The organism is Streptomyces sp. NPDC004111, assembly GCF_042874215.1.
Classification (GTDB): domain Bacteria; phylum Actinomycetota; class Actinomycetes; order Streptomycetales; family Streptomycetaceae; genus Streptomyces.
In genome coordinates, this window is the sequence record NZ_JBIAMU010000001.1 from 890745 (window position 1) to 945803 (window position 55059).

A 55059-nucleotide genomic window follows, 5' to 3' on the forward strand; every position below is an offset into this window, starting at 1 on the left:
ACCAGACAGGCGACATCGGCCGCCAGCCGCTCGGCCCCCGCGGGCCCCCACTCGAAACGTACGCCGTGACCCGCCTGCCGGAACCAGTCGCCCATGGGCGCCGATCATGCCAGCCACGCACGTGCGAGTATCCCCGGATGCCGAAAAGCCCCGACACCCGCACCGGCGCTACGCCCGACACCGGCACCGGCGGTACGTCCGACCGGCCCCCCGGCACCGCCTCCGGCCCAGGCGGTCCCCTCGTGCTGCGTCAGCTGACCTCGCCCGGCGCGGCCACCCCGGCACTGAGGCGGGCGCTCGCCGCGTGCTGGGTCGAGGTCACCAACGCCGGGGGAGCGGCCGGCTTTCCCTTCCCGCCGATCGGCCAGGAGCAGGCCGCCGAGGCGGTCGACGCGCTCGCCGGTTCGCTCGCCCCGGAGACCAGCCGCATCCTGCTGGCGACGACGGACGCGGACGCCGCCGCCGACGGCCTGGTGGGCTGGCTGCACATCCGGCGCGACGCGTTCCGGCTGACCGCGCACTGGGGCACGCTCCACCACGTCCAGACCCGGCCGGCGGTACGGGGCCGGGGGTACGGAGCTGTCCTCATGGCGGAGGTCCGCAGGGTCGCCCGGGAGGAAATGGGCCTGGAGCAGCTCCACCTGGCCGCCCGCGGCGGCGCCGGGCTGGAGACCTTCTACGCCCGGCACGGCTGGCGGGAGACCGGTCGCAGGCCGGGCGTCCTGCGCTTCGCCCCGGACGGCAGCGACGACCGGGACGAGGTCCTGATGCACCTCGACCCGCTCTGAGACCGGTCCGGGACGGACGCCCGGCGAGACGATCGGACATGTGGGCGAGACGGAAGGCCATTCTGCGGCTCGTTCGATCTCCCTAAGGTCGAGGACAACAGGCGGGGCGCCCGGGTGATCCGGACGCTGCCGGCCGGTCCCGGTCGGCCTTGGAACAGGGAGAGTTGTCGTGCGCGCAGTCGTTCAGAAGTCCTTCGGTGGTCCCGAGGTCCTTGAGGTCGCAGAGCGCGAGCGTCCGCGCCCGCTGCTCGGCGAGGTCCTCGTCAGGGTGCACGCCAGTGCGGTCAACCCGGCGGACCTGGTCGTCAGGTCCGGTGAGTTCCCGCTGCTCGGCGAGCCGCCGTTCGTCCTGGGCTGGGACATCTCGGGAGTGGTCGAGGAGACCGGCCCCGGCGCCAGGTTCCGGGTGGGGGACGAGGTGTACGGGATGCCGTTCTTCCCGCGCGCCGCCAACGCGTACGCCGAGTACGTGGCCGCCCCCTCCCGGCAGCTCGCCCGCAAGCCCGCCTCGCTCGACCACGTGCACGCGGCGGCCGTCCCCCTCGCGGCACTCACCGCCTGGCAGGGGCTCGTCCAGGCGGCCGACGTGCGGCAGGGCGACCGGGTGCTGATCCAGCGCGCGGCGGGCGGTGTGGGCCACTTCGCGGTGCAGATCGCCAAGGCGCGCGGCGCCCACGTCATCGCCACCGCCAGTGCGGCCCGGCACGACTTCGTCACCGGTCTCGGCGCCGACGAGGTCGTCGACCACCGGACCACCGACTTCGACAGGGCAGTCCGGGACGTCGACGTGGTCTTCGACTCGCTGGCCCAGGGCGCCCGTTCGCTCGGGGTGCTGCGCCCCGGCGGCGTACTCGTCAGCCTCCTGGAACAGGGCGACCCCGCCCTGCTCGCCCGCACCGAGGCCGAGGGCAAGCGGTTCGCCGGCATCTCCGTCGAACCGGACTACGCCTCGCTGGAAGCCATCGCCGAACTGATCGACGCGGGCCGCGTCCGCCCGCACGTGTCGGAGACCTTCCCGCTGGAGGACGCGGCGAAGGCGCACGAGCTGGTCGCCACAGGGCATGTACAGGGCAAGATTGTCCTGACCGTGTGAGGGACGGGCGCCGGGCGGGACCGCTGCCCGACGGCACACCCGGCGCCGGCCCCCTCGACACCGGCACAGGTTCCGGTGCCACCATCACGAACACCAACATCACCATCAGGAACACCACCGGCACCGGATCCGGCGCCACCGCACCAGGGAGGGCAAGGCCGCATGGACATCCTCACCGAGGCGCTGGCCTCGATGCGCACAGGAAAGCCGGCGTCCGTACGCACCGTCGGCCGCGCCCCCTGGGCCCTGCGGCTGCCACCGGTGGTGGGCGCCGGGTTCCACGTGGTGCTCTACGGCACCTGCTGGCTGATCCCCTCGCAGGACCTCGAACCCGTCCCGCTCAGCCCCGGTGACGTCGTCTTCCTGCGCGACGGCAGGGGCCACGTGCTCGCCGATCACCCCACCACCCCGCCCCAGGACCCCGCGGAGGAGGACTTCGCGGGCGGGCGCGGACGGCCGGACGCATCGCCGATCGGCTCGTTCCGGGTCGGCGGCGACGGCCCCGAGACCCGTCTGCTGTGCGGCAGTTACGACCTCGACCAGGGCCGCCCGCACCCCCTGGTGCGCCAGTTGCCCGAGGTGATCCACCTGCAGACCCGGCACGGCCGGCACGCCGAGCTGAGCGCGGCCGTCCAACTGCTCGGCGCGGAGCTGGAGAATCCGCGCATCGGCTCGGACGGCATCGTGCCGTCACTGATCGATTCGCTGCTGCTGTACATCCTGCGCGCCTGGTTCGACGACCAGACCCCGGCCGCCGTCGACGGGTGGGCGGCGGCGCTCGGCGACCCGGCCGTGGCGCCGGTGCTCGCGGCGATGCACGAGGCCCCCGCCGCGCAGTGGACGGTCGAGTCGCTCGCCGAACGGGCCGGGCTGTCCCGGGCCGCCTTCGCCCGCCGGTTCGCGACGCTGGTCGGCGAACCCCCGATGTCGTACCTCACCCACTGGCGCATGACCACCGCCGCCCGGCTGCTCCGCGAGTCCGACACCCCGCTCACCGCGGTCGCGGCGCGTGCGGGGTACGGCTCGGAGTTCGCCTTCGCCAAGGCGTTCAAGCGCGAGTACGGGCTGGCCCCCGGCGGCTACCGCCGGCAGACCGCGGCGGCCCGGCTGGGAGCGTGAGGCCCGCCCGGCACGGGCCGCCGCGCCCTCAGTCGTCCGTCTCCCCGAGCGCGTCCGCGAACGCCCGGATCGCCGGGGTCTCGTGGCTCCGGTGCCAGACCAGTCCGAGCCGCGACTCCGGCAGGCCGTCGACCGGTACGAAGGTGAGCGCGTGGTGCCGGTAGTACTCGGAGGAGGGCACGCACAGCAGCATCCCGCCCCGGCCCGCCTGCACCTGTGCCAGTCCCTCCTGAAGGGTGTTGACCGAGGGGCCCGGCGGGATGGGGAGGCCGCCGGGCGTGCCGGCCGGGGCCTGCGCGTGCCGCCAGTACTCCGGGGCGTAGGTGCGGGTGACGCCGACGAGCGGGCAGCCGGCCAGGTCCTCGGCGGTCAGCCGGGGCCGCCGGGCGAGCGGGTGGTGGGAGGGGAGCGCGAGCGTCTGGGGGCGGCGGGAGAAGATCCGGCCGACGACGAGTTCGGGCTCCTCGACCGGGAGGAGGACGGCCGCCGTGTCCACCTCGTGGCGGTGCAGCGCGCCGAAGGGGTCGGCGAACGGGATCTCCACGAGTTCGGTGGCGGTGTCCGGGTGGCGGTCGCGGAACAGTGCGAGGGCCCGCATGACGTGGTCGTTGGCCGTGCCCTGGAAGCCGATGCGCAGGGTTCCGCCGGTGCCCCTGGCCGTGGCGCGGGCCTCGTCCAGCGCCGTGAGCAGGGCGTCGTACGCGGGTCTGGCGGCCTCGTACAGCTGGCTGCCGACCGGGGTGAGGGCGGCCCGTCGGCTGGTGCGGTCGACGAGGCGGGCCCCGACCCGGCTTTCGAGCGCGCGGAGCAGTTGGCTGACGCGGCTCTGGGAGAGGTAGAGGCGTTGGGCGGTGCGGCCGAAGTGCAGTTCCTCGGCGAGCACGAGGAAGGCCTCCAGTTCGCGTGTTTCCAGGCCGGGCATGGCTGCCTCTCTTCTGATCGATGAGCTCCGCTCATAGAAGGTTGAGAGCTTCGCCGTTGTTCCGGAGGCCGGTGCCGGATTGGCTGGAGGCATGAAGGATCTTGAGCAGGCAGGCCCGCCCGTACGGCCAAAAGAGCGCCAACTGAGACCGGAGGAGCATCAACTCCCTTTGCTGAGAGGGTGGTTGGCGGTCGTCGCGCTTGCCGTGGGCACCTTCGCCGTGGTCACCTCCGAGATGCTGCCGGTCGGACTGCTGACGCCGATGGGCGGCTCGCTGCGGGTCTCGGACGGTGTCGCCGGAGTCACGCTGACCATCACCGGACTGGTCGCGGCTCTCTCCGCGCCGCTGCTGACCTCCCTCCTCGGCAGGTTCGACCGGCGTGCGGTGCTCTGCGCGCTGCTTGCCGTACTGGCGGCCGGAAACCTCGCCGCCGCCTGGGCGCCGGACTTCGCGGTCATGGTCGCGGCGCGCGTGCTGGTCGGCATCGGAATGGGCGGGGTGTGGGCCGTCGCGGCGGGCCTGGCGGTACGGCTGGTGCCCGCGCGGTCCGTGCCGGCCGCGACCTCCCTGGTCTTCAGCGGCATCGCCGTCGCCTCCGTCCTGGGCGTGCCCGCCGGTACGTACCTCGGGGAACTGGCGGGCTGGCGCACGGCGTTCGTCGCCGCGGCGGGGCTCTCCCTCGCCGTGCTCGTCGCGCTCGCGGTGCTCCTGCCCCGGCTGCCCGCACAGCGGGCGCTCGCGCTGGGCGGTGTGCTGCGGCTGGGCCGCCGGCCGCGGGTGCGGACCGGACTGCTCGTCGTCGCCTTCCTGGTCACCGGACACTTCGCCGCGTACACCTATGTCCGCCCGGTGCTCGAATCCGTGTCCGCCGCCGGGCCCGGCACCCTCGGTACGCTGCTGCTGGTGTACGGCGTCGCGGGCGTGGCCGGGAACTTCGCCGCCGGGGCCGGAGCCGCCCGGTCCCCGCGCCGTACGGTCCTGGTGATCGGCGCGGCGCTCGCGGCGACGGCCCTGCTGATCGTCCTGGTGCTGCCCGCCACGGGCGGGTCCCCGATCGTGGCCGGGGTGCTGATGGCGGTGTGGGGGCTGACGTACGGGGGTGTCTCGGTGAGTACGCAGAGCTGGCTGCTGGCCGCCGCGCCGGAGGCCGGGGAAGGGGCCTCGGCGCTGTTCGTCGGCGTGTTCAACGGGGCCATCGCCCTGGGCGCGCTGGCGGGAGGGCTGGTGGCGGACGGTGCCGGGGTCACGGCGGTGCTGTGGCTGGCCGCGGCCCTCGCCGGTGCCGCGCTGGTGGCCGCGGGCGCGGGGCGGGCGCCGGGGGACTGACGGGACGGCCGGGGCGTGATCACCCCGGCCGCCCCCGGCCACCCGACGAGCCCTCCCCGACGAGCCCCCCGACGAGCCCCCCGACTTGCCCCCCCGACGAGCCCTTCCCGACAAGCTCCCCTCGGGCCGTCTCCCCCCTCGCCCCCTCACCCCACGGAGATCGCCTCCGCCGGGCACATTCCCGCGGCCTCGCGGGCCGCTTCCAGCTCCGGGTCCGTGTGCGGCAGCCGGGTGCGGAGCAGCAGGACCAGGCCGTCCTCGATGTCCTGGTCGAACACGTCCGGTGCGGTCAGGGCGCACATTCCGGCCCCGATGCAGCGGTCCCTGTCGACCCGGACCTCGGTCTCGTTCGTCATCGGATCAGGCCTCGTCCCACGTGACCGGGAGGCTGTGCACCCCGTAGATGGATGCCCCCGTACGGAGCGGGACGTCGTCCGCCGGTGCGGCCAGCCGCAGCGACGGGAAGCGGGCGATCAGGGCGGGGATCGCCACCTGCATCTCGACGCGGGCCAGTTGCTGGCCCAGGCACTGGTGGATGCCGTGGCCGAAGCCGAGATGCCCGGTGGCCTTGCGGTCCAGGGTGAGTACGTCGGGGTCGGGGAAGCGGAGCGGGTCGCGGTTGGCCGCCTCGATGGACATGGTGACGGTCTCCCCGGCCCGGATGACCTTGCCGTCCAGCTCGACGTCCTCCAGGGCCGACTTCATGGTGGTGTGCGCGATGGTCAGATAGCGCATCAGCTCCTCCACGGCCTGCGGGGCGAGATCCGGGTCCGCCCGCAGGAGGGCGAGCTGGTCCGGGTTGTTCAGCAGGGCGAAGGTGCCGAGGGCGATCATGTTCGCGGTGGTTTCGAGACCGGCGCCGAGCAGGAAGGCGCCGAGGCCGGTGAGTTCGTCGTGGCTGAGGTCCGAGGCGGTGAGGTCGCCGAGCATGTCGTCGGTGGGGTTGGCCCGCTTCTCGGCGACCAGGTCGCTCATATAGGCCCCCAGGGCGGCCATCGCCGCGCCCGCCGCCTCCTGGTCGGTGCTCTGGGTGATCATGATGTTGGCCCACCGCTGGAACTTGTCGCGGTCCGCGCTCGGGACGCCCAGCAGCTCGCAGATCATCAGCGCGGGGATGGGCTGGGCGAACGCCTCCACCAGGTCGACCGGGCCGCCCCCGCGCTCCATCGCGTCCAGGTAATCGGTGGTGATCTCCTCGGCCCGGGTGGTCAGTTCGCGCATCCGGCGCACCGTGAACCGGCTGATCAGCAGCTTGCGGAAGCGGGTGTGCTCGGGGGCGTCGATACCGGTCATGTCGCCGACCGGCGCGGGCGGGATCGGGCCGAGGTCGGCGAACGGGTAGTGCATCTTCTCGTAGCGCGAACTGAACCGGGGGTCGGCGAATATCGAGCGCACCGTGGCGTACCCGGTGGCCAGCCAGCCCAGGTGCCCGTCCGGGTAGCGCATCTGCACCAGCGGGTCCTGCTCGCGCAGCTCGCCCAGCCCCGCGGTGGGGTCGAAGGGGCAGCCGGCGTCGCGTCCCGTGGGCAGGCCCGCCGGCTCGCCGGATCCGGCGGGGCAGGTCGTCGGTTCGTTCTCCATGGATCCTCCAGAGCAAGGGACGTGTGAGGAAAGCGCGTTGAGGCACGACGCCGCACGGAACGGGCCCGCTCGGCGCGGCCTCGCCTGCGGTGCCAGTCTGGCACCACCTTGGCGCCATCGCAAGGACTGCTGGCGTCCTTTGGCGTCAATGTGGCTCCGACTGGCACCGCTTGGCACCGGATCTGCTGGCCCTCTCCTGTGGTCGCTGTGGTCCCCTTCCCGTGGTCGCAGTGGTCCCCGCGAGGCTCAGAGCTTGGTGTGCAGGGTGCGGATCGTGTCGAGCACCTCCTCCGGGTGCTCGATGTGCAGGTACTGGTGGGAGGCGTCCGGCAGTTCGCGGTGCTCGCCCCCGGGGGTGGTCAGGGACGCGTGAAGACCCCGGATTCCGGCGCGCACCCGCCGCTGCGCCTCCTCGGTCATGAACCGGGCCCAGTACGGATTGCTCCCCGCCGCCGAGATCACCGACACCGGCACCTGCGGCAGTGCGCCGCCCCGCCGCAGCTCCTCGTACACCTCCGTCTCGAAGTTCCGCACCTCCTCGACGGCGGTGCGCCAGGAGGCGAGGTTGTGCTCGATCAGCGGGCCGCTCACCTCCCCGGGCCACCCCGCGTACAACTGCGCCCACTGCCCGCGCGCGGCGCTCTCCTGTTCCTCCGTCAGGTCCGGCAGCGGCTCCGTGCCCGGCTTCATCTCCTCGGCCAGGGAGGCGAGTTCACCGGGTACGTGCGCGAGCATGTCCTCGTGTCCGGGGTCGAGCAGCACCAGCCCCGCCACCTCGGCCGGGAAGAGCTGTGCGAACCGGCGGGCGTAGAACGCGCCCAGGGAGTGCCCCACCAGCAAGTACGGGCCCGGAACCCCGGCCGCGCCCAGCAGTGCCCGCAGCTCCTCGGCGACCTCGGCCGGCCTCCGGGGCAGCTCCACCGCGTCGCTCCAGCCGGTGCCCGCCCGGTCGTACAACACGCTCGTGGTGAACCCGGCCGCCCCCGCCTGCACGTTGAGGAAGTCCAGCCCGACGAGCCCCGCCCCCGGCAGCAGTACGACGGGCGGCCCGCCGGTGCCCGAGCGGTGCAGCATCAGCCGTCGGCCCCCGGCCTCGTACATCCGCCCCAGTGGCGGCAGTTGACCCCGCACGGCACCCTCCCCGTTTCTCCCGGTCCGCCCGTGGGCGTCGCCGGATTCGATTGTTCCCAACTTTGGGAAAGGTATCAGGCGTGGGATCATTGGCCCATGGAAATGGCCGATCTGCTCCTGCATCCCGTGCGGCTGCGCGTCGTCCACGCGCTGTCCGGCGGCAACCTCATGACGACCGCCGAAATCTGCGCCCGGATGCCCGACGTGTCCAAGACCAGCGCCTACCGCCACATCGGCCTGCTCGCCGACGCGGGAGTCCTGGGCGTGGAGAGCGAACGCCGGGTGCGCGGAGCGGTGGAGCGGACCTACCGGCTGTGCCGGGAGCGGGCGGTGCTCGCCACGGACCCGGAACGGACTGCCGAGGACAGCACCGAGGAGTACCGCCGGGGCTTCGCCGCCGCCACGGCAGTCCTGCTCGCCGAGTTCGGTACCTACCTCGACCGGGCGGACGCGGACCCGGTCGCCGACCTGGTGGGCTTCCGGCAGCACGCGCTCTGGCTCAGCCGCGACGAACTCGACTCCCTGATCGGCGACCTGCGCGCCGCCATCGCCCCGCGCACGCGGCACGGACCGGCCCCGGGCCGCACCCAGCACCTGCTGAGCCCCGTCCTCTTCCCGATGGCCGGGGCACCGGCCGTGCGCGACGCGCCGGGCACACCCGGGGACCTGCCGGTTCAGGGGCGGGCAGAGGGCTGAGTACGATGCCCCGATGCCCGCGTGGAGACCGCGCGGGCCAAGGACAAGAGGTGCACCGCAGAGGGGGACGCCGGGCATGACCGACGGCACGAGTGGTACGGAGGGTCCGCGTCCGCGCGACCGCAGGCGCGGCCAGGGCGAGCTGGAGGCACAGGTGCTGGCCGCACTCGGCGCGGCCGAAGGACCGGTGACCGCCGCACGGGTGCAGGAACAGCTCGGCGGCGACCTCGCCTACACCACTGTCATCACGATTCTCACGAGGTTGTACGAGAAGGGGGCGGTGACGCGGACGCGTGCCGGGCGGTCCTTCGAGTGGACGCCGGTGGCGGACGGGGCGGGGCTGGTGGCGTTGCGGATGCGCAAGCTGCTGGACCGGGAGGACGACCGGGACGCGGTGCTCTCCAGTTTCGTCTCGGCGTTGTCGCCGGACGACGAGCGGCTGCTGCGCACGCTGCTGGGTGAGGGTTCGGCGGACGGGTCCGAAGGGCCGGAGAGCTGAGCCGATGGGCGTTTTCGTCTTCCTGCCGTTGATCCTGCCGCTGACCGCTCTGCCCATCGCGCGGCTCGCCGAGCAGCATCTGCATCCGCGTACCGCGGCGCGTCTGCTGACGGCCGTGGCGGTGATCCTGGCCGTGTGCAGCACCGTGTGCCTGTGCCTCCTGGTGGTCGTGGGCACCGCGCAGCTGCCCGGCAACCCGCTGCCCGACAGCTGGTCCGACCCCGAGGTGCGCGCGGCGGTGCCCGGCGACGAGATCGCCGGAAAGCTCTCCATCGTCGCGCTGGCCGGGGTCGTGACGGCGTGGGCGGTCGCCCTGTTCCGCGACCGCCGCTACCGCACCCGGGCGCACCGCGCGCTGGCCGGTCTGGGGACGTCCTCGGAGGTCGCCGTGCTCGGCGACGACAGCCCGTACGCGTACGCCCTGCCCGGCTCGTCCGCCCGGGGCGCCTCCCGCACCGGGCGCATCCTGGTCTCCACCGGCATGCTCGCCGCCCTCACCGACACCGAACGCCACGCCCTCCTCGCCCACGAACGCGCCCACCTCCACGGCCACCACCACCGGCTGCTGCTCCTCGTACGGCTGGCGGCCTGCGCGAACCCGCTGCTGCGGCCGTTGCGCGGGGTCGTCGGCTACTGTACCGAGCGGTGGGCCGACGAGGAGGCCGCCCGCGCCACCGGCGACCGGCGCACGACGGCCCGCGCGGTCGGCAAGGCTGCACTGGTGGCGTCCCGGGGCGTGGCCGGCGGCCGGGTCTTCTCCGGTCTGGCCGCCTTCGCGGAGGCGGGTCCGGTGCCGCGCCGGGTGGCTGCCCTGCTGGGACCGGTGCCGCCGGCGCACGGCTGGCCGTCGGCCCTCACCCGGGCGGGCGTCGCCGCCCTGGTGGCCGCGGCGGGCACGGCCGCGTCCACCCTCTCGGCGCTCAACGCGACCGTGGGTCTCTTCCTGGTACTGCGCGGAGTCGGCCTGGGCTGACCGGAGGGGCGGGGCGATGCGCCGCGGAAGCGGGCGATGCCGTGCGGGGCGGCATCGGAACGGGGCGGGGCCCCGACGTTCCCCGGGCCCCGGCCCCCCGGCCCAGCGGCCTCGACCAGGCTTCCCCGGCCCGCCCCGCGAATCAGCGGCCCTGCCTGCCCCGGCGGTTGGCGCCCTTGGCGCCGCCCTTGGTGCTGTTCCTGGCCACGGCCTTGCCGCCCTTGGCGCCGCCGCCCGCACCGCGCGAGCCCCGGCCGGACCTGTTCGCCGTGGACTTCCCCTTCTCCGGCGAGCCGCCGCCCTTGCCCTTGCGCGGGGCCTTCTGCTGGGCGGCCGGCAGCGAGGGGCCCCGGGTGCTGTTCACCGTACGGCCCCGGACGATCCCGATGAAGTGCTCCACCAGCTCCGGCGGCTCACCGTCCTCGCTCCGCGCCCACGCCAGCGCGACCCGCGACTCCGGGACCGGCACCTCGTCGGTGCCCGTCAGCGGCCGGTACGTGAGGTCCTTGCGGTGGTGCAGCCGGGCCAGCGACTGCGGTACGACCAACAGCCCCACTCCCGCCGCCACCAGCTCGATCGCGTCGGCGGTGGTGGCCGGGCGCTCCTTGGCGGCCACGCCGGGCGGGTGCTCCCAGTCCAGGGTGTCGTCCAGCGGATGCAGGACCAGCTCCTCGGCCAGCTCCGCCACCGGTACCTCCTCCACGGCCGTGATCGCGTGGTCCTTGGGGATCACGACGACGGTGGTCTCCGTGTAGAGGGGGATCGCGCTGAGCTGCGTACGGTCCACCGGCAGCCGGACGAAACCGGCGTCCGCGCCGCCGTCGCGCAGCAGCCCGGACGCCTCCGCGGGGCTCGCCGCGACGAGGGCCAGCGGTACGTCGGGCAGCCGCTCGTGCCAGATCCGCACCCACTTCGCGGGCGTCACGCCCGGGACGTACGCGAGCCGGAACGCGGGCGTCGCAGGAGCCGCCGGGGCCACTTGCGGTGCCGCGTCCGACGCCGGGGACGATGATGTCGAAGAGGGTGCTTCCGAGCCTGTCACGTGGCCAGATTACCGGCCGGGGGCACGGCCGCCGCCCGGCGGTGTGGTCAGCGGTCGCGCGCACGCTCGATACCCTGGAGCCATGACGTCGCACCAGAGCACCCAGACCATGAAGCCCGCCACCGCGGCGAAGAAGCTGGGTGTGTACCTCGAAGCCACCCCCGCAGAGTTCCAGGAGGGTGTCGTTTCGCGCGCCGAGCTGACCGCACTCCAGGCCGATCCGCCCCAGTGGCTCCAGGACCTGCGTACCCACGGTCCGCACCCCCGCCCGGTCGTCGCGAACAAGCTCGGCGTCTCCATCTCCGGCCTCGCCCGCGGCGGCGTGACCGAGGCGCTCACCACCGAGCAGATCGACGCGCTCAAGGACGAGAACCCGGAGTGGCTCCAGAAGGAGCGCGCCACCCAGTCCGAGGTGCGCAAGGAGACGGTGCGCATCAAGGAGAAGAACGCGGAGAAGGCGGCGAAGGACGGCGGAAACCGCTGAGCCGGTCCCACCACGGGCCCGCCGCCCCCCGACCCCGAGAAGGCGCTGCCGGACACTCCGGCAGCGCCTTCTCGCTGTCCGGCGGCGTACGCGCCCCTCTCCTCTCCGTCCGGGAAGCCGGTGACTTCCGCTGCCCGGTGCTTGTGTCTCCCCCATGGGGAGACGCCAGGCTGTGCACATGAACGGCGACACGCTCTACGCGATCGGTGACCTGGCCCGGCGGACCGGGCTGACGGTCAAGGCCATCCGGTTCTACTCCGATTCCGGCATCGTGCCGCCGACCGAACGGAGCCCGGCCGGCTACCGGCTGTACGACATCGACGCGCTCACCAGGCTCGACCTCGTGCGCACCCTGCGCGAACTCGGTCTCGACCTCGCGGCGGTCCGCAAGGTCCTGGACCACGAGGTCTCCGTACCGGAGATGGCGGCGGCCCACGCCGACGCCCTGGAAGTGCAGATACGCACGTTGCGACTGAGGCAGTCGGTGCTGCGTGCGGTGGCCAGGCGGGGCGCCACGACGAAGGAGCTGGATCTCATGCACAGACTCGCCAAACTCTCCGACGAGGAACGCCAGCGGCTGGTGACCGACTTCCTCGACGACGTCTTCGGCGGCCTCGACGCCAACCCGGAGTTCGTCGCCATGATGCGCTCCGCGATGCCCCGGCTGCCCGACGACGCGACGCCCGAGCAGGTGGAGGCGTGGGTCGAACTCGCCGAGCTGTGCCAGGACACGGACTTCCGCGCCGCGGTGCGCCGGATGGTGGAGCGGCAGGCCGCAGAGCGCTCCGAGGGCGACACCACCGGCCTGCACCACGACCTCACCGAGACGGTCCGGGAGCGGGTCGGCGCGGCGCTCGCCGCCGGAATCGACCCCGAGTCGCCCGGCGCGGCACCCGTCCTGGACAGGCTGAGCGCCCGCTACGCCGAGACCTTCGCCCGCCCCGACGACGCCGCCCTGCGGATCTGGATGGCGGACCGGATCCAGGTCGGCATGGACCCCCGGGCGGAGCGCTACTGGCACCTGCTCGCGCGGATCAACGGCTGGCCGGTGCCGCCGGACCTGGCGCCCGTCTTCACCTGGCTCCTCACCGGCCTGCGCAGCCGCATCCAGGCCTGACCTGCCCGAGGGCCCCGACCGGCCTGTGCTGCCGTATCAGTAGGTGACCGTGATCCGCCGCTCCACGCCGTCCACCCGTACCTCGCCGCCGTACGGGATCACCACCTGCGGGTCGGTGTGGCCGAAGTCCACGTCGAACACGGCGAGGGTGCCGGGGGCGTACGCGGCGAGGGCGCGCAGGACCGCCTCGCGCTGTCCGGCCGCGTAGGCCAGGCTCTCCTGGGGGGAGTTGCGGCGGTCGAGGGACCAGGTCTTGGGGCGGGCCATCAGCAGGGCGGGGAACCGGGCGAGCATCCCGCGTTCGCCCATGCCGCGCAGGATGCGGAACACGGTCTCCGCCGAGGGCAGTTCCTCGGAGGTTTCGAGGAAGAGGACGTCCCCCTCGTACGCCGCCGGGTCCCGTTCGATCTCGCGGTCGGCCATCAGCAGCCCGGAGAGGATCTCCAGGTTGCCGCCCCAGGCCCGCCCCTCCACCACCTTCCGCGGACCGTGCCAGGTCCAGCCCGCGCCGGGGCGGGTCTCCGGCTCGGCGGTGAAGGTTGCGGGGTCGGCCCAGTCCCGGTCGGTGTCGCGGAAGCGGCCGGCCGGGCGCAGCTCGTACGGGCCGGAGGTGAACAGGGCCGCGCGCAGCGACTCGGCGGTCAGCGGGTCCAGGGCGCCGGGACGGCCCAGTTCGACCATCACACAGGCGCCGTGGTAGCTCACCATGCCCAGGTTGCGCAGCGCCAGGAGGAGGTTGGTGTTGTCGCTGTAGCCGAAGAAGGGCTTGGGGTTCGCGCGGAGCAACTCCCGGTCCAGGAAGGGCAGTACGGTGATCTGGTCGTCCCCGCCGATGGTCGCCATCACCGCCTTGACCGTCGGGTCGGCGAACGCCGCGTGCAGGTCGGCGGCGCGCTCCTGCGGCGTGGCGCCCATCTTCCGCGTCGTCGGGTACTCGACCGGCTCCAGGCCGAACTCCGTGCGCAGCCGCTCCAGCCCGAGGTCGTGCGGCATCGGGAGGATCCCGGCGAGCCCCGAGGCGGGCGAGAGGACCGCGATGCGGTCACCGGGGGCGGGCTTCGGCGGATGGGCCGGCACCGGACGGGTGGACGGTTCGGAGTGCGTCGTCATGCGCTGAGGATAGGACGGCGGTGGGAGGCGGGCGAGGGAGTTTCCGCGCAGGTGGGAGCGGGTGTACGGGGGATGGGTGCGGGAGCTCGCGGCCCGGTGCGGGGGAGGGGCCGGGTCAGTCCCGGTCGGCCCGGTAGGGGCCGCCCCGGAAGTACGTGCTGCCGAGGCGCCGGGTCCGTTCCCCGGGTGCGTACGCCGCGTCGGAGCGGTCCGCCGGGGCCGAGCGTCCGGCCAGTGCCCGCGGAGCCGCCGGACCGGCGAGTACGTCCGCGCGGTGCTCCGCCCGCGTCAGCCAGGCACCGGACTCGCGGTGCCGGTCGGGGGCGTTGTGCATCAGAGGTCGAAGACCCGCCGCGCGTTGCCGGAAAGGAACAACTCCCGCGCCTCATCGTCCAGTTGGAGTTCGTCGAGGTGTTCCAGTGCGTGGGCCGGTGTGATCATGGGGTAGTTGCTGCCGAACAGCACCTTCCGGCGGCCCCGGCCGCGCAGGTACTCGGCCAGCTCGCGCGGGTAGCGCTCGACCGTGTACGCGCTCGTGTCGATGTACACGTTGACGTGCTTGTCGGCCACCGCGATCATCTCGGTCGTCCACGGGTAGCCGATGTGCCCGCACACGATGGTCAGCTCGGGGAAGTCCAGGGCGATCTGGTCGATGTACGGGATCGGCCGGCCCGTCTCCGAGGGCCGCAGCGGCCCGGTGTGGCCGACCTGGGTGCAGAACGGGATGCCGAGGTCGACGCAGGCGGCGTACAGCGGGTAGTACAGCCGGTCGGTGGGCGGCAGCTGCCACAGCCACGGCACCAGGCGCAGCGCGACGAACCCGAGGTCGTCCACGGCGCGCCGCAGCTCGCGCACCGCCCGCACCGGCCGGGTCAGATCGACGCCCGCGACCCCGCGCAGCCGCCCGTTCGACCCGGCGACGAACCCGGCCACCTCGTCATTGCTGATCAGCGGCCCCTGGGGGCCGTACCAGGCGGAGGACAGCGCGATCTCGACACCGGCCGCGTCCATCGCCTCGACGGTCGCCCGCACCGGCAGCGGCTCCTCCAGCAGCCCCAGCCCGGTCCACCGGCGCAGCGACTCCAGCATCTCGTGGTTCTGGTGACGGACCGTGGGGTGCTGCATCCACGCATCGATGACCGGCACGTACTGCTCCTGTTCCTCCGGGACGCTTCTCCCTGCGGCAACCGCCTCCGCGGCGGCCTCCGGTGCGGCGAGCCCGCCCGCGCCGGTCTCTGCCGCGCACGCCTCCCGCCCGGCGGCCCGGCTGCCTGAGCGAACGCTTACCCGGACCCTAGTGGGCCGCTGCCGCCCGGGGCCACCCCCGGCCCGCCCCGGTGTGCGGCCGGGCGCAGGCGGCCCGTCAGCGCCAGGAAGGCGACGAAGGCGGCCAGTACGACCCAGCCGGGCCACCCGTTGAGCGCCATGTGCAGCGGGTCCAGCTCCGCGCCGGGTCCGGCGAACCGCCCGACCATGCCCACGCTCACCGAACTGGTGAAGGCATGAGCGACGACGGCCGGCACCACGGAGTCCGAGCGCAGCCGCAGCCAGGTGAACACCGGCAGGACCAGCACGCAGCTCACCACCATCGCGGGCACCGAGACGTACCAGGGGCGCCCCGGGTACTGACCGCCCATCAGCAGGGTGGGCAGGTGCCACAGGGCGAAGGCCGTACCGGTGAGCAGGTACGCCCGCACCAGGCTCGCGGTGCCGGCGCCCCCGACGAGCCGGGGGAAGAGGTAGCCCTGCCAGCCGAGTTCCTCGCCGAAGAACAGCGGCAGCGACAGCACCATGCCCAGGACCGCGGACAGGGCCCAGCCGCCCAGCCCGTCCGGGGCGAAGCCGCCGAAGGGGTAACTGCCGGCGAGCGTGCCCACGGCGAGGGCCGCCGTCGTCAGCCCGGCGGGCACCGCGACGGCCGCCAGGCACGCCCGCACCCCGCGCCCCCACGGTCTCGGCAGGCGCAGGGCGAGCGCGTCCCGCACCCGCACCCCGGGGTCGCGCTCGACGTACCGCACCACGAACAGCGCGGCCAGCGCCGGGGCGAGCATCGCGACCCCGATGCACACCTCCTCCAGCAGCCCCGTGCCCTCGCGCGCGTCACCGCGCCGGAAGCCGGCGAGCAGGAGCGGCGCCATGGCCACCCACATGCCCAGCCAGGCGAGAGCGCAGTAGACGAGAAGGCCGCGGCGTCGGCGCCGGGCGGGTGAACCGTACGACAGATCAGGGGACTTGTCGGTGATCGGCATGTCCGTACGCTACGAAGCGGCGCGCCGCCGGGGAAGCGGCCTGGGTGCACCCCGGACCGGGGCGTAGGTACACCCCCGCCGCCTGTCGCGCGGCGGCGTCCGGCCGCCGGTGCCTGTCGCGGACCAGCGCGTCGAGGTCCGCCGCCGAGTGCGGGGCGAGCCGGTAGATGCCCTGGACGCTGTGCGGGCGGGTGAGGCGGCCCTCCGCGAGGAACTTCACGCCGCGGTCGCCGCGCCGGTCGGAGGTGTAGGTGAGACGTTCCAGCACGGTGCGCGGGACGGGGTTGTCGAAGGTGAGCGGCGCGCCCGGCGGGCCGAGGAGGACCTCGGTGACGCTGTTGGTCTTCAGGGAGCGCCAGAACAGCAGCTTGGCGTAGTCCTCGTCGGCCAGCACGCTTCCGGCGTCCTCGTACGGGACGATCCGGGCGACCTCCATCGTGCCGAGCACATGCAGTTCGGCGCGGTGCACGCGCACCGGGTGGATGCGGTCGCCGGGCCGCACACCCGCCCGCACGAATCCGGGCATCGACGTGTACGGGCCGCCGAACAGGATGGTCGGGCGCAGGCCGCCGTAGCCCTCGCGGGCCAGTTCGCGGCAGAGGCCGTTGGTCCAGAAGGCGGTGTACGAGCGCGGCGGGCGAGGCTGGGGCTGCGGTGGCATGGGGCCGACCGTAGAGCGGAGCACTGACAGCCGGCCGCCTCAGGCCACCACGTGCAGCGTGTGCGCCAGCGCCGCCGCCTCCCCGCGGGTCCCCACGCTCAGCTTGCTCAGGATGTTCGTGACGTGGAACTTCACCGTCGACTCGCTGATGTGCAGGCTCTCGGCGATGGCCCGGTTGCGGTGCCCCCTGGCCAGGGCGGCCAGCACCTCCAGCTCCCGCGCGCCGAGCACCGCGAGCGGGTCGGTGGCCGTCACCTCCGGGGCGCCCAGCGGGAGCACCGCCGTCACCGTGGTGCCCCAGCCGGGCACCGCGTCCACCGCGAGCCGCCCGCCGAGCGCCGCCAGCCGCTCCTCGACCCTGCGCACCGCGAACGCCTCGCGGGCGACGTGGCCGGGCCCGTCGTCCCGTACCGTCGCGCGCAGTTCGGCCGCCGCCGGGTCCACCTGCCAGCCGACCTGCACCCGGTGCACCGGCTCCTGCTCCAGCACGGTGAGCAGTACCGCGCGCACCACCGCCCGCGCCGTCCGGGTCACATCGGCGGGCAGGGGCCGGTCGTCGGCGGGCGGGGCCAGTTCGAGGCGGGCCGGGCCGTGCCGCAGCAGCGGGCGCAGCGAGTCGGCGAGCCGGTCGAAGGCGCGGCGGGCGGGCTCCTCGGAGAGTTCCTGGTCCCGTTCGGCGACCGCCCGCAGCTCCACCAGGGAGTCCACGGCCAGAGTCGTGGCACGCGCGCGTGCCGACGCGTCGTCCAGGGTGCGGCTGCGCAGCACGCCGAGCAGCCCGGTCAGCGCGGTCGCCTGGGTGTCGCTCAACTCGGCGATGGCGCGCGCCCGTTCGCCCGCGACCGCCCGCGACTGCGAGATCATCCCGGGCGGCGACTCGATGGCCACCCGGTCCAGGTGGGCCGTCACCAGGTCCCACAGCGCCTGTACGAAGGCGGTGGTCCCGGCGTCCAGGTGCGGCGCGTGCGGTGGGCGCACCAGGACGAACAGGGTGGGCCGGGGTCCGGAGGCGATGCTGCTGACGGCGAGCACCGGGTGCTCGGCGCCCGCCAGCAGGGCCCGCCCCTGCCAGGGGTGTCCGACCGGGACTGTGGCGGCGACGGCGTCGAGTTCGGCGGCGGTGACCGGGGCGGTCAGCGCCTCCTCGCCGTACGCGGTGACGGGCGAGTGCGCGCAGTGCGTGGCGAGCCCGGAGACCGCCCGGTGCGGCACGAGGTCGCGCAGCGCCTCGGACATGCGCTGCTGGAGCTCGGGGAGCGGACCGGTGAGGATCCGCGCGGACACGGCGAGCGCCGCCCCGGCGGAGCGGACGGCGGACGGGTCGGCGGGCGCGAAGCGGCGGGTCTCCTGCATGCCGCCAGCGTACGTACGCGGGGGAGGGGACGGGCCGTCCCTTCGGACAGGGCGAACTGTCCGAAGGGACGGCCCGGTCGGCGCCGAGCCCCGGGAAGGCTGGGGAGCACCCGCCGCCGAGTGGCGGGAGGGGCCGGAGCGCGACGCCCGGCCGCACGACGAGGAGCGGGACGAAGGGGAATGACGATGCGAGCGATCGTGGTCGAGGAGTTCGGCGGCATCGAGGTGCTGAAGGAGGTCACGGTTCCCGACGTGCACGCCGGGCCGGGGCAGGTGCGGCTGCGGGTGGCGGCGATCGGGGTGAACCCGGTCGACAGCAAGCTCCGGGCCGGTCTGATGCAGCAGGTCATGCCGGTCGAACTGCCCTTCGTGCCGGGGCTGGACGTGGCGGGCGTCGTCGACGAGGTCGGCGCGGGCGTCACCGGGTTCGCGGTCGGCGACGAGGTGTTCGGCTGGGCGTCCAGCGGCGCGTACGCCGAGTACGCGGTGGCCTCCGAGGTGGTGCGGAAGCCTGCCGGGCTCAGCTGGGAGCAGGCCGTCGCGCTGCCCGTCGCGGGCGAGACCGCGCACCGGGTGCTGACCGAACTGGGCGTGACCGAGGGCGAGACGCTGCTGGTCAACGGGGCCGCGGGGGCGGTCGGTTCGTTCGCCGTGCAGTTGGCGGTGGCGCGCGGGGTGCGGGTCGTCGGCACCGCTTCGGCCGCCAACCACGCCCATCTGCGCGAGTTGGGCGCGCTCGCGGTGACGTACGGCGAGGGGCTCGTGCGGCGGGTCCGCGAGGTGGCCCCCCAGGGCGTGGACGCGGTCTTCGACGTGGCGGGCCGAGGCGCGCTGCCCGACTCGATCGCGCTGCGCGGAGGCACCACCGACCGCATCGTCACCGTCGGCGACTTCGTCGCTGCGGCCGAGCACAAGGTTGCCTTCTCGGCCAGGTCCTCCACGGACCCGCTGCCGGTCTTCGCCGAGCACGCGCGCCTGGTGGCCGGGGGAACGCTGCGGGTACGGGTGGCGGAGGTGCTGCCGCTGGCACGGGCGGCCAAGGCCCACGAGATCAGCGACGGGGGACACGCGAAGGGCAAGCTGGTACTGGTGCCCTGAGCGAACGGGGCCGGGGAGGGGCGACGCACCGGAGCGGGCCGGTGCCGGGTGTGGCGTTTTGCGGGGTGCGGCGCTCTGCGGGGTGCGGCGCTCTGCGGGGTGCCGGATGCGACCACGGGATGACGCCCCTGGTCTGATGCCCGCGCGAAATGTCAGGCGACTGCCCGATGCGGACCCGGGCCCGCTTCGGGAGGGTGGCGGACATGACCCGACCCAAAGAAGTGACGAAACGTCAAACACGTTCCCTGTCCGGCAGATTGGCGGTCCTGGTGGCCGCGCTCTGCGTCACATCGGCCACCGTGGCCCTGCTCCCCGCACCCGCGTCCGTCGCGGCGGGAACGGGCGGCGCCACGGCGGCCGGGTCCCTCGGCGAAGCCGGCCTGAGCGCCCGGATCAGCCGGACGGAGTACGGCGTCCCCCATGTCGAGGCCCGGGACTTCGGCGGCCTCGGCTACGGCTACGGTTTCGCGTTCGCCCAGGACAACGCCTGCGAACTCGCCGACCGGGTCGTGACCACCCGGGGCGAGCGCTCCCGGTTCTTCGGCCCCGGGGAGAAGTCCGCCGACGGCACCCGGAACCTGGACAGCGACACGTACTACCAGGGCCGGCGGCAGGCGGGCACCGTACGGCGGCTCCTCGACAGCGGGGCGCCGCTCGGTCCGACGGCGGAACTGCGCCGGATGGTCGAGGGGTACGCCGCCGGGTACAACCGCTATCTGCGCGACACCGGCACGGACCGGCTCCCCGACCCCCGCTGCAAGGGCAAACCCTGGGCGCGGCCGATCACCGCACTCGACCTGTGGAACCTCGTGTACGACGTCAACGGCGCGACCGGAACCATCCCGCTCGCCCCGGACATCGGCAGCGCGAAACCCCCGACGGCCGCGGGCGGCAGCACCGCCGCGGCACCCCGCACCCCCGCCCGCCCGAGTGCCGTGGCAGCCGAATTCGGCAGCAACGGCTGGGCGCTCGGCCGTGACGCCACCCGGAGCGGCAACGCCATGGTCCTCGGCAACCCGCACCTGCCCTGGGTCGGCGGCCTCTTCCGCTTCTACCAGGTGCACCTGACGATCCCCGGCACCCTCGACGTCTCCGGCGGCAGCCTCTACGGCACACCCCTGGTCGCCATCGGCCACAACCGCACCCTCGCCTGGACGCACACCGCCAGCGACGCCCAGCACGGCACCTTCTACGCGCTGAAGCTCGCCCCCGGCGACCCGACGAGCTACGTCGTGGACGGCCGCACCGAGCCGATGAAGCGCAGCACGGTCAAGGTCACCGTCCTCGGCGCGGACGGCAAGCTGTCGACCGTCGAACGCACCCTGTACACCTCGCGCCACGGCCCCGTCATGGCCTTCGGCTGGACGGCCACCACCGCGTACGCCTTCCGCGACGCCAACGCCGAGAACCTCCGCTCCATGAACGGCTGGCTGGCCATGGCCAAGGCCCGCGACCTCGCGGGACTGCGCACCGCCCAGCAGACGTACCAGGGCAACCCCTGGACGTACACCCTCGCCGCCGACACCAGCGGCTCCACCTCCTTCACCGACTCCTCCCTCGTCGCCAACCTCAGCGACGAACAGCTCAAGAAGTGCGCCCTGCCGGGCACCGAGGACGGGCCCAACGCACTGGACGGCTCCACGGCGGGCTGCGACTGGCGCACCGACCCGGACGCACTCGTGCCGGGCGTCGTCGGCCCGGCCCGCCAGCCGAGGCTGGAGCGCACCGACTACGTCGCGAACTCCAACAACGGCCCGATGTACACCAACCCGGCGGCGCCCGTCACCGGCATCCCCGGCACGTACGACACCGAGGCGCGGCTCGGCCAGCGGGCCCAGCTCGGGCTCCGCATGATCGCCGAGCGGCGCGCGGGCACCGACGGACTCGGCGCCCCCGGCTTCACCGGGCGGACCCTGCGCGAGTCGATGCTCGGCAACCGGGTGCTCTCCGCCGAGACGGGCCGCGACGACGTGGTCGGCGCCTGCCGCGCCCATCCGCGCCCGACCGCCACCGACGGCACACCGGTGGACGTCACCCGGGCCTGCGACACCCTCGCCCGCTGGGACACCCGGGCCGACATCCGCAGCCGGGGAGCCGCCCTCTGGTCCGCCTTCTACGACCAGCTGAGGAACGCGGGGCGGCCCTACGACTGGGACCGCGTCCCCTACGACCCGGCCCACCCCCTCACCACCCCGCGCGGCATCAACGGCGCGGACGCCCGGGTGCCGCGCGCCCTCGCCGACGCCGTGCAGGACTTCGCCGCCCGCGGCATCCCCGTCGACGCCGGAACGGGCGTCACCCAGAAGTGGGCCGGAGTGCCGCTGCCCGGCTGCACCGGAAACAAGGGCTGCTTCAACGTCGTCGAGGCGAGCCCCGGTTCGGGCGCGGGCAACCCGCCGGGCGGCGCGTTCGGCAGCACGTTCCTGATGGCCACCGAACTCACCGCCGACGGCCCCCGCACCCACACGCTGCTCACCTACGGCCAGTCCTCGAACCCCGCCTCGCCCCACTACTCCGACCAGACCCGCCTCTTCTCCCGCAAGCAGTGGGTCGCCGAGCGCTTCACCCGGGCGGAGATCGCCGCCGCCCCGTCCCTGCGGGTGACGGAGCTGCGCGGCTGACCGGGACGGCCGCCCAGGAGAGGTGACGCAGGTCACACTCGGGCATGTCACGTCCGCGGCGGCCGGTCCGTCAGAGGGGTGTCACCGCACGACAACGGCAGAGGAGCCCACCATGGAAGCCCGTCTCAACCTCTTCGGCAGCCCGCTCGCCGGCAAGGTCGTCAAGCACTTCAACGCGATCGGTCAGGTCCTGCACGAGTCGGGGCTGCCCGCCGCGACGCAGGAGCTGGTGAAGATCCGCGCCAGCCAGATCAACGGCTGCGGGTTCTGCACCGACATGCACACCAAGGACGCCACCGCCGCTGGCGAGACCTCGGTGCGGCTGCACCTGGTCGCCGCCTGGCGCGAGGCCACCGTCTTCACCGACGCCGAGCGTGCCGCGCTGGAAATCACCGAGCAGGGCACCCGGATCGCCGACGCCTCGGGCGGCGTCAGCGACGAGGCCTGGGCGAACGCGGCCAAGCACTACGACGAGGACCAGCTCGCCGCACTGACCGGCCTGATCGCGCTGATCAACGCGTACAACCGGCTGAACGTCATCAACCAGACGCCGGCCGGCGACTACCAGCCGGGCCAGTTCGGCTGACCGGCACACCGGCAGCAGCCGCTCCCGCCGGGCACACCCGCCCCGGACCCCTCCGCGGGGGTCCGGGGCGGGCCGCGTCGGTACGCCACCCGGTCTCCCGGGCGGGCCGTGTCGCTGCGCCACCCGGTCGCGGACGTTTCCGACGATTCCTCCCGCGCTGCCCGGGTACGTTGCCAGGATGACCACCTACGTTGTCACCCTGCCCGGAACGCTCCTCGGCAAGCTCACGCCCGCCGGGCACGCGCAGCTGCTGCGTGAACTGAGCCCCGCCGACCCCCGCCACACCACCCTCGGGGAGACCGAGGACCTGGACCGGCTCACCCTCGACGAGGAGAACTCGACCTTCGTCATCCGGCTCGAAGTGCAGGCGGCCACCACGAAGGAGGCCGAGGCCGAGGCCCGCAGGATCGCGACGCGGGCGCTGGAGGCCGCGGGCCTGACCGGGGACACCGCGCCGATGGGGCCGGCGGCGCTCTCCGGCATCGACGCGGAGTAGCCGGGGCGACGGGCGGGGGCCGCCGCCGCGCGGCCGGGGGGGCTGCCCGGAACCGAGGGCTCGGTCAGGGCTGCGGGACGGGCCAGGGGCGGTGGCCGGGACCGGCCGGGTGCAGGCCGGTGACGCCCATGACCACGGAGTAGACGCTGGTCTCGGCGGCGATGAAGAGACGGTTGCGCTTGGGGCCGCCCCAGGAGATGTTGGCGACCGTCTCCGGGACGTGCAGTCGCCCGATGAGGGTGCCGTCCGGGTCGTAGCAGTGCACGCCGTCGTTCATCGCGGCGGCCCAGAGCCTGCCCCCGTCGTCGAAGCGCAGGTTGTCGAACCGGGCGCCCGCGCGGCCGGAGGCGTCGGCGAAGACCTTGCCGTCCGACAGGGTGCCGTCCTCGCGCACGTCGAAGACCCGGATGACGCCCGCGCGGGTGTCGGAGACGAACAGCTGCCGCTCGTCGGCCGAGAAGACCAGGCCGTTCGGAGCCCCGAAGCAGTCGGCGACCAGGCGCACCTCACCGCTGTCCGGGTCGATGCGGTAGACGTTGTTGGCGCCGATCTCGCTCTCGGCGCGGAAGCCCTCGTAGTCGCTGGTGATGCCGAAGTCCGGGTCGGAGAACCAGATCGAGCCGTCGGACTTCACCGCCGCGTCGTTCGGGCTGTTCAGCCGCTTGCCCTGCCAGCGGTCGGCCAGCACCGTGCGGGTGCCGTCGTGCTCGGTCCTGGTGACCCGCCGGTTGCCCTGCTCACAGGTGATCAGCCGGCCCTCGCGGTCGAGGGTGTTGCCGTTGGTGTGCCCGGCGGAGCGGCGGAAGACGGAGACGGCGCCGGTCTCCTCGTCCCAGCGCAGCATCCGGTCGTTGGGGATGTCGCTCCAGATCAGCTGCCGCCAGGCGGGCACGTAGAGCGGTCCCTCGGCCCACCGGCAGCCGGAGTACAGGACTTCGAGCGAGGCATCGCCGTTCATGCAACGGCCGGTGCGGAACCTTTCGTCGAACTGCTCGTACAGCACCGGGCTCTCACTGGTCATGCTGGTTCTCCCCGTCCACGTCGTCCAGAGTCCGCGTCTTCAAGTCCGCGTCGTTCAGGTCCGCGTCGTGCACGGCCCACGTCGCGCAGACCGTTCCGTCGGCCGAATTTGCTTCGGCTGTGCCTTGATACTGCTGGATCACATATGGTTGGCGCAAGGTTAACTCGAATGGAGTGTTGTGGATCAGGTCGATCGGGAGCTGCTGGCCCAACTTCAGCAGGACGCCACCCAGTCCTACGCCGCACTCGGCAGGGCCGTGGGCCTCTCCGCCGGGGCGGCCCACGAGCGGGTACGGAAACTGCGCGAGCGCGGCGCCATCCGACGCACCGCCGTAGAGGTGGACCCGGTGGCGGTGGGCGCCGGGGTGCTCGCCTACGTGATGGTCGACTCGACGTCCTGGATGGGCGAGAGCGCCGCCGAGTTCGCCGCGCTCCCCGAGGTGCTGGAGGCGCACATCATCGCGGGCAGGGCGTCGGTGCTGCTGAAGGTCAGGACGGACACCACCGGCCGGCTCCAGGACGTACTGCGCCGGGTGCACGCCATCGACGGCGTCAGCGGAACACAGGTGACCGTGGTCCTGGACACCTTCTTCGAACGCCAGGTCTCCCCGGCGGCCCTATCCGACACGGCGGTCCCGGAGGCTCGGGGGCACGGGGCCTCTCCGGGGCCCGCCGGTCAGGACGGGGCGGCGGCGGACCCGGCCTGAACCCGGTCCGGAGATGGGCTCTCGGTGGGTCCCGCACTGCCCGCCGGGGCGGGGGCGGCGGGGGTGTCGAGATCGTCCGCCGTCGCCGGGCGGATCCGGCCGCCGTCGAGCGTCACGATCCGGTCGGCGGCGGCGAGGCACGCCCGGTCGTGAGTGACCAGCAGAGTGGTGCGCCCCCGGGTCGCGTCGAGCAGATCGCCGAGCACGGCGGCGGCGGTGTCCGGATCGAGCCCCTCGGTGGGTTCGTCCAGGACGAGCACCGGCGGGTCGGCGAGCAGCGCGCGGGCGAGCAGCAGCCGGCTCCGCTGGCCGCCCGACATCGTGGCGCCGTCCGCACCGAGAACGGTGTGCCAGCCGTCCGGCAGCGACTCGATCCAGTCCAGCAGCCTGGCCCGGCGGGCGGCACCGCGCAGTTCGGCGTCCGTGGCGCCCGGCCGGGCGAGCAGCAGGTTCGCGCGGATCGTGGTGTGGAACAGATGGGCGTCCTGGGTCATGCCGGTGATCACCCGGCGGACATCGGCGCCGCTGCGGTCCGCGAGGTCGAGCGCCCCGTCGCTCTTGCCGTTGCCGTTGCCGTCGCTGTCACCGCCCCGGCCCGGGACGAGGCGGATGCTTCCCGCCTCGTACGGTACGAACCGCATCAGCGCCGCGATCAGGGTCGACTTGCCGGAGCCGCTGGCGCCCAGCAGCGCGACGCGCTGTCCTGGCGGCAGCGACAGGCTCGCCCCGTCCAGCACCGCCGGCCCTCCGGCGCGATGACGCACCCGCAGCCCGGTGACCTCCACACCGAGCGGCCCCCGGACGTGGAGCGGCGCCGGGGCGGGCGGATCCGCCACCGGCGGAGGGGTGTCGAGCACATCCGCCAACCGCCGTGCCGAGTGCCGTACTTCGGCCAGTCGGCGGGCGGCGGCGGGCAGTGCCGCGAGGGACTCGAAGGAGACCAGGGCGAGGACCGCGAGAACGGTGAGGTGCGTGGCGGGCAGCGCACCGGCGGCGTGCGCACGCAGCGCGAGGCAGGTGACGCCGAGCGTGGCCCCGCCCTGGAGCAGCAGTACGGCGGTGGAACCGGCCGCCGTGGTCAGGGCCTTGCGCCGCTCCAGCACGGCGATCCGGGCGGTACGCCGCCGGGCCCGCGCGACGGCCCTCCCCCGGGCCCCGTACGCGGCGAGGTCCGCCGCACCACGCGTCAAGTCCAGGGTCAGCGCGGCGAGTTCGGCCCGTACCGCCTTCTCCTTGCGGCCGGTGCGGCGGGACAGCGTCAGAACCAGGAACGGCACCAGCAGCCCGGACAGCAGCAGCGACAGCCCCAGCAGCACACCTGCCCCGGGCAGCAGCACGGTGGCGGTGGCGGTGGCGGTCACGGCGACGACGGTGGCCGCCGAGGCCGGGATGAGGATCCGCAGCAGCAGGTCCTGGGCGGCGTCCACGTCGTCGACGAGACGGGTCAGCAGGTCGCCGCTGCGGAACGCGGGCAGTCCGGCGGGCGCGAGCGGCACCAGCGCCGCGTAGATGCGGGCGCGGAAGTCGGCGACGGCCCGCAGCACACAGTCGTGACCGAGCAGCCGGTCCGCGTAACGGAGCGCCCCGCGCCCCAGGGCCAGCGCGCGCACGGCGACGATCGCGAGCGCCACCGAGGCGAGCGGCGGCTGTTCGGCGGCCCGCGTGATCAGCCATGCGGCGGTGCCCATGAGCGCCACGGCGGCCAGCTCACTGCCGGCGGCGGCGAGCGCGCCGCAGAGCAGCCGGCGCCAGTGGGGAAGGAGGTGGCCCAGCAGGCGGAGGGTGGGGGAGGCGGTGCGGAGGGACATGAAGACGTCAGCCTTTCCGGCGGGAAGGTGGGCGGCAGCCCTCGGCGGCCCCGGGGGCCGTCAGAGGTGCGAGGCAGGGCCCGGTGCGGCCGGTTGCGGGCCGCGTACGGCCACGGCCGGGCCGTACGCATTCCCGAACTCGGAGCACTCCCCGGCCGTTGCGATGCGGCCGTCCCGGACCGTCACCACCCGGTCCGCGTGGGCCAGCAGGCTCGTGCGGTGTGCGACCACGATGGACGTACGGCCCCGCATGAGCGCGACCGTGGCCCGGGTCACCGCCGCTTCGCTCTCCGGATCGAGGTGTGCGGTGGGCTCGTCGAGGAGCAGGACCGGCGCGTCCTTGAGGAACGCGCGGGCCAGTGCGATGCGTTGGCGCTGACCGGCGGAGAGTCCGGCCCCGTGCTCGCCGAGCGGGGTGTCGTACCCCTGCGGCAGTTCCTCGACGAAGCGGTCGGCGGACGCGGCAACGGCAGCCGCGCGCACCTCGGCGTCGGTTGCGTCGGGGCGGCCGAGCCGGATGTTCTCCGCGACGGACTCCGCGAAGAGGTGCGGACGCTGCGGCACCCAGGCCACCCGGGAGCGCCAGGCGTCGAGAGGAGCGCCGGGACCGCGGCCGATGCCGGTGTCGGGGCGGAGGACACCGGTGCCGTCGACCTCGACCCGTCCGGCGGCCGGCACCACGAAGCCGAGCAGCAGCGCCAGCAGCGTGGACTTGCCCGCACCGCTCGGCCCGATCAGCGCCAGGTGCTCTCCGGGCCGTACGGAGAGGGAGACGTCACGGAGCGCGGGTGCGGCCCGGCCGGGGTACCTGACGGTGACGCGACGCAGAGCCAGCGCGGGCAACGCCCCAACTCCCGGGAAAATTACGCCTGTGCGGCTCGCGCCCGCGTGTCCTGTGCTGGTCGCGGCCCCGTACCGGCCACTGGCGCCAGCGCCGCCCGCGCCGCCCCGGCCGCTGACAGTCCGGCCGCTCATGTCCCGGCGGTCCGCGCCGTCCGCGCCGTCCACGCCGCCCGCGCCCGCGTCCGTCCCGGACTCCGCCCTCGTCCCCGCCCTCGTCCCCGCCTCCCGCTCCTCCTCCCCCTCCGTCCGTGCGAAGACCCGTTCCGCCACCGTCAGGCCTTCCGCGCTCTCGTGGAAGGCCGCGCCCAGGGCGCGCAGGGGCAGGTACGCCTCGGGGGCCAGCAGCAGTACCGTCAGTGCCGTCCGCAGATCCACCTCGCCGCCGAGCAGCCGCAGGCCCACCGGTACCGCCACCAGCGCGACGGACAGCGTGGCGACCGTCTCCAGGACGAAGGAGGAGAGGAAGGCCACGCGCAGCGTCCGCATCGTCGCCCGCCGGTGGGCGTCGGCCATCTCCCGCACCACGCCCACCTGGTGCCGCTCCCGCCCGAAGGCACGCAGGGTCGGCAGCCCCGTCACCACGTCCAGGAAGTGGCCGCCCAGCCGTGCCAGCAACTGCCACTGCCGGGCGGTCCGTTCGGCGGTGTGCAGCCCGACCAGCGCGCCGAACACCGGAATCAGCGGCAGCGTCACCACGACGATCAGCCCCGACGTCCAGTCGGTCCACCACAGCCATGCCACGACCACGACCGGTACGACGCCCGCCGCCGCCTTCGCGGGCAGCCGGCCGACGACGTACGGGTCCAGGGCGTCGAGCCCCCGGGTGAGCAGCGTGGCCGTCTCGCCGTGACGACCGGCGGACAGCGGCAGCGGGTCCTCCCGGCCGAGGCGGTCGGTGAGCCGGTCGCGCAGCGCCCGTTTCGCGTCGGCGGCGGCGCGGTGGCCGAGTGTGCCCCGTACCCAGGTCAGCAGCGCGCGCAGGGCCAGTACGGCGCCCAGCGCGACCGACGGCGCGAGCCGGACCCCGTGTCCGGCGAAGCCGTCCGCGAGGATCGCCGCGAGCAGGGCCGCCTGGGCCACGACCAGCCCGGCGATCAGCAGCGCCAGTACGGTCGAGTGCGTCAAGTGGCGCCGCAGAAGGGGCAGTTCGCTCAGCAGGCGGCCTTCGACCGGCTTCATCCGGGGGTCCTCCTCGTCGTTCGGGCGGGTGCGGTGCGCGGGGGTCAGAAGTAGCTGGGGTGCCGCAGCCCGGTACGCCCCCGGAACTCCCACCAGCTCCACGCCTGGTAGGCGAGGATCACCGGAATCAGTACGACCCCGAACGCGGTCAGGAGCTTCAGCGTGGTCCCGTCCGTGACGGCCTCCTGGATCGTCAGACCGGAGCCCGCGGAACTGATCAGGACGTACGGGTACTGGCCGGCCCCCAGCAGCGGCACCGGCAGCGCGGCGGCACAGCTCGTGAGTGCGAACGCCGGGATCCGGTGCCCGCGCGCCAGGCACCACCGGCCGGCCCCCAGCGCCGCCGCGAACACGGCCGCGAGCACGGCAGCGACGCCCGGGTTGGTCGTCGAGGCCCCGGCCCCGAAGAGCGTCAGCAGCAGCGCCAGGGCGCCGGCGGCGCCGGTGGCGGCGAGCAGGAAGGCACCCAACCGCCCGGCCTCGGCGGCGATTTCGGGTGCCGCGCGCAGGGCGACGAAGGCCGCCCCGTGCGCCGCGAAGAGCAGTACCGCGGTCACCCCGCAGGCCAGCACGAACGGGGTGAACACCTCGCCGAACCCGATGTGGAAGCTCCCGTCGGCCCGGCGCGGCACCCCGTGCAGCAGCAGGCCCACGACCAGGCCCCAGCACAGCGCGGGCAGCACGCCGCCGAACACGATCAGCGCGTTCCACCAGCGGCGCCCCCGCGCCCCGCGCGCCCGGCCGCGCAACTGGACGGCCGCGTTGCCGAGCACCAGTCCCACCAGGATCGCCACGATCAGCGGGTACAGGCCGGACAGCAGGGTGCCCTCCAGGTGGGGGAAGGCGCCGAACAGGACACCGGTGAAGGCGACCAGCCAGACCTCGTTGCCGAGGAAGAAGGGGGCGATGGCGTCGAGCGCGGGATTCCGGGGCGCGGAACGTGGTTCCGGCGGTCCGGACGCGGACCGTGGTGCCGGCCGGGGGTCCTTCCTGTCGCTGAGGAAGGGATGCAGCATCTGTACGCCGTAGTCGTAGCCGCCGAGCACGAAGTACCCGGCGAGGAGCAGGCCGAGGAGGGCCAGCCAGAAGGTCGCCAGACTCATCTCGCACAACTTTCCAGCAGTAGGGACGGGGGAGTGGAGAGACGGGTGTGAGGGGAGGCCGGGGCAGGGGTTCGGAGGAGCGCGGGGGGTTCAGAAGAGCGCGGTCGGCTCTTTCGCGTCCCTGCCGCCGTCGGGCGGCCCGCTGCCCGGTGGGCGGCCCGTGCCGTCCGGGTCGTTCGCGTCGTCCGCCGGCGGCTCGGTGGCCCCGAGCTGGGTGGCGGCCGGACCCCGGCGGGCGAAGCGGGTGATCAGCGTCCAGTTCGTCACCGCGAGAGCGAGGAACACGGCGACGAACACCGCACAGGACACGGCCAGTGAGATCCGGCCGACCTGGGAGAGCGCGTCCTCGACCTTCAGTTCGCCGTAGATCAGCCAGGGCTGGCGGCCGACCTCGCGGAAGACCCAGCCGCCCACCGAGGCGATGAACGGGAACGGGATCATCACCACCATCAGCCGCACCAGGAAACGGCTGCGCAGCAGCCAGTCCCTCCACAGCAGGAGCGCGGCGAGCAGGGTGATCGTGGACACCGTGTTCCCGATGAGGGTCATGGAGTCCAGCGAGATCCGCAGCCAGGACTGCGGGGGTACGTAGTCGCCGGGCCCGTACTGCCGCACCAGTTGCGCCTGCACCTCGGCGACGTCGTGGCCCTCGGCCACGGCCCACTTCATCGGCTGGAACTGCTCGATCAGCGGGAACTGCATGTCACCGACGACGACCACGAAGAAGGAGGCGACGGCGGCGACCCACAGCGACAGCCGCAGCGAACCGCGGAACAGCGCGGTGTCCCCGGTGCGCCGCAGCAGGTGCCAGGCGCTGATCCCGGCGACGAAGACACCGCCCGTGGTCAGTGCGGCGAGGGTGATGTGGGCCAGGGCCAGCAGGGCGTTGGGGTTGGTGAGCAGGGCCGCGAAGTCGGTCAGATAGGCGGCGCCGTCGCGGACCTCGTAACCGACGGGGTGCTGCATGAAACCGTTGGCGATCATGATCCAGTACGCGGAGGCGTACGCGGTCAGGGCGACCAGCCAGATGAGCGTGATGTGCACGCCCCGGCGCAGCCGGCCCCAGCCGAAGATCCACATTCCGAGGAAGGTGGACTCCGCGAAGAAGGCGATCAAGGTCTCCAGGGCGAGCGGGGCGCCGAAGACATTGCCCGCGAACTTGCTCAGCCCGCTCCAGCTCAGTCCGAACTGGAACTCCATGACGAGGCCGGTGACGATGCCGACCGCGTAGTTGATGACGTAGAGCTGACCCCAGAAGCGGGTGTGCCGCTCGCGGAGGGCTCTCTTGGCGGGGTCACGGGAGAACGCGGCCCGGGTGTGCATGATCGCCACCAGCGGGACGAGTCCCATGGTCAGGATCACGAACAGCCAGTGGATGCCGGTCGTGGCCGCGAACTGGAGTCGGGCCAGATCCGCAGCGCTCATGGGGCGACCTTCCTGTGCGAGGGGTGGTCGGACGAAGGGCGGACACCGGAGTGGCGGCCGGCGGGAGGAGGGGCGGACACCGGAGTGGCAGCCGTCGGAAGAAGGGGCGGGTCACCGCGTCGCGTGTACGGATGCCGGGCCTCCGGGCCCGTCACCCGTGCGGTGACCCCGATGAAGACGGTAGGGAGAATTGCTTATGCGTTCCAAGACCGGTTTTGCCATGTGACGATTACTTCAAAGGCATAAGTGGAGGTGGCCCCCCCGCATGGACCTGCTGCAGCTGCGTTATTTCCAGGTCGTGGCCCGTTACGAGCACATCAGCCGCGCAGCCGAGGAACTGCGGGTTGCCCAGCCCTCGGTCAGCCGCACCATCGCCCGGCTGGAGGCCGAACTGGGCTCCCCGCTCTTCGACCGGCAGGGCCGCCGGATCAGGCTCAACCAGTACGGCGCGATGTTCCTGCACCACGTCGACCGCGCGCTGAGCGAACTGGACGACGGCCGCCGGGCCCTGCGCGACGCCAGGGACGGCGGGCTCGGGCGGGTCAGCGTGGCCTCCGAGACCCTGCTGACCATCACCCACGTCCTCGGCAGCTTCCGCTCCGCGCACCCCCGCGCCGAGGTCCGCCTCTTCCAGTCGAACGTGGCGGAGATGGACCGCCAACTGCGCGCCGGAGAGGTCGACTTCTGCGTCGCCTCGCAGCCACTGACCGGGTCGCACCTCGACTCGGTCGAGCTGGCCCGCGAGGAGGTGCTGCTCGCCGTGCCGCGCGGCCACTGGCTCGACGGCCGGGAGAGCGTCACGATCCCCGAGATCGCCGACGAACCCTTCGTCACCACCCGCACCGGGCACTGGCAACGGACCCTGCTGGACCGGCTGTTCGCCGCCGAGGGCCGCACCCTGCGGCTGTCCTGCGAGGGCAACGAACCGGCCGCCATCCAGGACATGATCAGTGCCGGTCTCGGCATCGGCCTGATCCCCGCGGTGTCCCGCCGGGCCGGCACCACCTCGTTCGTCCCCGTCGGCTGGGTGCACGTGGACGCGCCGCACTGCCACCGGGTGCTCACCCTGGTCTGGAACCGCGAGGGCTACCTCTCCGAAGCCGCCCTGAAGTTCCGGGAGTTCATCACCTCGATCCCCTTCATGACGCACCGCCTCCCCGACCCGCGCGGCCACCGGGCGCACGTGCCCTCCGAGCAGCCCCGCGACCGGAGCTGAACCACCGGGGCCGGTCCACGGGACCCGTCCCGCAACCCCCGTACCCCGCGCAGCCGGCCCTGGCGTTGCGGCAGCGGCCCTGGTACGCTCCAGCCCGCTGCCGCACCCCGGCCCCGGACCTCGCGTGTCCGAACGGCCCACGGGTGCGGGCGAGTCGGCAGGGGTGTCGCGTCCCCCACCGGCCGCCGGTCACCGGTCGCCCAGCACCAGCGGCAGCCTCTCCCGTGTTCCGTTTCCACCGCCCGGCATCCGTACCGCCACCACCGCCCACCGCGCCGCTCCCGTAGCCGCCCGCGGTGTGCGCACCCGTGCGCGGCCGGACGCCAGTGAGGAGTCCCGCCATGCCCAAAATCACCTACGTCGCCCTCGACGGAACCGCCCGCACCGCCGAAGTGCCGCTGGGCACCAGCGTCATGCGGGGCGCCGTGCTCAACGACATCGACGGCATCGTCGCCCAGTGCGGCGGCAACGCGCAGTGCGCCACCTGCCACGTCTACGTGGACGAGGCGTCGCTCCACCAGCTGGAGCCCGCCGAACCGAACCCCAACGAGGACTACATGCTCGACTTCACCGTCGCCGAGCGCCGCCCGCACAGCCGGCTGAGCTGCCAGCTGGAGGTCACCGGACCCATGGAGGGCCTGATCGTCCACCTCCCGGAACGGCAGAACTGATGACCCACGAATCCCCCCTCCACCACGAGCCCCGCACCCGCCCCGGGTCCGTGGTCGTCGTCGGCGCCGGACAGGGCGGCCAGCAGACGGCGGCCTCCCTGCGCGAGCGCGGCTACCAGGGGCGCATCACCCTCATCAGCGCCGAGGACACCCTCCCCTACGAGCGTCCGCCGCTGTCCAAGGCGTACCTCAAGGGCGAGGCGGACGAGTCGCAGCTGTGGCTGCGGCCCGTGACGTACTACGGGCGCAAGGGCATCGACCTGGTCGGCGGCACCGTGACCGCCATCGACCGGGGTGCCCGCACGGTCCGTCTCGCCGACGGCTCCCACTACGACTACGACCACCTCGTCCTGGCCACCGGCGCACGGGCACGCACCCTCGACGTACCGGGCGCCTCACTGCGCGGCGTGCACACCCTGCGCACCGCACGGGACGCCGCCGCGCTGCGCGCCTCCCTGGCCGGGGCGCGGCGCGCCGTGGTGGTCGGGGCCGGGTTCATCGGCCTCGAATTCGCCTCGGTGGCAAGGGAGTCGGGGTGCGAGGTGACCGTCGTCGAGGCGCGGGAGCGACCGCTGGCCCGGGTGGTCTCGGAGCGGACCGCCGCGCACTTCACCCGGCTGCACCGCGCCGCCGGCACGCGGCTGCTGTACGGCCGGGACGTCGCCGCCCTGCACGGCAACAGCCTCGGTGCGGTGAGCGCCGTGGAACTGGCCGACGGCCAACGCCTGCCCGCCGACCTGGTCCTGGCCGGCGTCGGCGCCACCCCGTGCACGGAGCTGGCCGCGGCGGCGGGCCTGCGGGTCGGCGGCGGCATCACCGTCGACACCCGGCTGCTGACCGGCGACCCGCACATCTCGGCCGTCGGGGACTGCGCCGCGTTCCCGCACGTACGCTCCGGGAGCCTGCTGCGCCTCGAATCGGTGCAGAACGCGGTGGGCCACGCCCGGCTGGTCGCCGAACGGCTGACGGGGGAGCCCCGCGCGTACGACGAGACGCCGTGGTTCTGGAGCGACCAGTTCTCCACGACCCTGCAGATCGCGGGACTCGACGAGGGCCACGACGCGGCGGTCGTGCTCGGAGAGGACGCCGACGGGTTCTCCGTCCTCCTCTTCGGCGGTACGACCCTGCTGGCGGTCGAATCCGTCAACCGCCCCGGCGACCACCTGGCGGCCCGGCAGCTCCTCGCCCGCGACGTCGAACTGAGTCCGGACGAGGTGGCGGCGGAGGGCTTCTCCCTCCGGGACCGGCTCGTCCGGCGGTGAAACGGTGCTCAGCCTGCTCATCGGGGCGGGCTGGGCCCGGGCCGCGCTCTGCGTACTGGTGGGGCACCTGGCCAGGGGCCCGGCACGCTCAGCGCCAGGACCGCGGTGTCGTCGTCCACGCCGGGGCCGAGCGCGTCCAGCAGTTCACGGACCGCGGCGACGGTCTCCCCGGCCGTCGTCGGGGCCAGTGAGCGGCCGAAGGCGAGGAGGGCCTCGTCCCCGTAACGGCCGCGTGCGGTCGTGGTGTGCGCCTCGGTGAGGCCGTCGGTGTGCAGCAGCAGGGTGTCGCCGGGGCCCAGGTGGCAGCCGGTGGTCGCCGTGCGGGCGACGGGCAGCGCGCCGATCAACTGGCCGCCCGGGGTGGGCAGTTGATCGGCGGTGCCGTCGGCTCGCAGCAGCAGGGCCGGCGGGTGCCCACCGCTGGCCAGGGTGATCCGGAAGCCGCCCCGCTGCTCGTCCGGGGTGAGCACCCCGAAGATCACGGTGCAGAACTTCGGGTCGCGCCCGCTGTACTCCTGGTGCAGAACGGTGTTGAGCACACCCAGCACGGCGGCCGGGTCGGGGTCGTTCACCGCGGCGGCGTGCAGGGTGTAGCGGGTCAGCGAGGTGACGGTGGCCGCGGCGGCGCCCTTGCCGCACACATCGCCCAGGAACAGCCCCCACGAGCCGCCGCTCAGCGGGAACAGGTCGTAGAAGTCGCCGCCCAGCTGATCGGCGGACGCCACGTGGTAGTGCGCCGCCACCTCCAGGCCCGGCACCTGTGCCAGGACCGGCGGCAGCAGACTGGCCTGGAGCGTGGCGACCAACTGCTGGAGGCGTTCGCGTTCGCGCTCGGACTCCCGGTGGGCGCGCAGCAGTTCCGTCTCGTAGGCACGGCGCTCGCGGGCGTCGAAGACGGTGGTGCGGATCAGCAGCGGCTGCCCGTCGCCGCCGGTCCTGACCTTCGAGGACACCAGGACCGGCAGCCTGGCGCCGTCGGCGGCCCGCAGCTCCAGGGCGATCCCCTTGACCTCGCCCTCCATCCGCAGCAGCGGCGCGAAGTGCGTCTCGTGGTACAGCCGGCCGCCGACGGTGAGCAGTTCGGAGAACCGCCTGCGGCCCACCAGTTCGTCCCGCCGGTGGCCTAGCCAGCCCAGCAGCGTGCCGTTGACCTTGGCGATCGTGCCGTCGAGCAGCGTGGACAGATAGCCGCACGGGGCGTTCTCGTACAGGTCCTCCGCGCTGTCCTCCAGCATGGCGGAGAAGACCGGGTCGTCGGGCCCGGGAGCGGGGGAGAGCCCCTCCCCGGGCGCGGGCCCGGTCTCCGGCGCGGGCCCGGTCTCCGGCGCGGGGCCGGTCTCGGGGTCGCGTTCCTGGTCTCCGTCGGTACGGTGCATCAGGCGAGCGTCCCCGCGAAGGCGCCGATCGCCTCCGCCGTCTCCTCGGGGGCGCTGAGCTGCGGGCAGTGCCCGGTGGCGGTCAGCGTGACCAGCCGGCTGTCCTTGATCCGCGCGTGCACGAAGTCGCCGACCTCCGGCGGTGCGATGGCGTCGTCGGAGCACTGCGCGACCAGGGTGGGCACCGTCACCCCGGCGAGGTCGTCGCGGTTGTCGCTGAGGAACGTGACGCGGGCGAAGACCCGGGCGATCACCGGATCGGTGGCGCAGAAGCGGGCCGTCAGCTCCTCGCCCAGCTCGGGGCGGTCCGGATTGCCCATGACGACCGGGGCCATCGCGCCCGACCAGCCCAGGTAGTTGGAGTCCAGCGACTCCAGCAGTTCGTCGATGTCCTCGGCGCTGAACCCGCCCCGGTAGCCGGTGGCGGGATCGTCGATGAAGCACGGCGACGGCGCGAGCAGCACCAGGCCGCGGAAGAGGGCGGGCTCCCGGACGGCGGCCAGCACGCCCATCATGGCGCTGACCGAGTGGCCCACGAACGTCACGGGCCCCAGGTCCAGTTCGCGGCAGAGCTCCAGGACGTCGTCGACGTAACCGTCCAGGGTGGAGTAGCGCTCCCGGCTCCACGCCGACAGGTCGGAGCCGCCCGCGCCCACGTGGTCGAAGAGCACGACGGTGAAGTCGCGCTCCAGCGTCGGCACCACCAGGCGCCACAGGTGCTGGTCGCAGCCGAAGCCGTGCGCCAGTACGAGCACCGGCGCCCCGGCCCGGCCCGACACCTGCACACGGTTCCTGCGGCGTACGCTCATGCGGCCCATCCTCGCAGAGCGGCCACGGCGGGCGTGGCCCGTTGCCGGATCCCCGGGGGCGGATCGGTCCTCGACGTCGAGGGTGGTCCCGTACGGCCGGTTCACCTTCAGCCGGATCACCACCCGGCGCTCGGCGAGCTGCTGGGCCAGGAACGTGTCGGTCTCCGCCGCCGGGGCCGGGCGTCCGGCGGGACGGTCCCCAGCAGCTCCAGCCCGACCGGGTCGCCCGGGTCGCCCGGTTCGGTCGTGGGCCCGGACACCTCCGCCTCGCCCTCGGTCACGGGGTCCCAGCCGTGGCGCATGGTGGACAGGGCTTCGTCGGAGAGGGCGCGGGGCGCCGGACCTTAGGTCATGCACCCCTCAACCCCGGCACGAGCGGCGGAATTTCCGCCGGACCGCCCCGCGTCGCCACAGGTCCGGGCCTCGGCCGTACCTTCCGCCACTCCCGTACCGGAGGACCCGGTTGCCCGCGCCCCTAGAATCCCGTACCGACATGGCATGTACACCCAGAATTCGCCGTACCGGCCCTCAGGGGGAACTGATGCGCATACGTCTTCACAGAAGACTCTCCACCTTCGCCACCATGCTCGCGGTCGCCGCCGCCGCTCTGGTCCTCGGACCCGCGCCGCAGGCCGGGGCGGCGGACGCGGCCGTTCCGCCGATGGGAGCCGTCTTCAACCGGCCCACCGGGGACACCACCGAGCAGAACGCGATCCGCGACCGGGCCCGCGCGATGATCGCCGCAGCGGACAACGGCTCGACGATCCGGATGGCGCTCTACCACTTCTGGGACAAGACCTTCGCCCAGGAACTCGCCGACGCGCACACCACCCGGGGCATCAACGTCCAGGTCGTCCTCGACGAGACGTCGTTCAGCACCCCGGACATCGACCCCGCCCCGTACAACACGCTCAAGACGGCGCTCGGCACGGACATGGCCAAGTCGTCGTACGTCAAGCTGTGCGCCAAGGGCCGCTCCTGCCTGAGCTCCTCGGCATCCGGCATCAACCACAACAAGTTCCTGCTGTTCAGCAGCCTCGGCGGCGGCGCGGCCAAGCAGGTCGTCCTCCAGATGACCTCCAACCTCACCCCGTCCAACTACTCCCGCTACTGGAACAGCGCCGTCGGCGTCGCCGGCAACGCCGAGCTCTACGCCGCGTACAACGACTACTTCGTGAAGCTCGGCAAGCAGGACCGTGCCAACTGGAAGTACACCTACGCCAACGCGGGCGACTACAAGGTCTACTTCTTCCCCCGCGCCGGCACCGACGACACCACCGACACCGTCGTCAACACCCTCGACAACGTCGCCTGTACGTGGACCGACTCGGCCGGCACCCACCGCACCGCCATCCGCGCCGCCATGCTCAAGATCACCCGGCAGGGCGTCGCCGACAAGCTGCGCTCCCTGGCCGCCGCCGGATGCACCGTGGACCTCGTCTACAGCGAGACCGACACCGGCACCTGGAACGCCCTGCACGGGCAGACCCGGCTGACCACCCGCTGCTACCAGCACGACGACGACGCGAACGACCAGACGCCGAACCGCATCGTCCACTCCAAGAACCTGATGATCGACGGCATGTACGCGGGCGCCCGCGAGAAGCTGGTCTTCACCGGCAGCCACAACTGGAGCGGCCCCGCCCTGCGCGACAACGACGAGTCGATGGTCCGCATCAACTCGGACACCCTCTACAACGCCTTCGTCAGCAACTTCAACGACACCCGCACCGCCGCCTACCCGGGCACTTCCGACAACGTCTCGGTCTGCCGCTAGACATCCGGTAATCCCTGCGAGAAATTTCTTCCACGGGCGTGAATGCGTGCCCGAAGGCAGGGCACACGCACCATTGACCCGAGCTTGGCAGGCACATCCCCCCAGCCTGCCGGGCACCCTGGACGCCCCACGGCCCTCCCCCCGGCCGTGGGGCGTCGCTCTGTGCGGACTCCAGCCGAGAAGCGTCAGGGCCGCTCCTGCGGGCAGCGCGCCAGGTCGGCCAGGTGCGCGGCGCTGGGCAGGAGGCGCCGGTGCCGCAGCAGGTCGATCGCGTCGAGCGGACTGCGCGGGGAGCGCGGCAGGGTGAGCGTGGCGAGCACCACCCAGGGCTCGTCCGTACAGGGCGGGCAGGGGGTCACCCCCGGCACGGCCGGGTGGCGGACCTCGTCGCAGTCGCGCGGTCCGGCCGCGTGGGACCTCGGGAGCGCGGGGAGGCAGCAGATCTCGTGGGCTTCGAGGACCCGGGTGTACTGGCAGCCGGCCGCGTCCGGGGCGCAGCGGTCCGCGCAGTCACCGGATCCGGCGCAGGAACAGCCGGCGGGGGCGCGGTGCACCGGCCGCGTCTCGCACTCCGTGTACCGGACCGCCAGGTGGAGCGTGTCGTCGACGAGCGCACGGCGGTTCACCGGCGGGCAGGGACGGGCGAACACGCACGGGTCCGCGCTGCTGAGAAGGCAGTCGGCGACGTCGTACAGCACGTCGGCGCGCAGCGTGACGGAGTCGCCCTGCGGGGTGAGCAGATGGCCGGGGGTGATCCGGATCCGCCAGGGGGCGGCGCCGGTGGCCGCCGGCTGGACGTCGAAGCCGCAGACCACGCCCCAGCCGTGCAGGAACCGGTTGTGCTCGCGGAGCTTCCGCCGGTGGTAGGCCTGCTCGTCGTTGAGGTCGTCGGCGTGGATGCGCTGCTGGGGGTAGTAGAGCAGGCGCTCGGGGGCTGCCGGGGTGCCCCGGCCGGCCGGGGAGCCGAGGGTGAGGGTCATGGGTGTTCCTCCTGATCTGCTGTCCGGGCCCGTCCGGATGCTCCGCGTCCGGTCAGGTGGGGGTGACGTCGAAGGCCAGGACGAAGTCGCCGCCCGGCCGGTGGTCGCCGGTGGGCCAGTGCTCGCCCGCCTCGCCGTCGAGGGCGTGCGAGGGGGACTCGTTGGTCGCGACGGACGTGAGGGCCGGGGGGTCGCCGCGCAGCGTGACGACGTACGAGCCCACCGGGAAGGACGGGGCGGCGAGCCGCAGCTGCGTGGGGGAGGGCCAGGACAGCTGGAGCCGGGGGACCGGGCTGCCGTCGCGGCGCAGCGTCACGGTGCGGTCCAGGACGGCACTGGCCTGGTCCGCGAGTGCCCCGGTGAACTCGAACTCGACGCCCCGGGGTTCGAGGCCCTGGCTGATCCGGGGCCGGTCGCGCGGCGAGCCGACGGTGATGTCGCTCCCCTCGGCCACGAGGACGGTCGCCCGGCCCACGGACAGATAGGTCCGGGTGCCGTCGCTGCAGTGGCAGCAGCACTCCTCCACACGCTCCGCCAGGCAGATCAGGAGCTGGAGGAGGGTCTGGTTGGTGGGCACCACGGGGCGCGGCAGGCACGGGGAGGCGGTGAGCGTGCCCCGGTCGTCCACGGTCAGACCGGCGAGGGTGACACAGGGGTCGTCCGGCGGCTCGGCGCAGTCGGCGGACAGCAGGCACAACGCCTCCTGGACCCGGCCCCGCCGGAGGAGTTCGCCCACTTCGGGACGGCACGCCCGGACCACCTCGGGCGCGGTCCCCGGGCGGACGTGCAGCGCGTACGTCTCGACCCAGGTGCCCGCCTCGCCGCACTGCGGCGGACCGCAGTGCGGATCGGGGACGAGCGCGGGCTCGAAGCCGGTCCGGCACTCGCGGTAGCAGAGGCCGAGGACCAGGTGCGGCGGGAGGGACCCGGTGTCCGCCGGGTCCCCCAGCGGCTCGCCGTTCTCGTCGGTCGGGCGCAGCGGCAGCAGATCGACCTCGTCGGGCACCAGGACGGGGCGGCCCCAGCCGTCGATCGCCAGCCCGGGGGAGACCCGCACCCCCTGCTCCGTACCGTTGCGGATCACCTCCACCGCCAGCCCGCACACCACTCCCGCGCCGAGCACCGTGCGCCGGTGGCGGCGCTGCTCCGCGATCAGGTACTCCTGCTCCATCGAGAACTGGAGTACGTCCATGAGCTTGCCGTAGAAGTAGCGGTTGCGCCGGGGCGGGTGGTGGAGCGAGGCCAACTCGCGGTCGTTCCATTGGTGTTCGGGCATCGGCATTCCCCTCCGGGTGAGGTGTCCGGTTCCGGGGCCGGCCCCGGTGCCAGCTCCAGTACGTGGGCGGCGGGCGGCCCCGCGACGATCGCGTCCACACCCAGCCGGGCCTGGATCCCCACGCGGAACCGCGGCTCCACGAAGCACGGGTGGACGGCGGTGTGTGCGGGCTTCTCCGCCTCCAGCACGGCGGCGGCGCGGCGGCGGGCGGCCGGGTCGAGCGCCCAGCCCGGGAGCACGGCGGTGAACCGGTGGGCGGTGGCCTCGAACGGGTCGGCGGACCTGCCCGGCGGGGCGAGCACCGTGTCGGTGCCCAGCCGGGACGGACCGTCCAGCTGCCAGACGCCCCGGGTGCGGAACTCCTCCAGGAGGAGCAGCGGGCGGGCCCCGGTGTGGATCTCCAGCGCCCTGGCGATACCGCCCGGGGTGCCACGCCTGCGGTACGACTCCGGTACTTCCGAGAGGAGTTCGCGGAGCGACGGGGTGGCGGGGAGGTCCGGGGGAAGGTCCAGGGCGAGCCAGTGCGCGAGGACGGGCAACAGGTGCGCGGGTGCGGTGACCGGGTCGAAGCGGCGAGGGAAGCGGGTGATCTCCTGCTCCCGTTCGCCGATCACCGACTGGGCGAGGGCCAGCAGCCGGCGGACCGGGTCGGCGCCGGGAGCACGTGCGTAGACCTGCGGCAGGTGGGCGAGGAGGTCGGCGTCGTCGCCCGCCGCCTCCGCCCGGAGCGCGGTGAGGACGGGCGACGCGGCGGCGGGGGCCTGCGGGGAGCGTTCCAGGGTGACCCGGAGCCAGAGGTAGCGGTCGCCGCCGGTGAGCAGGGTGTCGGGCCCCGCTGCCGGAACCCAGTCGGGCGCGCCCCCGGGGTCGGGGCCGGTGGCGAACTCCAGACCGGCCCGCGTCGAGTCGGCGGGATCCGTGGGCTCGGCGAGGCCGCCGTGGCCGGTGGCGCCCGGGGTGTGTGCCGCTGTGCGCGGGTACGTACGGAACTCCGCCACCGCCCGGGTCCAGCGCCCCTCCTCCCCGGCGTCCAGCGGGCCCGTCTCCAGGGTGCCCCGGGGGGTGCGGGCGGTCGCGGGGCGGGCGCTGAGGAGGCGTTCCGCCGCGCCCGGCTTGAGATGGACCGTGCCGTCGGGTGCGACGGCCAGGGCTGCCACCGGACCCCGGAACCCCACGAGGGAGCCGAGCGGGCGCCCGTCGGTGCGGTCGAGGACACGGACCTCGCCGGAGACGCGGTCCGCGACGTACAGCAGGTTCCCGGACACGGCGAGCGCCTGCGGGACCACCGTGCCGGCGGCGAGCGGGTCGCGGACCGGGGCGCCGGTGCGGTCGAGGACGTGCACGGCGCGGGTGTCCGCGTCCCCGACGTACAGCAGCCCGTCGGGCGCGGAGCCGCGCCGGGGGCGGGCGGTGGCCAGGGCGAGGGGACGGGCGACGGCCGCGGAGCGGCGGGCGAACTCCGGGTCGGGGCGCGGGCCGCCGGGAACGCGCAGCCGCACGAGACGGGGAAGCCCGCGCGGCGGGACGTCGAGGACGTAGAGGGCGCGTTCGCCGTCGGCGGCCAGGGACACCGGGCGGGTCAGGCCCTCGGCCCACAGGGCGACCGGTCGCAGCTCCCGGGTGAGCACGGCGATGTGGCCCCGGGCCGGGACGGCCGCGTACAGCAGCCCGTGCGGCCCGGTGCAGAGGCCGCTGGGGGCGCCGACCTCCGGGTGGCCGGTGAGCGCGGTGCGGGAGTTGGCGGGGCAGAGGGGGTCGGTGCGGACCAGGCGGCCGGCCGGGGCGTCGGCGAGGTAGAGGTGGTGCCCGGTGCGGGCCAGGCCGGAGGGCGCGTCCGGGGCGAAGGGCCCCGGGCCGGGGGCGAGGGACGGCTCGGTGAGGGAGGGGAGGCCGACGAGTTCGACGCGGCCGTCCGGAAGGTGGGCTTCGAGGCCGTCCAGACGACAGGACGGCCAGCCGCCGTCGGGGTCCGGGAGGCGGGCGTGGCGGGTGGCGCGCCCTTCGGCGCCGTCGGGCAGGGCGAAGGCGGCGGGCTGACCGGGAGGGGCGGGCGCGCCGGAGCCGTGGAGCGGGGATGCCATGGGTTCACCGCCCGCCGCTACTCGACGTACAGGTTGTAGAGGACCTTGCCGCCGCCCTCGCCGACCGCCAGCTCGACGGTGTGCGGGCCGGTTTCGAGCGGTGTGCCGAGCACGTCGGCGATCTCGACCAGGTCGATGCCGTCCGTGCCGTCGGTCACCAGGGGGTGGGTGCCCAGGCCGTCCCCGAGCCGGTCCTGCCACTCCCGGGGGAGGCGGGCGAGGAGCGCGCCGGTGATGTCGGTGCCGTCGAGCCGCACCCGGAGATCGCTCACATAACTGTGCCGGGGGCCGCTCCTGGCCCGGTGGGGGAGCTGCCTGGCGCCGGGGGCCGGTGCGGCGCCGGTCTCCGCGCTCGTGGCGGAGAAGCCGTGGGCGTGGTTGACGACTTCGGCCGGGGTGCCGCGCTCGGTGGTCCGCGCGGGGACGGTGTGGGGGTGGGCGCCGGCGGAGGCGACGGTGGCGGCGGGCACGGAGTTCGCGACGATGTAGCCGCCGTCGTTCACCAGGGGGACCAGCCCGGCGAGGCCGAAGAGGTTCGTGGGCGGGACGGCCACGGTCAGGTCGTGCGAGTGCCGGCCGTGATCGTGCGACCCGTGCCCGTGCGTTCCCGCCGGTTCCGTGACGGTTGCCTGGAGCAGGTGCTGGTGGTTGACGTCGGTGAGGGAGGTCGTGCCGACGACACGGTGGGTGTGCTCGCCCGTCTCCGTGTAGTGGGCCGAGCCGAACGCCGCTCCCCACAGGTGCAGTACGACGGCGCTCGGCGGACCGCCCCTGATCTGGAAGTGCAGCACCTTCGGATCGTCCGCGACGATGTCCTTCTCGCCCTCCAGCGCGTACGAGGCGGTACGGCTGGTGTGGACGGGGCGCGCGTACTGGCGCACCGCCGACTCGATCCGGGCGATCCGGCAGGCGGGCGTGAGGACCGCGTATGCGAGCACCACGGACGTGCCGGAGGAGGAGTCGGCAGCCGGTGCCGACGCCGGGTGGTCCTCGGTCCACAGCAGGTCGGCGCGTTCCCTGACCCGGGCGTACTGGCCGGTGGCGGGGCGGGCGCACGGGTCGCCGTCCGGGTCCGGCAGCAGTTCCTCCGCGTACCGGGCGACCAGGAAGTAGCCGTCCAGTCGGCTCGGCGGCTGGGCCGGTACCGCCAACAACCGCGCCTCGGAGGGCACTTCGGGCACCACCAGCTCCCGGCCCCGGGTGTCCAGGGCCAGGCCCGGGGTGATGCGCACATGGGTGTCCTGCTGCGGCGCGGGGGCCCGGTCGACCTCCAGCCCGGAGACGACGCCGGGGGTGAACAGGCCCCGGTGCAGGAGGCGGCGCAGGGCAAGGTGGTAGGTCTGCTCGACCTGGAGGTCGGCGGAGGTCAGCTGCTGCCCGGGGTAGAAGTGCAGGCGCTCCGGGGCGTACGTGGCATGGGCGGCCGTCGTCTCCGCGCCCGCCGTGGCGGCAGAGGGGTACGACGTGGTGCCGGGCGTGCCGGGGGCGGCGGCGGACGGGCCGGTCGTGGTCATGGGGAGTCCTCCGCGACGTGGATCGAGTGAGTGCCCGAAAGGGCGAGTCCGGTGGGGCACAGCGGCAGGTTTCCGCAGCGCGGGGCGGTGTCGTGGGGGCCGGAGATGCCGAGCCCGTCGACGTACCGGACGCCGGGGAGCGAGTTCAGCAGGGCCATCACCTCGCTCTCCGGCACGTCACGGCCGAACGCCCTGCCCCGGCCGTCGGCCCCTCCGCTGAGCGGGTCGAAGTACGCGTCGAGGGCGCGGCGGGCGAGGGCGCCGAGGGCGTCGGCCGGAGCGGTGCGGCCGGTGGGCGCGGGCCCGGGGTGCAGGGTGGCGGCGACGGAGACCCGGACGTACGTCGGGCCGACGACGTGCAGTTCGGTGCAGAGGGGGCGGCGGGGTTCGAGATGACGGTGAACAGCCCTGAGGAGAGCGGGACTCGGGACGGGGGCGGCGTGCGCGCTGCCCGGGGTGCGGTGCCCGCGGGGACCGGCGGCGCCCGCCGTTCCGCAGCTCGGCAGTACGACGACGGTGACCACCCCGGCTGCCGGGCAGCCGGGGAAATCCGGGTGGTGCCCGGGGACCGCGTGGGCGCGGGCCACCGGCACACCGGGGGTGCGCAGGGCGAGGGACTCCAGATCGTCGGCGGTGATGCCGCGCTCCGGTCGGGCCAGTTCGTCCAGCAGCCGCCCGTGTGCCGCCCGCGGCTCCTCGGCCGGTTCCCCGCCGGTGGCCGGGAACGGCTGGACGACGGTCTGGAGCGCGCCCGCCCCGGCCAGTCGGGTCAGCCACCGGGCCGGAACGTTGCCCTCCGGGCCGCCGCCGGTCCGGTAGGCGGTCGCGGTGAGGCGGGCACCGGCGGGCGGCACCCGGCCGACCAGGCCGTCGCCGAAGGTGAGGGTGCCGGTGCCGGGGTCCAGGAGGTAGTGGGGGTCGCAGGGGCCGGTGAGGTCCCAGTGGGGGACCTCCTGCCAGGCGGGGGCGTTGTCGGTGCCGGTGCCGGTGCCGGTGCCGGTGCCGGAGTTCGAGCCGCTGTCGGTGTCGGAGTTGGAGTCGGTGTCCGCGTGTACGCCCTCGGGGGCCGGTGGCCGGTCCAGGTCCAGCCGCAGGACGGTGCTGCCCGCGACGACCGGGCTGCGGGGGAGGGTGAACCGCTGGGCCGCCGCTCCGGTGCTGACGCCGAGCGGTTCGGGGACGGGTGCGGCTGTCGCGTGCCGTACCTCGACGGCGTTCACGGCGACCCCGAGCAGGGTGGGCGGGCAGTCGTAGCCCCCGTGGGCGAGCCGGCAGCGCAGCCAGTGGCGGCCGTCGGCCGGGTCGGGCCAAAACTCCCCGGGGCCGCGCAGCACGACCCGCCCGCTCAGGGTCAGGGCGCGGGTGTCGTCGGCGAGGACGGTGAGGGGGAGCCATGCCCGGTCGCTGCCGTCGTCCCGGCGCGCGTCCGCCGATCCGGCCCGTTGCGGGAGGAAGTACTCCCAGACAGTCCCGGCCCAGTAGTGCGCCGGGAGCCGGGGCGGGCCGTCGTGCCGTGCCGCGTCGTGGGCGGCACTCGCCGTCTCGGCCCACAGGGCGGCGGCCACCGCCGCGTCGGAGGTCCGGTCCGGGGTCCACATGTACAGCGAGAGTTCCGCGTCGGGAGCGGCCGGGAGTTCGGTGAAGCCGAGGCGGAGGGCGTGGCCGGGGCGCGGCTCGGGGCCGAAGGGGAGGAAGGGAGCGGTGCAGTTCGCGGCGGTGACGTCGAGGAGGGGGGCCGTACGCCCGGCCTCGGTCAGCAGGCGCCCGCGCGAGGTCCCTCCGGCCGCCGGACCGGTCTCCAGCCAGGCGCGGGAGAGGTCGAGCGGACGCGGGCTCTCGAAGAAGGTACGGCGTTCGGCGTCGCAGACCTGGAACCCGGGCGGGAGGGCGAGCGGGGCCGCGTGCCCCGCGCTGCCGTCGCCGCCCTTGCCCGGGTCGGCGGGGCGCCGCAACGCCACGACCGTCGTGGCGACCCCGGCGGGGCGGGGCGTCACCCCGAGCAGGCGAAGGAAACCGCGCAGCGCGGCCGGCGGCGGCCCGTCGAGCCGGAACAGCTCCAACTCCGTTGCCCAGGCGAAGAGTTCGATGAGGGTGATGCCGGGATCGTGGATGTTGTGGTCCGTCCACCCGGGGGCGCTGCGGGCCACCAGCGCGCGGGCCTCGTCGGTCAGCTCCTGCCAGGTGCGGGAGTCCAGCTTCGGAAGGGGGAGAGGGGGCATCGCAGGTCGCCTCACTCCTTCGTACGGGGCCGCGGGCCGTCGGCCGGTGGGCGGGGCTTGAGCAGGTGGCGGCCGGGGGCGGGCAGCCGGCCGGGGCGGATCACCGCGCGCTCCCCGTGCACCGCCCCGCCGTCGGTCGTGAGGTGCAGGGCGGTCGCGTACACGACACCGGGGGTGGACTCGACGACGAGCGCGATGTTCGAGAGGGGTACGTCTTCGCCGAACCCCCAGCCGGATCCGTCCGGCCCGCCGTACAGCGGGTGCAGGAAGAGGTCGAGGGCGGTGCGCAGCCGCTGCTCCACCTCGGCGGCCCGCTCGGGTTCCGTGACGAACTCCGCTGCCACGGAGACGCGTTGGTAGTGCGGGCCGATGACCCGGATGCCTCCGGCGAGGGCGGCCGGGGCGCGGCGGGCGAGGTACAGCTGGACCCGGCGCAGCAGTTCGGCGCTGGGCGTGGGGCGGTCGTCGGTGCTCCAGGGGGCGATGGTGAGGGTGATACGGCCGGGTGTGGTGGGCGTGAGAGAGGGGTCGCCGGAGGCGGTGGACGTGGGGTCGCCGGGGTCCGGGACACCGGCGGGCGCGGGGTGGAGCGTGGCACCGGTGCAGTGCGCGAGCGCGACCTCGGGCGAGGCCTCGCGGGCGAGCCAGACGTAGTCGGACGCGGCGAGCGCCCGGTCCCGGTGCCGCAGCCGCTGCGGCCCACGGGCGCGGACACCGCCGGGGAGAGGACCGGGGCCAGCGATGCCGCCACCGCCCCCGAGAGGGACGCCGCCACCGCCCCCCGCTCCGCCGCCCCCCGCCCAGGGCCAGGCAGCCGTTCCGTTCGAGGCGTCGTCCCGAGTGGCGGACGTCGCCGTCGTCTCTCCCTCCGCTCCGCCCGTCGCCGCCACCGGATTGGTGACGGAGTCCACGTACGGCACCGCGCTGTACAGCTGCGTCAGGGTGCCTGGCGGGACGTTGCCCCGGGTGCCGCCGCCCGTGGTGTAGGTCGCCGTGATCGTGGCGCCCGGGGGTGGGGCCATGCCGTGGCGGCCGTCGCCGAAGCGGAGCAGGCCGGTGTGCCGCTCCAGGGTGTAGTGCCGGTCGGCGGGGCCCGAGCCGTGCAGGTGGGGGCGCTCCTCCCAACGGACCCGGACCGCCGTCACCCGGCCGTCCCGTCCCCGGTCCGTACGCAGCGCGTCCTGCGGTACGTCGTGGAACAGGCCCTGCCACTCCCTGCTCTCCCCCTGCCACTCCTGCACCTCCACCCACTGGCCCTCCAGCACGGGCGGCCGGCGGAGCGTGAAGACCGGGGACGGCGAGCCGTCCGTGCGGCCCACGGCCTCGTCGCGCACCGTCGTGCGATGCGCGGCGGGCACCGCGTTGAGGTATAGCCCGGCGACCGGCAGCGGGCCGGGGGCGGGGCCGGCCGTCTTCAGCCGGGCGCGCAGCCAGTACAGCGGACTACCCGGTTCCGGGCCCTCGGCCGCGCACATGTCCGGCTGGGCGACGAACCGCACCGTGCCGCTGCGCCGGAACCCCTCCGTACCGTCCAGGACCGACAGCTCCGCCCAGCCGTCCGCCGACCGGTACTCCCAGGTGAACGGGGACGCGCCGGAGCCGTCGGCCGAGTCCGCCGCGCGGGCGGTGTGCACGTAGAGGCTCACGAGCCCGACCGGCAGCGGTGCGTCGAAGCCCGCGTACACGGCGGGCGTGGTGTCCTTTGCCCGGCGCAGCGGCTGGAAGGGCTCGCGGCCCCAACGGGCCGCGCCGGTGCGGTCGTCGAGTGCGTAGCGGTTGAGGGTGAGGACGTGCGCCGGCTCCCGCGGGCCCGTCCGGTGGCCGTAGGAGACGGTCAGGCGGGCCAGCAGCGGCGGCGTGGGGCGGACCAGACGTCCGTCGCCGCCGAGTTCCGTCCGGCCGTAGTCGCCCCGGGCCAGGTGCACCCGGAGCCAGAAGTGGTCCTGGTTCAGCACGGGCACGCTCTGCCAGTCGGCCGGGGCGACGAAGGCCAGCTCGCGCGGGGCGCCCTGCTGCAACTGCTCCGCCGCGTCCAGCGGGAGGGGCGCCCAGCCGCCGCCCCCGGTGCTGTACTCCCAGACGAGGGCGCGGTCCTCGCTGCGTACCGCCGTACTGCCGGCGGACGGGGTGAGGGTGAGGGTGATCCGCGCGCCCGCCCGCCGGAACGCGTCGTCGCAGGCGAACAGCGCCGAACTCCCCGCCACCGGCTCCGCGCCCAACGGCAGGAAGTCCTTCGTGGTGTCCAGCAGCCGGCCGTCCTGGAACGCGGCGTCCAGCGGCAGCGAGAGCCGGTTCACGGTGACGCGCGCCCGCAGCGTGTCGAGCCAGGGCAGCGTTCCCGCCCCGAGCGGGCGCACCGTCCTGGCGCGCAGCCAGTAGCTGTCGACACCGCCCACCCTGCCCCGCACCAGGGGTGCGCCGCGGATCTTGCGGAGCAGCACCTCGCCGTCGTTGCCGAAGCCGTGCGTCTGGTCCATGACCGGCTCGAACGGCTGCCAGCCGGCGGCGGTCAGGTACTCCCAGCGCAGCACGGGGGCCGCCGCGGCCGGGGTCCGCGGGGCGCGCGGGCGGGCCACCCCGACCTGGAGGCTGATGTCGGCGGAACCCTTGATGTCGAAGAGGGAGGGGTGACCGAGGTAGAGGTGGTGCGGGACCAACTGCCGGGCCCCGGGGCCGCCGAACAGGGTGAACCCGGTGCCGAGCCGGGTGGCGTGCTCGGCGCAGCTGTCGTCCGCCGGGTCCAGGTCGTGCAGCGAGGCGAGCCGCGCCCGTACGAGAGTGGTCGCCTGCTCGGTGGCGAAGACGACGGGCGCGGGAGCGGCGGGGGCCACCGGGGCGGCCGTGGCGCCCGGCAGCGGTTCGGGCAGCACGGCGGCGACCTCCGTACCCGCGGGCAGCGCCACGTCCGTCGGGGCGTCGTCGGCGAGCGCGAGGACCAGCGGCACCCGGGCCGGGGCGGGCGGCAGCAGCGTGGTGCCCGTGGTGTCGAGGAAGCGCAGGAGGTACGCGTCGGTCAGGCGCGCCAGGCCGTTGTCGACGAGGCCCGCGTACCGGGCGAGGACCTCCAGCAGCGCGTGCCCGGGGGAGCCGGGCCGGGGCCGCCAGCCGGGGAGGTGACCCGGGAGCCGCCGCAGGAGCACGTCGAGCACGGCCTGCTCGGCGTCCGTACGGGAATTCCCGGTGTCCCGGCCGCGCCCCGCCGCCCCCGCGCTCACGGCGTGGCCTCCCTGAGCGAGTAGGGGAGCACCAGGTTGTAGAAGGTGTTGGTGGCCCGGACGCGGTAGTCGACGCCGATCAGCACGGTGCCGTGCGGCACGTCCGGGGTGCCGCCCGTCACCGTCACCCGTACGACGTCGATGCGCGGCTCCCACGCCGCGAGCGCCTCCTCCACCCGGTGCCGCACGACCGCGAGAGTGGCGGTGTTGACCGGCGCGAACAGCAGGCCGCGCAGACCGGAACCGAAGTCGGGGCGCATCACCCGCTCGCCCGGCTCCGTCCCGATGATCAGTTCGATCGCCTGCCGGACGTCCTCCTCGGCCTCGGCCATCACGAGGTCGTCCCCGTCCCCGTCCCCCGCCCCGACCGCGAGCGGGAAGCCGAAGCCCCGCCCCAGGAATCCCGGATTCTCCACGGGCCCCATCTCGCTCACCTCTCCCTCAGCCTCCGACCAGCGTCCGTGCGGCGCCCGTCGCCACCGCGGCCCCGCACCCCGCCGGGTCCACCAGCGCGCGGGCCGCCGGACGGCCGCCGAACAGGACGCTCGAACTGCCGCTCACCAGCGGGGTGCTCGGCGGGTGCGAGGGCGTGACGGGACAGAGGTGGAGGTCCCCGAGGACCGCGGCCGGCATCCCCTCGATCCAGACGCCGGCGGCACCCGGCGGCGGCGCCAGCACCCCGCCGTGCGTCGTCGGGTCCCCGATCCGGGCGGCGGCGGGCATCACGCGGTCCCGGCGGAGAGCGGCGGCAGCGCGGGCACCGGCGGGTTGAGGTGCACGGGCTGCCCGGACACCGTGGCACCGCCGGTGGCCTCGATGCGTACCGTTGCCGCCTCGATCGCCACCTCGCCGCGCGGGGCGCGCAGCGCGATGTCCCCGTCCGGGGCGACCACGGTGATCCGCCGCCCGGCGACCACCACCCGGGTGCGCGGGCCCGCCCCGTCCGTACCGCCCGCGACCGTCACCTCGCCCGCGGCGTCGTCCAGCGTCACCCGCAGCCCGCCCTGGCTGGCCACCGTCACCCGCTCGGCGCCCTCGGTGTCGTCGAACCGCACCACGTGGCCCTTCCTGCTGCGCAGTTCGCGCCGGTCCCGGCCGGGGTCGCGCTCCGGCGGCGGGTCCTGCTCGTTCCAGAGGAAGCCGATGACGTACGGGTGCGCGGGGTCGCCGTGCCGGAAGGCGACGAGCACCTCGTCGTCGACCTCGGGCAGCAGATAGCTGCCGCGCCGCTGCCCCGCCCAGGGCACCGCGATCCGGGCCCACGCCGACTCGACGTGCTCGGACAGCAGCGGTGTGCGGACCTTGACGCGGCCGAGCCCCTGGTGGTCGTTCACCTCCGTGACCACGCCGAGGGTGACCCCGGGGATCCGAGGCGCGGTCGCGTCGAGTTCGCTCGTGTACGCGCCCGCCTGCCCGCTCAGCAGGGCGAACAGATCCAGCTCGGCCATTCAGACCACCTCCTGGCGGGCCCGGAACGATGTGCGGTAGCCGCGCGTGTCGAGGGTGTGCGTCACCCCGGTGAGCCGGTAGCCGTCCCCGCTGAACCGCCGGCCGACACCCCGCACGGCGAGGGTGCGGCCGACCCGGAAACGCGGGTCGCCGAGCGTCGAACCACTGGCCGTCACACGGGAGTTGAGGCGCCGCCGCAGTTCCCCGACCGCGTACCGGATCGCCTCGTACGGGCTGTCCAGCGGGACGTCGGGAAGCCCCACGGACACCTGGGCGGGCCCGCTGGGGGCACTGTCCCGGTCCAGCAGCAGTACGGGCCGCACCCGGGTCCGCAGCCGCTCCCCGTCCCATCCCGCCTCCACCGAGAACTGGGTCTTGAGCTGCTCCACCCACACCCGCACCTGGACCCGGGCGACCTGCCCGATGGTCCCGGCCCGGGGCGAGAACTCCAGCAGCGAACTCCCCCAGCGGAGTTCGAGCTCGGGGGCCGGGAGCCGGGGCCGCGACATGCGCAGATTGAGGAAGTCTCCGTCGACCCACAGGTCGAACCCGTACTCGGCGGCGATCCGGCGCAGGAAGTCGTAGTCGCTCTCCTTGTGCTGGAAGCGGGGTCGCCGGGTGAGCAGCGCGGCGGCCCCGGTGAGGGCGGCGGACTCCGGGTCGGGGGTCTTGAGCAGTCCGTTCTCGGCGGCGACGAGCGCGGCGACGGCGGAGTCGGTGAGGTAGTGCGGGAAGCCGCGTTCCCTGCTGCCCGCGGAGAGCCTGCTGGTCGCGTCGTGCGCGCTGAGCAGCAGTTCGGGCAGACCGGTGGGCGGGAAGGCGGGCTCCACCCCGGTGGTGGTGCCCGCGAACACGGACGTCAGGGGCGACGGATGGTGGCCGAGGGCGAGTCCGAGCCGTACGTCGAGATCGAGGAGGGGGTGGTCGAGCAGGCCGGGGTCCGGGACGGCGAGGGTGACCTCGACCCGGTTCGCCCCCTCCAGGGCCTCCTCGAACCGTACGGCGGTGATCAGCGTGCGCAGCGCGGGAGGTGCGGGCCGGCCGTCGAGGGTGAGCGCGAAGCCGGGGACGTACCGGGGGTGGGCGGTCATGAGTGCACCTCGCCGGTGTCCGGGTCCCGGTAGGGGAGCGGCGGCACGGTGAGGGTCAGACCGGTGGGCACCCCGCGGGACGGGAGCAGGTGGTTGGCCAGGGCGAGGGGCCGCCACTTGCGGGGGTCGCCGTAGACCTGGTGGGCGATGTCGGCGAGGGTCTGGCACTGGGTGGCCTCGTGGCGCCGGGTGTAGTCGGAGGTCTGCCGCTTGACCTCCTTGGCCTCCGTGACCGGGTCGACCAGCTCGTGGAAGGTGACGTCGAGCTGGGCCCGCACCGGGACGCCGGACTCCAGGAACATCGTGAAGCGCTGGCCGACGGCGGCGAGCACGCACCGGAAGGCCAGCTCGCCCCAGGTGAACAGGACCGGCGGCGGGGCGTGGGTGGTGGGATCGATGTCCATCAGGCCGACCACGGGGCGGGTGAGGGCGCGTACGTCGCCGTGGGCGGGGTTGATCCGGGTGCCGGTGTGCCGGTGGGCCTCGTAGGTGTCGAAGAAGAGTTCCATCCGGAGGGTGCGGAGACCGCCGTGCACGAACTGCAGGAGGGGGGAGCCGAGGCCGGGGACGGGGGCCTGGGCGAAGTTGTTGTCCTGGGTGAGGGTGTACTCCGTGGGGTTGAAGAGGACTTCGGACCAGGTGCCGGTGCGGAGGTTGGTGAGCCGGGCGTGTTCGAGGGCCATCCGGCTCACCCCCGCCCGAGGCGCTCGCGCTGGGCGAGGGCGCGGCGTTCGATGCGGTGCAGGACGAGGTCGGCGAGGGCGTCCAGGTCGGGAGGCTCGGGGGGTGCGGCGGGGGGCGGGGGTGCGGGGGGTGGTGGGAGGAGGGCTGGGCGACCGGCCGTCGGGGCGGGCGTGGGCGGGGTGGGGCCCTGGGCGGGGTGGGCGAGCGGGAGCGGGGCGGGGTGGGCGGTGGTGAGCGGGAGCGGGGGGTGCGGCTCCGCGGGGGGCCGCCCCATGCCCACCCGTTCCGCCCCCGGGGCGGCCCCGCTGCCCATGGGGCGGCGGTGGGGGTGCTGGTAGGGCGCGGTCGCTCGGGCAGGTGCGGGCGCGGGGAACCGTGGGACCGGCCGCGGCGGGACCGCCGGTACGAACCGCCCTCGGACGGGCTGCCACCCGGGGTCCGGGGCGGCGCCACGGTTCCGGGCAGGGGCAGGGGCAGGGGCAGGGGCGGGAGCAGGAGCAGGGGCAGGACCGGGAGCGGCCCCGCGCGGCGGTACCACCCACCGCCCGCCCAACCCCGCACCCGCCTCCGGCCGGACAGCGGAACCCACTCCCGTCCCCGGCCGGGCAAGCGGACCCACTCCCGCCCCCGGCCTGGCCACCGGAAGACCCGCCCCCGCCCACCGGGGCGGAACCCACCCGGCACCCGCACCCGTCCGGGCGGCCGGAAACTCCGCCCGCGCACGCCGGAACGGGGACGGAATTCCCGCAGCACCCCGCTCCCGCCGCAGTACCCTCCGCACCCCCCGGGCCCGCCTGCCCTCCACCGCCCGGAAGGCCACCCGCGCCCCGAGCAAGGGCCGCCACCCCGTCAGCCGCCCGCCGGGCCCCCACCGTCCGGGCCGCGCCCAGGGCCGCCGCAGACACACCCAGCCACCCGCACGCGTCCCCGCGCTCCCGCCCCCGGTCTCACTCATGAGCCCCACCCGCCCCGGCGGTTCCCTCGTTCAGCCGGCGGTTGATGCGCGAGATCTCGCGTACCCACCGTCGTCGCTCCGCGTGCTCCAGATACATGATCTCCTCCAGCCCCCAGTGGAAGTGGTACGCGAGGAAGGCCACCTGCTCGTACAGCTCTTCGTGCGGGTGGCCTACGATTTGTCCAGCAACGGCCGGACCACCTCGAATTCATGACGGCAGTGGGGGCACGAGACCGCGACGACGGCACCGTCCGGGGAGCCGTCGGCCCCGGCGTCGCCGTCACCGTTGAGCCGGTTGTAGAGGTCCTGGAGATAGGCCACGTCGCTCGCGAAGAGCCGCTCGATCAGCGGCGGCGTGATCAGCCCGACGTCCCCCAGCCTGGTGATCACCCGGGACAGCACGATGACCGTCAGATAGGCCGGGTTCCGCTGCACCGACGCCTCCCGCAGCGGAAGGATCTCGTCGGCCGCCGTGGCCAGCCGCATCACACCCGTCCGGTGCAGCGTGCCCTCGTCGTCCAAGTACCCCTTGGGCAGGGTGAATTCGTGCTCCGTGCGGAAGACGGACACCGGGGGCGGCACGGGCGCGCCCGGGGAGGCGGGGGAAACCGGGAAGCCGCTCATGCCCGCTCCAGCCTCTCGACCGCCAGCTCCAGCGTCTCGACGGCTATCCCGCTGGTCTCGGAGTTCAGGGCGGGCCCCTCCCAGCGCTGCGGCCACGCGCCGAAGAAGTTCCAGCGCGCCGCCTCGCCGCCCTTGCGGTCCAGGACGACGATGGAGCCGTTGCGGCGGCTGATGTCACCGTTGACGGCCGCCAGGTGCCAGTCGTACAGCTCGCGGTCGTCGGTGACGCCGCGGCGCAGCACCACGTTCCCGTACTTCGTCAGCCCGGCGAGTTTCGACGGGTGGGTGGCACCGCCCTCGCGGTACTCGATGAGGTCGATGGCGGAACTGAGCCCGGTGCACTCCTGGAAGGCGGCCCGGGTCAGCCCGTCCATGCTGATACGGAAGTTGAACCCGGTGAACGGATCCTTCGGCACGGCCGGCTGTGTCACCACGGACTCCTTTCGCGTTCTCGCGGACGGTCGGACGGCACGGAGGCGGGAGCAGGGAGCGGGAGAGGACGGAGCGGCCTACGCCTCCGACACCTGAGAGCCGCCCTGCCAGATCCCGATCCGTACGACGATGAACTCCGCCGGATACGCCGGCACCACCCCCACCTCCATGTGCAGCCGCCCCAGGGCCCGTTCCGGCTCCGGGTTGAGCGCCTCGTCGATACGGACGTAGAAGGCCTCCCCGGCGGTGGCGCCGAAGAGCGCGCCGTCCCGCCAGGCGCGGGTGAGGAAGTCGGTGACGGTGCGCTTCAGGTCCTGCCAGAGGTCCTGGTCGTTGGGGCGGAAGACGGCCCACTGGATGCCCAGTTCGATGGACTTCTCCAGGTAGACGAAGAGGC

At 74.2% G+C, this 55059-nt stretch carries 52 protein-coding genes (2 of these 52 running past the window's edge); 18 read left to right on the forward strand and 34 right to left on the reverse strand.

The features are described 5' to 3' along the window. Positions 1-95, reverse strand: partial view of a 2-phosphosulfolactate phosphatase gene (locus ACFYVL_RS03990; protein WP_389241181.1) — the start only. Its footprint begins 700 nt before the window's first position; the window shows 95 of its 795 coding nt (coding positions 1-95); the start codon lies at positions 93-95; the stop codon falls past the left edge of the window. Between the two features lie 42 nt (positions 96-137). On the opposite strand from ACFYVL_RS03990, the gene ACFYVL_RS03995 reads away from it, so the two are divergent. The 3 genes from ACFYVL_RS03995 (at position 138) to ACFYVL_RS04005 (ending at position 3000) form a co-directional block, all read left to right on the forward strand. Next, positions 138-788, forward strand: a complete 651-nt coding sequence (locus tag ACFYVL_RS03995) for a GNAT family N-acetyltransferase (protein WP_389241182.1) — start codon at positions 138-140, stop codon at positions 786-788. A gap of 169 nt (positions 789-957) precedes the next feature. Next, positions 958-1881 (forward strand): NADP-dependent oxidoreductase, encoded by a 924-nt coding sequence (locus ACFYVL_RS04000; protein WP_389241183.1) that lies wholly within the window; start codon positions 958-960, stop codon positions 1879-1881. A 162-nt stretch (positions 1882-2043) separates the two neighbouring features. Then, entirely contained in the window at positions 2044-3000 is a 957-nt protein-coding gene (locus ACFYVL_RS04005; protein WP_389241184.1) for an AraC family transcriptional regulator, read from the forward strand. A 28-nt stretch (positions 3001-3028) separates the two neighbouring features. Here ACFYVL_RS04005 and ACFYVL_RS04010 read toward each other — a convergent pair whose 3' ends face one another. Then, complete coding sequence (locus ACFYVL_RS04010) at positions 3029-3922, reverse strand: LysR family transcriptional regulator (protein ID WP_389241185.1); 894 nt, start codon at positions 3920-3922, stop codon at positions 3029-3031. A gap of 91 nt (positions 3923-4013) precedes the next feature. Here ACFYVL_RS04010 and ACFYVL_RS04015 point away from each other — a divergent pair, with 91 nt between their 5' ends. Then, positions 4014-5249 carry an MFS transporter gene (locus ACFYVL_RS04015; protein ID WP_389241186.1) on the forward strand — a complete coding sequence of 412 codons (1236 nt, stop codon included), beginning with the start codon at positions 4014-4016 and terminating at the stop codon, positions 5247-5249. A 146-nt stretch (positions 5250-5395) separates the two neighbouring features. Here ACFYVL_RS04015 and ACFYVL_RS04020 read toward each other — a convergent pair whose 3' ends face one another. The 3 genes from ACFYVL_RS04020 to ACFYVL_RS04030 form a co-directional block, all read right to left on the reverse strand. Continuing rightward, positions 5396-5605: a ferredoxin gene (locus ACFYVL_RS04020; RefSeq protein ID WP_389241187.1), complete on the reverse strand. Its 210-nt coding sequence runs from the start codon at positions 5603-5605 to the stop codon at positions 5396-5398. 4 nt (positions 5606-5609) lie between these two features. Further along, positions 5610-6830 (reverse strand): cytochrome P450, encoded by a 1221-nt coding sequence (locus ACFYVL_RS04025; RefSeq protein ID WP_389241188.1) that lies wholly within the window; start codon positions 6828-6830, stop codon positions 5610-5612. 246 nt (positions 6831-7076) lie between these two features. Then, positions 7077-7961: an alpha/beta fold hydrolase gene (locus ACFYVL_RS04030; RefSeq protein WP_389241189.1), complete on the reverse strand. Its 885-nt coding sequence runs from the start codon at positions 7959-7961 to the stop codon at positions 7077-7079. A gap of 96 nt (positions 7962-8057) precedes the next feature. Here ACFYVL_RS04030 and ACFYVL_RS04035 point away from each other — a divergent pair, with 96 nt between their 5' ends. The 3 genes from ACFYVL_RS04035 to ACFYVL_RS04045 all read left to right on the forward strand — a co-directional run bounded on the left by ACFYVL_RS04035 (position 8058) and on the right by ACFYVL_RS04045 (position 10129). Beyond that, entirely contained in the window at positions 8058-8657 is a 600-nt protein-coding gene (locus ACFYVL_RS04035; RefSeq protein WP_389241190.1) for a helix-turn-helix domain-containing protein, read from the forward strand. Positions 8658-8733: 76 nt separating this feature from the next. Continuing rightward, a complete protein-coding gene (locus tag ACFYVL_RS04040; protein ID WP_389241191.1) occupies positions 8734-9156 on the forward strand; it encodes a BlaI/MecI/CopY family transcriptional regulator in 423 nt (140 codons plus the stop codon). A gap of 4 nt (positions 9157-9160) precedes the next feature. Continuing rightward, entirely contained in the window at positions 9161-10129 is a 969-nt protein-coding gene (locus ACFYVL_RS04045) for a M48 family metalloprotease (protein WP_389241192.1), read from the forward strand. A gap of 142 nt (positions 10130-10271) precedes the next feature. On the opposite strand, the gene ACFYVL_RS04050 is transcribed toward ACFYVL_RS04045, so the two are convergent. Further along, positions 10272-11054 (reverse strand): LysR family substrate-binding domain-containing protein, encoded by a 783-nt coding sequence (locus ACFYVL_RS04050; protein ID WP_389241193.1) that lies wholly within the window; start codon positions 11052-11054, stop codon positions 10272-10274. A 199-nt stretch (positions 11055-11253) separates the two neighbouring features. On the opposite strand from ACFYVL_RS04050, the gene ACFYVL_RS04055 reads away from it, so the two are divergent. Together ACFYVL_RS04055 and ACFYVL_RS04060 are read left to right on the forward strand one after the other, a co-directional pair. Next, positions 11254-11655: a DUF5997 family protein gene (locus ACFYVL_RS04055; protein ID WP_389241194.1), complete on the forward strand. Its 402-nt coding sequence runs from the start codon at positions 11254-11256 to the stop codon at positions 11653-11655. 178 nt (positions 11656-11833) lie between these two features. Beyond that, positions 11834-12772 (forward strand): MerR family transcriptional regulator, encoded by a 939-nt coding sequence (locus tag ACFYVL_RS04060; RefSeq protein WP_389241195.1) that lies wholly within the window; start codon positions 11834-11836, stop codon positions 12770-12772. 36 nt (positions 12773-12808) lie between these two features. Here the strand turns inward: ACFYVL_RS04060 and ACFYVL_RS04065 are convergent, their stop codons facing one another. The 6 genes from ACFYVL_RS04065 to ACFYVL_RS04090 all read right to left on the reverse strand — a co-directional run bounded on the left by ACFYVL_RS04065 (position 12809) and on the right by ACFYVL_RS04090 (position 18145). Continuing rightward, the gene (locus ACFYVL_RS04065; RefSeq protein WP_389241196.1) at positions 12809-13882 is read right to left on the reverse strand and encodes a S66 peptidase family protein; all 1074 of its coding nucleotides are present in this window, start codon (positions 13880-13882) and stop codon (positions 12809-12811) included. Between the two features lie 115 nt (positions 13883-13997). Continuing rightward, positions 13998-14216 carry a hypothetical protein gene (locus tag ACFYVL_RS04070; RefSeq protein WP_389241197.1) on the reverse strand — a complete coding sequence of 73 codons (219 nt, stop codon included), beginning with the start codon at positions 14214-14216 and terminating at the stop codon, positions 13998-14000. Then, complete coding sequence (locus tag ACFYVL_RS04075; RefSeq protein ID WP_389241198.1) at positions 14216-15028, reverse strand: amidohydrolase family protein; 813 nt, start codon at positions 15026-15028, stop codon at positions 14216-14218. Before ACFYVL_RS04075 ends, ACFYVL_RS04070 begins: the two co-directional genes overlap by 1 nt. A 137-nt stretch (positions 15029-15165) precedes the next feature. Continuing rightward, a complete protein-coding gene (locus ACFYVL_RS04080; protein ID WP_389241199.1) occupies positions 15166-16131 on the reverse strand; it encodes a type II CAAX prenyl endopeptidase Rce1 family protein in 966 nt (321 codons plus the stop codon). Beyond that, complete coding sequence (locus tag ACFYVL_RS04085; RefSeq protein WP_389241200.1) at positions 16106-16792, reverse strand: hypothetical protein; 687 nt, start codon at positions 16790-16792, stop codon at positions 16106-16108. Before ACFYVL_RS04085 ends, ACFYVL_RS04080 begins: the two co-directional genes overlap by 26 nt. A 39-nt stretch (positions 16793-16831) precedes the next feature. Then, on the reverse strand, positions 16832-18145 hold the full coding sequence (locus ACFYVL_RS04090; RefSeq protein ID WP_389241201.1) for a LuxR C-terminal-related transcriptional regulator: 1314 nt from the start codon (positions 18143-18145) through the stop codon (positions 16832-16834). 186 nt (positions 18146-18331) lie between these two features. Here ACFYVL_RS04090 and ACFYVL_RS04095 point away from each other — a divergent pair, with 186 nt between their 5' ends. The 4 genes from ACFYVL_RS04095 to ACFYVL_RS04110 all read left to right on the forward strand — a co-directional run bounded on the left by ACFYVL_RS04095 (position 18332) and on the right by ACFYVL_RS04110 (position 22946). Then, the gene (locus tag ACFYVL_RS04095) at positions 18332-19243 is read left to right on the forward strand and encodes an NADP-dependent oxidoreductase (protein WP_389241316.1); all 912 of its coding nucleotides are present in this window, start codon (positions 18332-18334) and stop codon (positions 19241-19243) included. A gap of 203 nt (positions 19244-19446) precedes the next feature. Further along, the gene (locus ACFYVL_RS04100) at positions 19447-21864 is read left to right on the forward strand and encodes a penicillin acylase family protein (protein WP_389241202.1); all 2418 of its coding nucleotides are present in this window, start codon (positions 19447-19449) and stop codon (positions 21862-21864) included. A gap of 112 nt (positions 21865-21976) precedes the next feature. Next, positions 21977-22450: a carboxymuconolactone decarboxylase family protein gene (locus ACFYVL_RS04105; RefSeq protein ID WP_389241203.1), complete on the forward strand. Its 474-nt coding sequence runs from the start codon at positions 21977-21979 to the stop codon at positions 22448-22450. 178 nt (positions 22451-22628) lie between these two features. Next, positions 22629-22946 (forward strand): hypothetical protein, encoded by a 318-nt coding sequence (locus ACFYVL_RS04110; RefSeq protein ID WP_389241204.1) that lies wholly within the window; start codon positions 22629-22631, stop codon positions 22944-22946. Positions 22947-23010: 64 nt separating this feature from the next. On the opposite strand, the gene ACFYVL_RS04115 is transcribed toward ACFYVL_RS04110, so the two are convergent. Next, positions 23011-23967: an SMP-30/gluconolactonase/LRE family protein gene (locus ACFYVL_RS04115; protein ID WP_389241205.1), complete on the reverse strand. Its 957-nt coding sequence runs from the start codon at positions 23965-23967 to the stop codon at positions 23011-23013. A gap of 178 nt (positions 23968-24145) precedes the next feature. Between ACFYVL_RS04115 and ACFYVL_RS04120 the strand changes: the two genes are divergently transcribed. Further along, the gene (locus tag ACFYVL_RS04120) at positions 24146-24673 is read left to right on the forward strand and encodes an Lrp/AsnC family transcriptional regulator (protein WP_389241206.1); all 528 of its coding nucleotides are present in this window, start codon (positions 24146-24148) and stop codon (positions 24671-24673) included. Here the strand turns inward: ACFYVL_RS04120 and cydC are convergent. The 4 genes from cydC to ACFYVL_RS04140 all read right to left on the reverse strand — a co-directional run bounded on the left by cydC (position 24643) and on the right by ACFYVL_RS04140 (position 31031). Further along, positions 24643-26481, reverse strand: coding sequence for a thiol reductant ABC exporter subunit CydC (cydC, locus tag ACFYVL_RS04125; RefSeq protein WP_389241207.1), 1839 nt, complete (start codon positions 26479-26481; stop codon positions 24643-24645). The two genes, ACFYVL_RS04120 and cydC, sit on opposite strands and share 31 nt — an antisense overlap. Before the next feature lie 60 nt (positions 26482-26541). Beyond that, positions 26542-28503, reverse strand: a complete 1962-nt coding sequence (gene cydD, locus ACFYVL_RS04130) for a thiol reductant ABC exporter subunit CydD (RefSeq protein WP_389241208.1) — start codon at positions 28501-28503, stop codon at positions 26542-26544. A 44-nt stretch (positions 28504-28547) separates the two neighbouring features. Then, positions 28548-29606 (reverse strand): cytochrome d ubiquinol oxidase subunit II, encoded by a 1059-nt coding sequence (locus ACFYVL_RS04135; protein WP_389241209.1) that lies wholly within the window; start codon positions 29604-29606, stop codon positions 28548-28550. Positions 29607-29696: 90 nt separating this feature from the next. Then, positions 29697-31031, reverse strand: a complete 1335-nt coding sequence (locus ACFYVL_RS04140) for a cytochrome ubiquinol oxidase subunit I (protein WP_389241210.1) — start codon at positions 31029-31031, stop codon at positions 29697-29699. A 265-nt stretch (positions 31032-31296) separates the two neighbouring features. Here ACFYVL_RS04140 and ACFYVL_RS04145 point away from each other — a divergent pair, with 265 nt between their 5' ends. The 3 genes from ACFYVL_RS04145 to ACFYVL_RS04155 all read left to right on the forward strand — a co-directional run bounded on the left by ACFYVL_RS04145 (position 31297) and on the right by ACFYVL_RS04155 (position 34180). Then, a complete protein-coding gene (locus ACFYVL_RS04145) occupies positions 31297-32247 on the forward strand; it encodes a LysR family transcriptional regulator (RefSeq protein ID WP_389241211.1) in 951 nt (316 codons plus the stop codon). Between the two features lie 341 nt (positions 32248-32588). After that, the gene (locus ACFYVL_RS04150) at positions 32589-32918 is read left to right on the forward strand and encodes a 2Fe-2S iron-sulfur cluster-binding protein (protein ID WP_389241212.1); all 330 of its coding nucleotides are present in this window, start codon (positions 32589-32591) and stop codon (positions 32916-32918) included. After that, complete coding sequence (locus ACFYVL_RS04155) at positions 32918-34180, forward strand: NAD(P)/FAD-dependent oxidoreductase (protein ID WP_389241213.1); 1263 nt, start codon at positions 32918-32920, stop codon at positions 34178-34180. The genes ACFYVL_RS04150 and ACFYVL_RS04155 overlap by 1 nt, the downstream gene beginning before the upstream one ends. Before the next feature lie 17 nt (positions 34181-34197). Here ACFYVL_RS04155 and ACFYVL_RS04160 read toward each other — a convergent pair whose 3' ends face one another. Both ACFYVL_RS04160 and ACFYVL_RS04165 read right to left on the reverse strand, forming a co-directional pair. Further along, positions 34198-35556, reverse strand: coding sequence for a SpoIIE family protein phosphatase (locus ACFYVL_RS04160; protein ID WP_389241214.1), 1359 nt, complete (start codon positions 35554-35556; stop codon positions 34198-34200). Beyond that, on the reverse strand, positions 35556-36365 hold the full coding sequence (locus tag ACFYVL_RS04165) for an alpha/beta fold hydrolase (protein WP_389241215.1): 810 nt from the start codon (positions 36363-36365) through the stop codon (positions 35556-35558). Before ACFYVL_RS04165 ends, ACFYVL_RS04160 begins: the two co-directional genes overlap by 1 nt. Before the next feature lie 541 nt (positions 36366-36906). Between ACFYVL_RS04165 and ACFYVL_RS04170 the strand changes: the two genes are divergently transcribed. Continuing rightward, entirely contained in the window at positions 36907-38142 is a 1236-nt protein-coding gene (locus ACFYVL_RS04170) for a phospholipase D-like domain-containing protein (RefSeq protein WP_389241216.1), read from the forward strand. Positions 38143-38327: 185 nt separating this feature from the next. Here ACFYVL_RS04170 and ACFYVL_RS04175 read toward each other — a convergent pair whose 3' ends face one another. The 15 genes from ACFYVL_RS04175 to ACFYVL_RS04245 all read right to left on the reverse strand — a co-directional run. Further along, the gene (locus tag ACFYVL_RS04175; RefSeq protein ID WP_389241217.1) at positions 38328-39122 is read right to left on the reverse strand and encodes a hypothetical protein; all 795 of its coding nucleotides are present in this window, start codon (positions 39120-39122) and stop codon (positions 38328-38330) included. Positions 39123-40274: 1152 nt separating this feature from the next. Next, positions 40275-42479 carry a phage tail protein gene (locus ACFYVL_RS04180; protein ID WP_389241218.1) on the reverse strand — a complete coding sequence of 735 codons (2205 nt, stop codon included), beginning with the start codon at positions 42477-42479 and terminating at the stop codon, positions 40275-40277. 17 nt (positions 42480-42496) lie between these two features. Next, entirely contained in the window at positions 42497-43993 is a 1497-nt protein-coding gene (locus ACFYVL_RS04185; protein ID WP_389241219.1) for a hypothetical protein, read from the reverse strand. Further along, positions 43990-46212 carry a putative baseplate assembly protein gene (locus ACFYVL_RS04190; RefSeq protein ID WP_389241220.1) on the reverse strand — a complete coding sequence of 741 codons (2223 nt, stop codon included), beginning with the start codon at positions 46210-46212 and terminating at the stop codon, positions 43990-43992. Before ACFYVL_RS04190 ends, ACFYVL_RS04185 begins: the two co-directional genes overlap by 4 nt. Positions 46213-46223: 11 nt before the next feature. After that, positions 46224-49427 carry a hypothetical protein gene (locus tag ACFYVL_RS04195; protein ID WP_389241221.1) on the reverse strand — a complete coding sequence of 1068 codons (3204 nt, stop codon included), beginning with the start codon at positions 49425-49427 and terminating at the stop codon, positions 46224-46226. Then, entirely contained in the window at positions 49424-49852 is a 429-nt protein-coding gene (locus ACFYVL_RS04200; protein ID WP_389241317.1) for a GPW/gp25 family protein, read from the reverse strand. The genes ACFYVL_RS04195 and ACFYVL_RS04200 overlap by 4 nt, the downstream gene beginning before the upstream one ends. A 16-nt stretch (positions 49853-49868) precedes the next feature. After that, positions 49869-50150, reverse strand: a complete 282-nt coding sequence (locus ACFYVL_RS04205) for a PAAR domain-containing protein (protein WP_389241222.1) — start codon at positions 50148-50150, stop codon at positions 49869-49871. Then, positions 50150-50875 carry a phage baseplate assembly protein V gene (locus ACFYVL_RS04210; protein ID WP_389241223.1) on the reverse strand — a complete coding sequence of 242 codons (726 nt, stop codon included), beginning with the start codon at positions 50873-50875 and terminating at the stop codon, positions 50150-50152. Before ACFYVL_RS04210 ends, ACFYVL_RS04205 begins: the two co-directional genes overlap by 1 nt. Then, on the reverse strand, positions 50876-51967 hold the full coding sequence (locus ACFYVL_RS04215) for a phage late control D family protein (protein WP_389241224.1): 1092 nt from the start codon (positions 51965-51967) through the stop codon (positions 50876-50878). Beyond that, positions 51964-52650: a peptigoglycan-binding protein LysM gene (locus ACFYVL_RS04220; protein ID WP_389241225.1), complete on the reverse strand. Its 687-nt coding sequence runs from the start codon at positions 52648-52650 to the stop codon at positions 51964-51966. Before ACFYVL_RS04220 ends, ACFYVL_RS04215 begins: the two co-directional genes overlap by 4 nt. A gap of 5 nt (positions 52651-52655) precedes the next feature. After that, positions 52656-52925 (reverse strand): hypothetical protein, encoded by a 270-nt coding sequence (locus ACFYVL_RS04225; protein WP_389241226.1) that lies wholly within the window; start codon positions 52923-52925, stop codon positions 52656-52658. A gap of 673 nt (positions 52926-53598) precedes the next feature. Beyond that, complete coding sequence (locus ACFYVL_RS04230) at positions 53599-53784, reverse strand: DUF6760 family protein (RefSeq protein WP_389241318.1); 186 nt, start codon at positions 53782-53784, stop codon at positions 53599-53601. Continuing rightward, entirely contained in the window at positions 53778-54230 is a 453-nt protein-coding gene (locus tag ACFYVL_RS04235) for a hypothetical protein (protein WP_389241227.1), read from the reverse strand. The genes ACFYVL_RS04230 and ACFYVL_RS04235 overlap by 7 nt, the downstream gene beginning before the upstream one ends. Further along, entirely contained in the window at positions 54227-54661 is a 435-nt protein-coding gene (locus ACFYVL_RS04240; RefSeq protein WP_389241228.1) for a phage tail protein, read from the reverse strand. The genes ACFYVL_RS04235 and ACFYVL_RS04240 overlap by 4 nt, the downstream gene beginning before the upstream one ends. 78 nt (positions 54662-54739) lie before the next feature. Beyond that, positions 54740-55059: the 3' portion of a phage tail sheath family protein gene (locus tag ACFYVL_RS04245; RefSeq protein ID WP_389241229.1), read on the reverse strand. Its footprint extends 1732 nt past the window's final position; the window shows 320 of its 2052 coding nt (coding positions 1733-2052); its start codon lies beyond the right edge, outside the window; it ends in the stop codon at positions 54740-54742.

Bases quoted from the DNA above. Each gene is read 5' to 3' on its own strand.
- ACFYVL_RS04170 (WP_389241216.1), top strand. From the start codon at position 36,907: ATGCGCATACGTCTTCACAGAAGACTCTCCACCTTCGCCACCATGCTC.
- ACFYVL_RS04040 (WP_389241191.1), top strand. From the start codon at position 8,734: ATGACCGACGGCACGAGTGGTACGGAGGGTCCGCGTCCGCGCGACCGC.
- ACFYVL_RS04020 (WP_389241187.1), bottom strand. From the start codon at position 5,605: ATGACGAACGAGACCGAGGTCCGGGTCGACAGGGACCGCTGCATCGGG.
- ACFYVL_RS04070 (WP_389241197.1), bottom strand. From the start codon at position 14,216: ATGCACAACGCCCCCGACCGGCACCGCGAGTCCGGTGCCTGGCTGACG.
- cydD (WP_389241208.1), bottom strand. From the start codon at position 28,503: ATGAAGCCGGTCGAAGGCCGCCTGCTGAGCGAACTGCCCCTTCTGCGG.
- ACFYVL_RS04150 (WP_389241212.1), top strand. From the start codon at position 32,589: ATGCCCAAAATCACCTACGTCGCCCTCGACGGAACCGCCCGCACCGCC.
- ACFYVL_RS04115 (WP_389241205.1), bottom strand. From the start codon at position 23,967: ATGACCAGTGAGAGCCCGGTGCTGTACGAGCAGTTCGACGAAAGGTTC.
- ACFYVL_RS04060 (WP_389241195.1), top strand. From the start codon at position 11,834: ATGAACGGCGACACGCTCTACGCGATCGGTGACCTGGCCCGGCGGACC.
- ACFYVL_RS04235 (WP_389241227.1), bottom strand. From the start codon at position 54,230: ATGAGCGGCTTCCCGGTTTCCCCCGCCTCCCCGGGCGCGCCCGTGCCG.
- ACFYVL_RS04085 (WP_389241200.1), bottom strand. From the start codon at position 16,792: ATGCCACCGCAGCCCCAGCCTCGCCCGCCGCGCTCGTACACCGCCTTC.
- ACFYVL_RS04045 (WP_389241192.1), top strand. From the start codon at position 9,161: ATGGGCGTTTTCGTCTTCCTGCCGTTGATCCTGCCGCTGACCGCTCTG.
- cydC (WP_389241207.1), bottom strand. From the start codon at position 26,481: ATGTCCCTCCGCACCGCCTCCCCCACCCTCCGCCTGCTGGGCCACCTC.
- ACFYVL_RS04200 (WP_389241317.1), bottom strand. From the start codon at position 49,852: ATGGGGCCCGTGGAGAATCCGGGATTCCTGGGGCGGGGCTTCGGCTTC.
- ACFYVL_RS04155 (WP_389241213.1), top strand. From the start codon at position 32,918: ATGACCCACGAATCCCCCCTCCACCACGAGCCCCGCACCCGCCCCGGG.
- ACFYVL_RS04010 (WP_389241185.1), bottom strand. From the start codon at position 3,922: ATGCCCGGCCTGGAAACACGCGAACTGGAGGCCTTCCTCGTGCTCGCC.
- ACFYVL_RS04135 (WP_389241209.1), bottom strand. From the start codon at position 29,606: ATGAGTCTGGCGACCTTCTGGCTGGCCCTCCTCGGCCTGCTCCTCGCC.
- ACFYVL_RS04110 (WP_389241204.1), top strand. From the start codon at position 22,629: ATGACCACCTACGTTGTCACCCTGCCCGGAACGCTCCTCGGCAAGCTC.
- ACFYVL_RS04065 (WP_389241196.1), bottom strand. From the start codon at position 13,882: ATGACGACGCACTCCGAACCGTCCACCCGTCCGGTGCCGGCCCATCCG.
- ACFYVL_RS04015 (WP_389241186.1), top strand. From the start codon at position 4,014: ATGAAGGATCTTGAGCAGGCAGGCCCGCCCGTACGGCCAAAAGAGCGC.
- ACFYVL_RS04025 (WP_389241188.1), bottom strand. From the start codon at position 6,830: ATGGAGAACGAACCGACGACCTGCCCCGCCGGATCCGGCGAGCCGGCG.
- ACFYVL_RS04080 (WP_389241199.1), bottom strand. From the start codon at position 16,131: ATGCCGATCACCGACAAGTCCCCTGATCTGTCGTACGGTTCACCCGCC.
- ACFYVL_RS04005 (WP_389241184.1), top strand. From the start codon at position 2,044: ATGGACATCCTCACCGAGGCGCTGGCCTCGATGCGCACAGGAAAGCCG.
- ACFYVL_RS04055 (WP_389241194.1), top strand. From the start codon at position 11,254: ATGACGTCGCACCAGAGCACCCAGACCATGAAGCCCGCCACCGCGGCG.
- ACFYVL_RS04165 (WP_389241215.1), bottom strand. From the start codon at position 36,365: ATGAGCGTACGCCGCAGGAACCGTGTGCAGGTGTCGGGCCGGGCCGGG.
- ACFYVL_RS04185 (WP_389241219.1), bottom strand. From the start codon at position 43,993: ATGACCACGACCGGCCCGTCCGCCGCCGCCCCCGGCACGCCCGGCACC.
- ACFYVL_RS04190 (WP_389241220.1), bottom strand. From the start codon at position 46,212: ATGCCCCCTCTCCCCCTTCCGAAGCTGGACTCCCGCACCTGGCAGGAG.
- ACFYVL_RS04215 (WP_389241224.1), bottom strand. From the start codon at position 51,967: ATGACCGCCCACCCCCGGTACGTCCCCGGCTTCGCGCTCACCCTCGAC.
- ACFYVL_RS04210 (WP_389241223.1), bottom strand. From the start codon at position 50,875: ATGGCCGAGCTGGATCTGTTCGCCCTGCTGAGCGGGCAGGCGGGCGCG.
- ACFYVL_RS04090 (WP_389241201.1), bottom strand. From the start codon at position 18,145: ATGCAGGAGACCCGCCGCTTCGCGCCCGCCGACCCGTCCGCCGTCCGC.
- ACFYVL_RS03995 (WP_389241182.1), top strand. From the start codon at position 138: ATGCCGAAAAGCCCCGACACCCGCACCGGCGCTACGCCCGACACCGGC.
- ACFYVL_RS04100 (WP_389241202.1), top strand. From the start codon at position 19,447: ATGACCCGACCCAAAGAAGTGACGAAACGTCAAACACGTTCCCTGTCC.
- ACFYVL_RS04035 (WP_389241190.1), top strand. From the start codon at position 8,058: ATGGAAATGGCCGATCTGCTCCTGCATCCCGTGCGGCTGCGCGTCGTC.
- ACFYVL_RS04180 (WP_389241218.1), bottom strand. From the start codon at position 42,479: ATGGCATCCCCGCTCCACGGCTCCGGCGCGCCCGCCCCTCCCGGTCAG.
- ACFYVL_RS04225 (WP_389241226.1), bottom strand. From the start codon at position 52,925: ATGGGGCGGCCCCCCGCGGAGCCGCACCCCCCGCTCCCGCTCACCACC.
- ACFYVL_RS04205 (WP_389241222.1), bottom strand. From the start codon at position 50,150: ATGCCCGCCGCCGCCCGGATCGGGGACCCGACGACGCACGGCGGGGTG.
- ACFYVL_RS04105 (WP_389241203.1), top strand. From the start codon at position 21,977: ATGGAAGCCCGTCTCAACCTCTTCGGCAGCCCGCTCGCCGGCAAGGTC.
- ACFYVL_RS04175 (WP_389241217.1), bottom strand. From the start codon at position 39,122: ATGACCCTCACCCTCGGCTCCCCGGCCGGCCGGGGCACCCCGGCAGCC.
- ACFYVL_RS04160 (WP_389241214.1), bottom strand. From the start codon at position 35,556: ATGCACCGTACCGACGGAGACCAGGAACGCGACCCCGAGACCGGCCCC.
- ACFYVL_RS04140 (WP_389241210.1), bottom strand. From the start codon at position 31,031: ATGAGCGCTGCGGATCTGGCCCGACTCCAGTTCGCGGCCACGACCGGC.
- ACFYVL_RS04145 (WP_389241211.1), top strand. From the start codon at position 31,297: ATGGACCTGCTGCAGCTGCGTTATTTCCAGGTCGTGGCCCGTTACGAG.
- ACFYVL_RS04095 (WP_389241316.1), top strand. From the start codon at position 18,332: ATGCGAGCGATCGTGGTCGAGGAGTTCGGCGGCATCGAGGTGCTGAAG.
- ACFYVL_RS04220 (WP_389241225.1), bottom strand. From the start codon at position 52,650: ATGGCCCTCGAACACGCCCGGCTCACCAACCTCCGCACCGGCACCTGG.